The 55,367-nt window shown below is 62.9% G+C and carries 57 protein-coding genes and 2 pseudogenes (2 of these 59 cut by a window edge); 28 read left to right on the top strand and 31 right to left on the bottom strand.

What is annotated here, in order from left to right; all coding sequences use genetic code 11:
• The 6 genes in view from fliD to CLU92_RS14130 are tightly spaced (at most 25 nt apart) and all read left to right on the top strand, a layout consistent with a single transcriptional unit that may run on beyond the window.
• Positions 1-748, top strand: the 3' portion of a protein-coding gene (fliD, locus tag CLU92_RS14105; RefSeq protein WP_257561085.1) for a flagellar filament capping protein FliD. Its footprint begins 1,934 nt before the window's first position; 748 of the gene's 2,682 nt are visible here — the last part of the coding sequence; the start codon falls outside the window, past its left edge; its stop codon occupies positions 746-748.
• Positions 749-770: 22 nt separating this feature from the next.
• The gene (gene fliS, locus CLU92_RS14110; protein WP_101482384.1) at positions 771-1,217 is read left to right on the top strand and encodes a flagellar export chaperone FliS; all 447 of its coding nucleotides are present in this window, start codon (positions 771-773) and stop codon (positions 1,215-1,217) included.
• Positions 1,218-1,220: 3 nt separating this feature from the next.
• Positions 1,221-1,547, top strand: a complete 327-nt coding sequence (locus CLU92_RS14115) for a flagellar protein FliT (RefSeq protein ID WP_101482385.1) — start codon at positions 1,221-1,223, stop codon at positions 1,545-1,547.
• A 17-nt stretch (positions 1,548-1,564) separates the two neighbouring features.
• A complete protein-coding gene (locus CLU92_RS14120) occupies positions 1,565-2,743 on the top strand; it encodes a flagellar hook-length control protein FliK (RefSeq protein WP_101482386.1) in 1,179 nt (392 codons plus the stop codon).
• Positions 2,736-3,062, top strand: a complete 327-nt coding sequence (locus tag CLU92_RS14125; RefSeq protein ID WP_035821344.1) for an EscU/YscU/HrcU family type III secretion system export apparatus switch protein — start codon at positions 2,736-2,738, stop codon at positions 3,060-3,062. The genes CLU92_RS14120 and CLU92_RS14125 overlap by 8 nt, the downstream gene beginning before the upstream one ends.
• A 25-nt stretch (positions 3,063-3,087) precedes the next feature.
• Positions 3,088-3,834, top strand: coding sequence for a flagellar brake protein (locus tag CLU92_RS14130; protein ID WP_101482387.1), 747 nt, complete (start codon positions 3,088-3,090; stop codon positions 3,832-3,834).
• Between the two features lie 72 nt (positions 3,835-3,906).
• Here CLU92_RS14130 and fliE read toward each other — a convergent pair whose 3' ends face one another.
• On the bottom strand, positions 3,907-4,209 hold the full coding sequence (gene fliE, locus CLU92_RS14135) for a flagellar hook-basal body complex protein FliE (protein ID WP_257562501.1): 303 nt from the start codon (positions 4,207-4,209) through the stop codon (positions 3,907-3,909).
• Positions 4,210-4,548: 339 nt separating this feature from the next.
• On the opposite strand from fliE, the gene fliF reads away from it, so the two are divergent.
• From fliF to fliR, 13 genes are all read left to right on the top strand, one after another.
• Entirely contained in the window at positions 4,549-6,264 is a 1,716-nt protein-coding gene (fliF, locus tag CLU92_RS14140; protein ID WP_101482389.1) for a flagellar basal-body MS-ring/collar protein FliF, read from the top strand.
• Entirely contained in the window at positions 6,257-7,255 is a 999-nt protein-coding gene (fliG, locus tag CLU92_RS14145; RefSeq protein WP_101482390.1) for a flagellar motor switch protein FliG, read from the top strand. The genes fliF and fliG overlap by 8 nt, the downstream gene beginning before the upstream one ends.
• Positions 7,256-7,298: 43 nt before the next feature.
• The gene (locus CLU92_RS14150; RefSeq protein ID WP_101482391.1) at positions 7,299-8,012 is read left to right on the top strand and encodes a flagellar assembly protein FliH; all 714 of its coding nucleotides are present in this window, start codon (positions 7,299-7,301) and stop codon (positions 8,010-8,012) included.
• 89 nt (positions 8,013-8,101) lie between these two features.
• Positions 8,102-9,418 (top strand): flagellar protein export ATPase FliI, encoded by a 1,317-nt coding sequence (gene fliI / locus CLU92_RS14155; RefSeq protein ID WP_243858287.1) that lies wholly within the window; start codon positions 8,102-8,104, stop codon positions 9,416-9,418.
• 32 nt (positions 9,419-9,450) lie between these two features.
• A complete protein-coding gene (gene fliJ / locus CLU92_RS14160) occupies positions 9,451-9,891 on the top strand; it encodes a flagellar export protein FliJ (protein WP_101482393.1) in 441 nt (146 codons plus the stop codon).
• A 19-nt stretch (positions 9,892-9,910) separates the two neighbouring features.
• Positions 9,911-11,191, top strand: coding sequence for a flagellar hook-length control protein FliK (locus tag CLU92_RS14165; RefSeq protein WP_101482394.1), 1,281 nt, complete (start codon positions 9,911-9,913; stop codon positions 11,189-11,191).
• Between the two features lie 186 nt (positions 11,192-11,377).
• Positions 11,378-11,890: a flagellar basal body-associated protein FliL gene (fliL, locus tag CLU92_RS14170; RefSeq protein ID WP_101482395.1), complete on the top strand. Its 513-nt coding sequence runs from the start codon at positions 11,378-11,380 to the stop codon at positions 11,888-11,890.
• Between the two features lie 6 nt (positions 11,891-11,896).
• Positions 11,897-12,883, top strand: coding sequence for a flagellar motor switch protein FliM (gene fliM, locus CLU92_RS14175; protein ID WP_101482396.1), 987 nt, complete (start codon positions 11,897-11,899; stop codon positions 12,881-12,883).
• A 51-nt stretch (positions 12,884-12,934) separates the two neighbouring features.
• On the top strand, positions 12,935-13,369 hold the full coding sequence (gene fliN, locus CLU92_RS14180; RefSeq protein ID WP_034754038.1) for a flagellar motor switch protein FliN: 435 nt from the start codon (positions 12,935-12,937) through the stop codon (positions 13,367-13,369).
• Entirely contained in the window at positions 13,366-13,947 is a 582-nt protein-coding gene (fliO, locus tag CLU92_RS14185) for a flagellar biosynthetic protein FliO (protein ID WP_101482397.1), read from the top strand. The genes fliN and fliO overlap by 4 nt, the downstream gene beginning before the upstream one ends.
• Before the next feature lie 7 nt (positions 13,948-13,954).
• Entirely contained in the window at positions 13,955-14,713 is a 759-nt protein-coding gene (gene fliP, locus CLU92_RS14190) for a flagellar type III secretion system pore protein FliP (protein ID WP_096238644.1), read from the top strand.
• Positions 14,714-14,723: 10 nt separating this feature from the next.
• The gene (gene fliQ / locus CLU92_RS14195; protein WP_035821365.1) at positions 14,724-14,993 is read left to right on the top strand and encodes a flagellar biosynthesis protein FliQ; all 270 of its coding nucleotides are present in this window, start codon (positions 14,724-14,726) and stop codon (positions 14,991-14,993) included.
• Between the two features lie 16 nt (positions 14,994-15,009).
• On the top strand, positions 15,010-15,870 hold the full coding sequence (gene fliR / locus CLU92_RS14200) for a flagellar biosynthetic protein FliR (RefSeq protein WP_101482398.1): 861 nt from the start codon (positions 15,010-15,012) through the stop codon (positions 15,868-15,870).
• Between the two features lie 6 nt (positions 15,871-15,876).
• Here fliR and CLU92_RS28290 read toward each other — a convergent pair.
• Positions 15,877-15,993: pseudogene (locus CLU92_RS28290) on the bottom strand (amino acid transporter); the annotation flags it as partial.
• Between CLU92_RS28290 and CLU92_RS14210 the strand changes: the two are divergent.
• A pseudogene (locus CLU92_RS14210) lies at positions 15,975-16,552 on the top strand (ArgP/LysG family DNA-binding transcriptional regulator); the annotation flags it as partial. The pseudogenes CLU92_RS28290 and CLU92_RS14210 overlap by 19 nt on opposite strands.
• Positions 16,553-16,561: 9 nt before the next feature.
• Here CLU92_RS14210 and CLU92_RS14215 read toward each other — a convergent pair.
• The 13 genes from CLU92_RS14215 to flgB form a co-directional block, all read right to left on the bottom strand.
• Complete coding sequence (locus CLU92_RS14215) at positions 16,562-17,821, bottom strand: MFS transporter (RefSeq protein WP_101482399.1); 1,260 nt, start codon at positions 17,819-17,821, stop codon at positions 16,562-16,564.
• Positions 17,822-17,869: 48 nt separating this feature from the next.
• A complete protein-coding gene (locus CLU92_RS14220) occupies positions 17,870-18,322 on the bottom strand; it encodes a MarR family winged helix-turn-helix transcriptional regulator (protein WP_101482400.1) in 453 nt (150 codons plus the stop codon).
• A 170-nt stretch (positions 18,323-18,492) separates the two neighbouring features.
• Positions 18,493-19,734, bottom strand: a complete 1,242-nt coding sequence (gene flgL, locus CLU92_RS14225) for a flagellar hook-associated protein FlgL (RefSeq protein ID WP_180338518.1) — start codon at positions 19,732-19,734, stop codon at positions 18,493-18,495.
• A gap of 51 nt (positions 19,735-19,785) precedes the next feature.
• Positions 19,786-21,753 carry a flagellar hook-associated protein FlgK gene (gene flgK, locus CLU92_RS14230; protein WP_101482402.1) on the bottom strand — a complete coding sequence of 656 codons (1,968 nt, stop codon included), beginning with the start codon at positions 21,751-21,753 and terminating at the stop codon, positions 19,786-19,788.
• A gap of 88 nt (positions 21,754-21,841) precedes the next feature.
• Positions 21,842-22,768 carry a flagellar assembly peptidoglycan hydrolase FlgJ gene (gene flgJ, locus CLU92_RS14235; RefSeq protein ID WP_101482403.1) on the bottom strand — a complete coding sequence of 309 codons (927 nt, stop codon included), beginning with the start codon at positions 22,766-22,768 and terminating at the stop codon, positions 21,842-21,844.
• Between the two features lie 10 nt (positions 22,769-22,778).
• Positions 22,779-23,894, bottom strand: coding sequence for a flagellar basal body P-ring protein FlgI (locus CLU92_RS14240; protein WP_101482404.1), 1,116 nt, complete (start codon positions 23,892-23,894; stop codon positions 22,779-22,781).
• 2 nt (positions 23,895-23,896) lie between these two features.
• A complete protein-coding gene (locus tag CLU92_RS14245) occupies positions 23,897-24,547 on the bottom strand; it encodes a flagellar basal body L-ring protein FlgH (RefSeq protein ID WP_166674704.1) in 651 nt (216 codons plus the stop codon).
• A gap of 50 nt (positions 24,548-24,597) precedes the next feature.
• Positions 24,598-25,380 (bottom strand): flagellar basal-body rod protein FlgG, encoded by a 783-nt coding sequence (gene flgG / locus CLU92_RS14250; protein ID WP_010400781.1) that lies wholly within the window; start codon positions 25,378-25,380, stop codon positions 24,598-24,600.
• Between the two features lie 72 nt (positions 25,381-25,452).
• Positions 25,453-26,196, bottom strand: coding sequence for a flagellar basal body rod protein FlgF (locus tag CLU92_RS14255; protein WP_101482406.1), 744 nt, complete (start codon positions 26,194-26,196; stop codon positions 25,453-25,455).
• Between the two features lie 114 nt (positions 26,197-26,310).
• Complete coding sequence (locus CLU92_RS14260) at positions 26,311-27,858, bottom strand: flagellar hook protein FlgE (protein ID WP_101482407.1); 1,548 nt, start codon at positions 27,856-27,858, stop codon at positions 26,311-26,313.
• A gap of 54 nt (positions 27,859-27,912) precedes the next feature.
• Positions 27,913-28,611, bottom strand: a complete 699-nt coding sequence (locus CLU92_RS14265; protein ID WP_101482408.1) for a flagellar hook assembly protein FlgD — start codon at positions 28,609-28,611, stop codon at positions 27,913-27,915.
• 15 nt (positions 28,612-28,626) lie between these two features.
• Positions 28,627-29,028: a flagellar basal body rod protein FlgC gene (gene flgC / locus CLU92_RS14270; protein ID WP_071075845.1), complete on the bottom strand. Its 402-nt coding sequence runs from the start codon at positions 29,026-29,028 to the stop codon at positions 28,627-28,629.
• 2 nt (positions 29,029-29,030) lie between these two features.
• Positions 29,031-29,477: a flagellar basal body rod protein FlgB gene (flgB, locus tag CLU92_RS14275; protein WP_101482409.1), complete on the bottom strand. Its 447-nt coding sequence runs from the start codon at positions 29,475-29,477 to the stop codon at positions 29,031-29,033.
• 191 nt (positions 29,478-29,668) lie between these two features.
• On the opposite strand from flgB, the gene flgA reads away from it, so the two are divergent.
• The 3 genes from flgA to CLU92_RS14290 all read left to right on the top strand — a co-directional run bounded on the left by flgA (position 29,669) and on the right by CLU92_RS14290 (position 31,259).
• Entirely contained in the window at positions 29,669-30,364 is a 696-nt protein-coding gene (flgA, locus tag CLU92_RS14280) for a flagellar basal body P-ring formation chaperone FlgA (protein WP_101482410.1), read from the top strand.
• A gap of 110 nt (positions 30,365-30,474) precedes the next feature.
• Positions 30,475-30,783 carry a flagellar biosynthesis anti-sigma factor FlgM gene (gene flgM, locus CLU92_RS14285; RefSeq protein ID WP_101482411.1) on the top strand — a complete coding sequence of 103 codons (309 nt, stop codon included), beginning with the start codon at positions 30,475-30,477 and terminating at the stop codon, positions 30,781-30,783.
• An 8-nt stretch (positions 30,784-30,791) separates the two neighbouring features.
• The gene (locus CLU92_RS14290) at positions 30,792-31,259 is read left to right on the top strand and encodes a flagella synthesis protein FlgN (protein ID WP_101482412.1); all 468 of its coding nucleotides are present in this window, start codon (positions 30,792-30,794) and stop codon (positions 31,257-31,259) included.
• A gap of 15 nt (positions 31,260-31,274) precedes the next feature.
• Here the strand turns inward: CLU92_RS14290 and CLU92_RS14295 are convergent, their stop codons facing one another.
• From CLU92_RS14295 to CLU92_RS14350, 12 genes are all read right to left on the bottom strand, one after another.
• The gene (locus CLU92_RS14295) at positions 31,275-31,853 is read right to left on the bottom strand and encodes a CPBP family glutamic-type intramembrane protease (protein WP_101482413.1); all 579 of its coding nucleotides are present in this window, start codon (positions 31,851-31,853) and stop codon (positions 31,275-31,277) included.
• 98 nt (positions 31,854-31,951) lie between these two features.
• Positions 31,952-32,809 carry a hypothetical protein gene (locus CLU92_RS14300; RefSeq protein WP_101482414.1) on the bottom strand — a complete coding sequence of 286 codons (858 nt, stop codon included), beginning with the start codon at positions 32,807-32,809 and terminating at the stop codon, positions 31,952-31,954.
• A gap of 75 nt (positions 32,810-32,884) precedes the next feature.
• A complete protein-coding gene (locus CLU92_RS14305; protein WP_101482415.1) occupies positions 32,885-33,247 on the bottom strand; it encodes a translation initiation factor Sui1 in 363 nt (120 codons plus the stop codon).
• A 50-nt stretch (positions 33,248-33,297) separates the two neighbouring features.
• Entirely contained in the window at positions 33,298-34,086 is a 789-nt protein-coding gene (motD, locus tag CLU92_RS14310; protein ID WP_101484687.1) for a flagellar motor protein MotD, read from the bottom strand.
• Between the two features lie 5 nt (positions 34,087-34,091).
• On the bottom strand, positions 34,092-34,838 hold the full coding sequence (locus CLU92_RS14315) for a flagellar motor protein (protein WP_101482416.1): 747 nt from the start codon (positions 34,836-34,838) through the stop codon (positions 34,092-34,094).
• On the bottom strand, positions 34,820-35,551 hold the full coding sequence (locus tag CLU92_RS14320) for an RNA polymerase sigma factor FliA (RefSeq protein ID WP_071075839.1): 732 nt from the start codon (positions 35,549-35,551) through the stop codon (positions 34,820-34,822). Before CLU92_RS14320 ends, CLU92_RS14315 begins: the two co-directional genes overlap by 19 nt.
• A 44-nt stretch (positions 35,552-35,595) precedes the next feature.
• Entirely contained in the window at positions 35,596-36,459 is an 864-nt protein-coding gene (locus CLU92_RS14325; RefSeq protein WP_101484688.1) for an antiactivator of flagellar biosynthesis FleN protein, read from the bottom strand.
• Positions 36,452-37,780, bottom strand: coding sequence for a flagellar biosynthesis protein FlhF (flhF, locus tag CLU92_RS14330; RefSeq protein WP_099762516.1), 1,329 nt, complete (start codon positions 37,778-37,780; stop codon positions 36,452-36,454). The genes CLU92_RS14325 and flhF overlap by 8 nt, the downstream gene beginning before the upstream one ends.
• Before the next feature lie 317 nt (positions 37,781-38,097).
• Positions 38,098-40,194: a flagellar biosynthesis protein FlhA gene (flhA, locus tag CLU92_RS14335; RefSeq protein WP_101482417.1), complete on the bottom strand. Its 2,097-nt coding sequence runs from the start codon at positions 40,192-40,194 to the stop codon at positions 38,098-38,100.
• On the bottom strand, positions 40,191-41,384 hold the full coding sequence (flhB, locus tag CLU92_RS14340) for a flagellar biosynthesis protein FlhB (protein WP_101482418.1): 1,194 nt from the start codon (positions 41,382-41,384) through the stop codon (positions 40,191-40,193). The genes flhA and flhB overlap by 4 nt, the downstream gene beginning before the upstream one ends.
• A gap of 139 nt (positions 41,385-41,523) precedes the next feature.
• Positions 41,524-42,522 (bottom strand): fumarylacetoacetate hydrolase family protein, encoded by a 999-nt coding sequence (locus CLU92_RS14345; RefSeq protein WP_101482419.1) that lies wholly within the window; start codon positions 42,520-42,522, stop codon positions 41,524-41,526.
• A gap of 88 nt (positions 42,523-42,610) precedes the next feature.
• Positions 42,611-43,321 (bottom strand): pseudouridine synthase, encoded by a 711-nt coding sequence (locus CLU92_RS14350; RefSeq protein ID WP_101484689.1) that lies wholly within the window; start codon positions 43,319-43,321, stop codon positions 42,611-42,613.
• A 257-nt stretch (positions 43,322-43,578) separates the two neighbouring features.
• On the opposite strand from CLU92_RS14350, the gene CLU92_RS14355 reads away from it, so the two are divergent.
• Entirely contained in the window at positions 43,579-43,941 is a 363-nt protein-coding gene (locus CLU92_RS14355; protein ID WP_101482420.1) for a hypothetical protein, read from the top strand.
• A gap of 389 nt (positions 43,942-44,330) precedes the next feature.
• Here CLU92_RS14355 and CLU92_RS14360 read toward each other — a convergent pair whose 3' ends face one another.
• From CLU92_RS14360 to CLU92_RS14375, 4 genes are all read right to left on the bottom strand, one after another.
• Positions 44,331-45,332: a S49 family peptidase gene (locus tag CLU92_RS14360; protein WP_101482421.1), complete on the bottom strand. Its 1,002-nt coding sequence runs from the start codon at positions 45,330-45,332 to the stop codon at positions 44,331-44,333.
• A 41-nt stretch (positions 45,333-45,373) separates the two neighbouring features.
• Entirely contained in the window at positions 45,374-45,751 is a 378-nt protein-coding gene (locus CLU92_RS14365) for a Rieske 2Fe-2S domain-containing protein (RefSeq protein WP_180338519.1), read from the bottom strand.
• Positions 45,748-46,407: an HAD-IIIA family hydrolase gene (locus CLU92_RS14370; RefSeq protein WP_101482422.1), complete on the bottom strand. Its 660-nt coding sequence runs from the start codon at positions 46,405-46,407 to the stop codon at positions 45,748-45,750. Before CLU92_RS14370 ends, CLU92_RS14365 begins: the two co-directional genes overlap by 4 nt.
• 90 nt (positions 46,408-46,497) lie before the next feature.
• A complete protein-coding gene (locus CLU92_RS14375) occupies positions 46,498-47,493 on the bottom strand; it encodes an RluA family pseudouridine synthase (RefSeq protein ID WP_034754116.1) in 996 nt (331 codons plus the stop codon).
• A 689-nt stretch (positions 47,494-48,182) separates the two neighbouring features.
• Between CLU92_RS14375 and CLU92_RS14380 the strand changes: the two genes are divergently transcribed.
• The 4 genes from CLU92_RS14380 to glp all read left to right on the top strand — a co-directional run.
• Positions 48,183-51,347 (top strand): Rne/Rng family ribonuclease, encoded by a 3,165-nt coding sequence (locus CLU92_RS14380; RefSeq protein ID WP_101482423.1) that lies wholly within the window; start codon positions 48,183-48,185, stop codon positions 51,345-51,347.
• A gap of 89 nt (positions 51,348-51,436) precedes the next feature.
• Positions 51,437-52,777 carry a chromate efflux transporter gene (gene chrA, locus CLU92_RS14385; protein ID WP_101482424.1) on the top strand — a complete coding sequence of 447 codons (1,341 nt, stop codon included), beginning with the start codon at positions 51,437-51,439 and terminating at the stop codon, positions 52,775-52,777.
• 29 nt (positions 52,778-52,806) lie between these two features.
• Positions 52,807-53,928, top strand: a complete 1,122-nt coding sequence (gene moaA, locus CLU92_RS14390) for a GTP 3',8-cyclase MoaA (RefSeq protein ID WP_101482425.1) — start codon at positions 52,807-52,809, stop codon at positions 53,926-53,928.
• 62 nt (positions 53,929-53,990) lie between these two features.
• Positions 53,991-55,367 carry the 5' portion of a gephyrin-like molybdotransferase Glp gene (glp, locus tag CLU92_RS14395; RefSeq protein WP_257561086.1) on the top strand. It continues 471 nt past the right edge of the window, so the window shows 1,377 of its 1,848 coding nt (coding positions 1-1,377); it begins with the start codon at positions 53,991-53,993; the stop codon falls past the right edge of the window.

Here is a 55,367-nt window from a genome sequence, read left to right on the forward strand (position 1 = left end):
GCTCACCTCGGCCGCTGTCATGCCGGCCACCACCACGATAGGCAGCGACACCACGTGGAGCATCACGCTCAACGATACCGAACCCAGCGCTGCCAAGAATACGGCCCAGGTCGTCATTCCTGCCGGTACGTACACCCCGGCCCAGATGGCTTCTATCATCCAGTCATCGATCAACGGCGTGAAGTCCTTTTCCGAAAACGGCGCCACCGTGTCGGCTTCCATCGATGGTGCGGGCAAAATGGTACTGGCATCGAGCCGCTATGGCTCCGTCTCGAATATCGCCGTCAGCAGCGGCACCGGCACGGCGCCAACCGACCTGTTCGGCGCATCCACGCCCGTCAAGGGTGCGGACGTGGCTGGCACCCTGGGCGGACAACCGGTGATTGGCTCGGGTCAGACCCTGACGGGCGCCGCCGGTTCGCCGGCCGAGGGCTTGAAGATTGAAGTCACGGGCGGCATCGTCGGCTCGCGCGGCACCGTCAGCTTCTCGCAAGGCTATGCCTACCAGCTGAATAACCTGGCCACCTCCTTCCTCGGCACGAACGGCATGATCACCAACCGTTCCAAGGGTCTCAACGAAACGATCAAGAACATCGCGACGCAGCGCGACAAGTTCAGTGACAAACTGACCGACATCGAAGCGCGCTACCGCGCCCAGTACTCGCGCCTCGACGTGACGCTGAGCAAATTGACATCCATGCAAAGCTATTTGACCCAGCAGCTGGCCGCCATCGCCTCCAACCGTTAAGCCCAATCATCAGGAGAATTAAATGTTTGGAACCCAACAACGCGGCGTCAATGCCTATGCCAAGGTCGGCCTGGAAACGGGCATCGTTTCGGCCTCGCCGCACAAGCTGATTGTAATGCTGTACGACGGCGCCCTGGTGGCCGTGCTCAGCGCGCAAGTGCACATGAAATCGGGCAATGTGCCGGAAAAAGGCAAGTCGATCTCGAAGGCCATCCAGATTATCGACAATGGCTTGCGCGCCAGCCTGGACAAGGAAGCGGGCGGCCAGATCGCCGAAGGCCTCGACGCCCTGTATGAATACATGAGTGCGCGCCTGCTGACGGCCAACATCCGCAACGACCTTGGCATGCTGGAAGAAGTGCAACGTCTGCTGACCGACTTGCGCGAAACCTGGAACGCCATAGGCGCCACCCCCGCCGCCATGCCTGGCGCCGATCTGAAACGTATGCCCAGCCTTGCGAGCGCCTGACCCATGATGACGAATCAAGAAGTCCTGACCACTTACGAAGCCATGCAGTCCCTGACGGGCCAGATGGTCACTGCCGCCACCAACGCCGACTGGGACGAGCTGGAAGCACTGGAGCAGCAAGTGAGCGCGCATGCGGAAGCGCTCAAGGCGAATGAAGCAAAAGTCGTGCTGGAAAGCGCCGGCCGCCAGCGCAAGGTCGCCCTGATCAAGCAGATACTGGAAGACGACCGCAAGATCCGCGACCTCACCATGCCGTGGATGGCGCAATTGTCCAAGCTGATCAACAGCACGGGCACCGAAAGGCGCCTGGCCAACGCCTACGGCGTCTAAACGCACACGGGGGCGCCATGTTGCCGAAGATGGACGCGATCGGCATGACGCCCCTGACCCCGGTCAAGGGCACGCGCCCGGCCGACGCCGTCGCCGACCCGCGCCAGGCCGAGTTCCAGCGCTCGCTGCAGGGACTGATCGGCAAATCCATGCAGGGACAGGTGCTGGCCCGCATGGGCGATGGCAGCTTCCTGGTGCGCGTGGCCGGTACGCCGGCCCGCATGCAGCTGCCCGCCGGCGCCCAGCTTGGCACGGAAATCCCGCTGACCTTGATCGGCATCAATCCCCGCCCCTCTTTTCAAATCGGCACTCACCGCGACCAGCCCGCGCGCACCCTGCTGACGTATGCGGACGCAGAAGCCGAGCCCGAGGCTGCCGACCTGCGCGGTCCCCAGCCAGGCGCCGCCCAGGCGGGCACGCGCGCCAGCAGCACGGCCGCCACCCTGCTCAGCCGCGCGCCTTTGACGCCAGCCAATTTGCTGCCCGCCCTGGCAGGCGACACGCCAGCGCCCGAGCTGAGCACCACCGCGCGCGCCATCAGCACTGTGCTCAGCCAGGCGGAAAGCGTGCCCGGCGCGCCCCTGTCCCTGGTCGGCAAGACGCCGCTGATGACAACGTCTGGCGCCGCCCCGGCCCAGGTGGCCCAGAAACTGCGGGATGCGGTCGGCAGCAGCGGCTTGTTCTATGAATCGCACGTGGCCGAATGGGCCGAAGGCAAGCGGTCGCTGGCGTCGCTGCTGCTGGAGCCGCAAATGCAAAAAGCCGCGCCGGGCGAGACGCCCAGGACGGGCACCGACCTGGCCTCGGCGCAACTGATCAATTTGCAGCTGCATACGCACGAACAGGCGCGCGTGCAGTGGCAGGGCGAAGCCTGGCCCGGCCAGAAGATGCAGTGGGATATCAGCCAGGATGCGCCGGAAGGACAGCAGCACGCTGGCACGGAGGCCGACGAGGAGGCGATGGCCTGGCGCAGCAATGTGCGCTTCCAGTTCCCCCTGCTGGGCGACCTGGCCGCGCACGTGGTCTTGCAGGGCGGCCGGGTGGCCATCCAGATGCAAGCGGGCAGCGAGGCCAGCGCCGACACCTTGCGCCAGCATGCGGCGCGGCTGGAAGCGTCGCTCGAGGCGGCCGGATGGCCATTGTCTTCCCTCAGCATCGCCGGCAAGCCGGAGGCGGCTGGAGAAGATGATGCTTGACGACACCAAGCGCAAGGTGCCGCAGACGGCCGTCGCCCTGGCCTACCAGAGCGGCACGCCGGCGCCCAAGGTAGTGGCCAAGGGCAGCGGTCTGATCGCGGACCAGATCATCAGTACGGCGCGCGAACACGGCGTCTTCGTGCATGAATCGAAGGAGTTGGTGGCGCTGCTGATGGATGTCGACCTGGACCGCCAGATTCCGCCCGGCCTGTATCGGGCGATTGCGGAACTGCTGGCCTGGTTATATCATATTGAATCTGCGAATGGCGGACCCATCCCGCCGCCGCCCGACACCAGCGTCAATCTCACCGATACATAGACAGGCATCAATGCAAGCACATATTATGGATTCCGGCCTCGAAAACTGGCATGACTTTGAAGTGGAATCACGGCGGGAAATCATCGCCTTGCTACGCAGCATCGGCGAAAAGAACCAGCTGATCCGCATGCTGATCCACGGTGAATCCGATGTGTGCGTCACCTCCATCCTGGAAGTCGATGCCGAACGCGATACCGTCATTCTCGACCGTTCCGTGAACGCCGACCAGAACCGGCGCATGGTGGCGGCCACCGGCATCTCGTTTGAAACCTCGCTCGACAAGATCCGCATCCTGTTTGCCAGTGCCCTGGTCGAAGAGTGCAACTACAAGGGCACGCCCGCCTTGAAAATTGCCATTCCAGAAACATTGATCCGCCTGCAGCGGCGCGAGTATTACCGCATGACCACGCCCGTGAGCAATCCCGTGCGCGTCTCGATTCCCTTGCCGCCCTCGCTGGGCGGCACTGACACCCTGTTTCCGCTGGCCGACATCAGCTGCGGCGGCATCGCCATCCTGGACAATAAACTGATCTTGGGCGAGACCATCGGCAGGGACTATCCCGGCTGCCGCATCGACTTGCCCGACGTCGGCATCGTCACCGCCACCTTGCAAATTCGCAATTCGCTGGACATGACCCTGCTGAACAACAAGCTGAACCGCCGCCTGGGCTGCCAGTTCGTCGACCTGCCGCGCAGCATGCTGGCGCATGTGCAGCGCTATATCACGCGACTCGAACGAGAACGGAATGCCCGCATGGCGGGGTTGGGCTAATAACCAAAAACGAAAGCCGGGGTCAGACCCGGCGGGTCTGACCCCGGAATTTGCCGTTGGGGTAGCTAAAACTTAAACCTGCATATTCATGATCTCGTGATACGCCGACACTAATTTATTTCGCACCTGCACCGTCGCCTGGAATTCGATGCTGGACTTTTGCATCGACACCATCACGTCCGACAGGCTGACCTTTTCGTCGCCCATGGTAAAGCGCTGGCCCATCGCCGACGAAGCCTGTTGAGAACTGCTCACGGAGTCCAGCGCGCTCTTGAAGGCATCCGCAAAATTCACCTTTGCCGCCGGCGCCTCGGTCTGGATCGCCGGTATTTTCGCCTCCGGCCGCGTGGCCGCCGACTTCAGTTGCGCGATCATCGCCTCGATCCTGCCGCTATCGATACCGCCTGTTTTCACTTTGCCTCCCGATTCTGGTCTGCTGCATAACTGTTCCTTGCCTGTTGCACCCAGAGAACAAAACCCTGGCTTGCAAGGCAACGACGGGTACAATAACTTCCGTCACATGTTGCCAGGGTTCCACAATACCAGCGCGAACGCCAACCGCTCGGCCGAGCAGGCGGCAAAAGCACCTTCTGTTTGGACGATTGAAGCGCGTGACAGTGGCGGATAATTCTGCATATCGCCCCCTCCTCATGAGGAAGCGGCCCCCACGCATCACCCAATACCCGTCAATAACACGCGCCCCGGAAGGCAATCATGGCTGTAGCCGAAGAAATCGATGTGAACCGCATACCGCCGGAACCGGCGCCTGCCCGCTCGCCCGTGGAGTCCGTGCAAGCGTTCGCCAAGACGCCGATGGGCAAGAATTTCCTGCGCGGCCTGGGCGTGGCGGCACTGATTGCCATTGGCGTGGCCCTGTATATGTGGAACCAGCCACCCGAGTACAAAGTCCTGTTTTCCAACTATACGGACCGCGACGGCGGCGCCATCACCGCGTCGCTGGACCAGCTGGGCATCAAGCACAAGTTTTCCGAAGGGGGCGGTGCCATTCTCGTGCCGTCCGAGCAAGTCCATGACGCGCGCCTGAAACTGGCCGCGCAAGGCTTGCCCAAAGGCGGCAACGTGGGCTTCGAGCTGATGGAAAACCAGAAGCTGGGCGTCTCGCAATTTCTGGAACAGGTCAATTTCCAGCGCGCGCTGGAAGGCGAACTGGCGAAATCGATCGAATCGGTGTCTGCCGTCGATACGGCCAGAGTCCACCTGGCCCTGCCAAAACCTTCCGTCTTCGTCCGCGAACAGCAAAAACCGACGGCTTCCGTGCTGCTGAACCTGCATCCGGGACGCGGCCTCGACCAGCTGCAAGTGAGCGCCATCGTGCACCTGGTGGCGTCCAGCGTGCCGGAACTGTTGCCCGTGAATGTCACCGTGGTCGACCAGGCCGGCAACCTGCTGTCGAACCAGGAAAAGGACAAGGATCGTGCCAACGGCATCAAGAGCCTCGATCCGAACCAATTGAAGTACGTGCAGCAATTACAACAAAGCGTGATCAAGCAAGTCGAATCGATTTTGCTGCCCATCGTCGGCGAAGGCAATGTACGCGCCGAAGCGACGGCCGACGTGGATTTTTCGCAAAGCGAGCAAGCGGCAGAAACCTACAAGCCGAACTCGCCGCCTGAAGCGTCCACCATCCGCAGCCAGCAAACGAGCGAATCGACGGGCGCCGGCAATGCCAATCCGTCTGGGGTGCCGGGCGCCCTGTCGAACCAGCCGCCCGGCGTGGCTACGGCGCCATTGACGGCGGAGGCACCGGGCGCCGCAGCTGGCGCACCGACGGCACCGACGCAAAAAGAATCGACAACGAATTACGAAGTTGACAAGACTGTGCGCTACGAGCAGAAATCCATGGGCGGCTTGCGCCGCCTGTCGGTAGCCGTCGTCGTCAACTACCGCCGCAGCTTCGACAAGGATGGCAAGGTGACGGTCAAGCCGATTTCTCCTGCAGAAATGGTGCAGATCAATAATCTGGTCAAAGAAGCGATGGGCTACAACAAGGAGCGCGGCGACAGCTTCAGCGTGGCTAACTCGCCCTTCGACGGCATCGAGCGCGCGCCGGAAGGCAAGCTGGAGTGGTGGCGCGACCCGGCCAACTTGCCGCTGGCCAAGGAACTGGCGAAATTCCTCATCACGGCCCTGATTTTGCTATATATCTTCATCAAGATCGTGCGCCCGATGCTGCGCCCCGTGATGCGCAAGATCGACGATTTCGGTGCGCCACCGCCCGTCATCGAGCCGGAACTCGCCAAAGACGGCGAAGAAAACGAAGTCCTGCTCAGCGAAGCCGAGCTGGAAGAACTGGAAGAAGATACGGCCCGCGGTTATCGCGAAAACTTGGCAATGGCCCGGAAACTGGCACAGGAAGACCCGCGCGTGGTGGCCAACGTAATCAAAGCATGGATAGGCAATAATGACTGAGACAACGGGACTGCAAAAAGCATCCATCCTGATGCTGGCACTGGGCGAGAGCGAAGCGGCCGAGGTCATGAAATTCCTCGGCCCGCGCGAAGTGCTGAAACTGGGCGCCGCCATGGCCACCATGAAGGGCATCGCGCACGAGCAGGTAGTCGAGGTGCTGGACGACTTCCGCTCGCAGACGGAACTCAATTCCACCGTCGGCCTCGATTCGGACGAATACATCCGCCAGGTGCTGACCAAGGCGCTGGGCGACGACAAGGCGTCCGTGCTGCTGTCGCGCATCCTGGGCGGCAAGGATGCGTCCGGCATCGAATCGCTGAAGTGGATGGATTCGCAATCCGTGTCCGAGCTGATCCGCAACGAACACCCGCAGATCATCGCCACCATCCTGGTCCATCTGGAACGCGACCAGGCTTGCGAAATCCTCGGCCATTTCACGGACCGCCTGCGCAACGACGTGGTGCTGCGCATCGCCACCCTGGACGGCGTGCAGCCGGCCGCCTTGCGCGAACTCAACGATGTGCTGACGAAACTGCTGTCGGGTAACGAAAACATCAAGAAATCGTCGCTGGGCGGCGTGCGCGCGGCGGCCGAGATCCTCAACTTCATGAGCGGCGAGCAAGAAGGCTCCGTCATGGACAATATCAAGAACTACGACAACGACATGGCGCAAAAGATCATGGACGAAATGTTCGTGTTCGACAATGTGATCGACATCGACGATCGCGGCATTCAATTGCTGCTGCGCGAAGTGCAGTCGGAAATGCTGATCATCGCCCTGAAAGGCGCCTCGCAAGAGCTGCGCGACAAGATCTTCAAGAACATGTCGCAGCGCGCCGGCGAGATGATGCGCGAAGACCTGGAGTCGAAAGGCCCCGTGCGCCTGTCTGAAGTCGAATCGCAACAGAAACAGATCCTGCAAATCGTGCGCCGCCTGGCGGACGAAGGGCAGATAGTACTGGGTGGAAAAGGCGAGGATTCGTTTGTCTAATTTAATACCCAAAGAGCAACAAACCGCTTACCAGCGCTGGGAAATGACCTCGTTTGGCGACGAGCGCCCCAGCGTGGTGGCGGCGCGCAAGCTGCTCGAACCGGAGCCTGCACCGGAATTCGACCCGGAAGTTGATCCATACGGCGAACTGCAGGAAGAAGAGCTGGCCCCGCCGCTGGAATACCCGACGCAGGAAGAACTCGACGCCATCCGCGAGGAAGCGCGCGCCACGGCCTTCGACGAGGGCCGCGCCGCCGGTTATGCGGAAGGCCACGCGGCCGGGCATGCCGATGGCCATGCGCAATCGTATGCGGAAGGCAAGGCGGCATCCAGCGTGGAACTGGCGCATCTGCAAACTATCGCCGTCGACTTCGGCACGGCCGTGCACCAGGCCGATGAACTGATCGCCAACGAAGTCATGGAACTGGCCTTGCAACTGGCCAAGGCCATGCTGAAGACAGCCTTGCCCGTGCGCCCCGAGCTGATGCTGCCGGTGGTGCGAGAAGCTATCGAATACTTGCCTGTACTGCAACAACCAGCCTTGCTGATGCTCAATCCGGAAGATGCGCAAGTGGTACGCGACGGCATCGGCGATGAGCTCGACAAGGGTGGCTGGCGTGTCATCGAAGACCCGAGCGTGGAACGCGGCGGTTGCAAGATCGACACGGCCAGCAACCAGATCGACGCGCAAAGCTCCACCCGCTGGCAGCGCCTGACGCATGCGCTGGGCAAGGACCTGGACTGGCTGGCGCCGTGAGCGAGCCCGTCAAAGGCCCGAATGCCCATGCGGCGCGCTGGCGCGCCTACCTGAGCGACTGTTCGGCCGTGGTCGGCTTTGTCGAACCGATGCAAATTTCGGGGCGAGTCACGCGCGTGGCCGGCCTGGTGATGGAAGCCGTGGGCCTGCGCCTGGCCGTGGGCGCCGCCTGCACTGTGCCACTGCCCAATGGCGGCCGGGTCGAGGCGGAAGTGGTGGGCTTTGAAGGCGAGCGCCTGTTTTTGATGCCGCAAAGCGACGTCGAGGGCATCGTGCCCGGCACGCGCGTGTTTTCCGTCGAACCGGCCATTCCACGCCCAGGCAGCGTGGCACACCCGCGACGCCGCCCCAGCGACCGCGCGCGCCACTTGCCCGTGGGACCGCAACTGCTGGGCCGCGTGCTCGATGGCGCAGGACGGCCGCTTGATCAGCTGGGCCCGCTGCATACGACCGATAGCGCTCCCATCAATGTACGCCCCGCCAACCCTCTGGGCCGCGCACCCATCGTGGCCACGCTGGACGTGGGCGTGCGCTCGATCAATGCCATGCTGACCGTGGGCCGTGGCCAGCGCATGGGCCTGTTCGCTGGTTCCGGCGTAGGTAAAAGCGTGCTGCTGGGCATGATGGCCCGCTACACGGAAGCGGACGTGATCGTCGTCGGCCTGATCGGCGAACGGGGACGCGAGGTGAAGGAATTCATCGAGCAAATTCTCGGCCCCGAAGGCTTGGCCCGCTCCGTCGTCGTGGCCGCGCCGGCCGACACGCCGCCCCTGATGCGCCTGCAAGGGGCCGCGTATGCGACGGCCATTGCCGAGTATTTCCGCGACCAGGGGCAAAACGTGCTGTTGATCATGGATTCGCTGACCCGCTACGCCATGGCGCAGCGCGAAATCGCCCTGGCCATCGGCGAACCGCCAGCCACCAAGGGTTATCCGCCGTCCGTCTTCGCCAAGCTGCCCGTGCTGGTGGAACGGGCCGGCAATGGCGAGGAAGGCGGCGGCTCGATCACGGCCTTCTACACCGTGCTGACCGAGGGCGACGACCAGCAGGACCCGATCGCCGACTCCGCGCGCGCGATTCTCGATGGCCACATCGTGCTGAACCGCCGCCTGGCCGAGGCGGGCCACTACCCGGCCATCGACATCGAGCAATCGATTTCACGCGCTGCCCACTCGATCACCACGCATGAACACCAGCAACAGGCGCGCAAACTCAAGCAACTGTATTCGCGCTATGAACGCAGCCGCGACCTGATCAGCGTGGGCGCCTACAGCGCCGGCACCGATCCCGTGCTGGACCAGGCCATCGCGCTGCATGAAAAAATCGAGGCGTTTTTGCAACAGCAAATCACGGAGCGGGTCAGCATGGACGAGAGCTTGGGGCAACTTACCGCTCTATTCGACTGATTAGGGCTTGCACAGCGGGAATATAATCAAGTATGGCTTCTCCTTCCCAACTTGCAACCCTGATTGACCTTGCCCAGCGCGAAACGGACGATTGCGCCAAGCGCCTGGGCGCGGCCCTGAAAGCGCTGGACGATTGCCGCCAAAAGCTCGAGATGCTGTCCGGCTACCGCGATGACTATGCCAAGCGCTTCGAGGCGAGCATGAGCAACGGCATTACGCCCATGGCCTACCGCAATTTCCAGGCCTTCATGGTCAAGCTCGACAGCGCCATCCTGGGCCAGCAGCAAGTGGTCAACCACGCGCAGGCACGCAGCGACAATGAAAAACAGCACTGGCAGAACGCCGAACGCAAGCGCATGTCGTACACCACCCTGAACAACCGGGCACAGGAACAGGCGCTGAAGCTGGAAAACAAGCGCGACCAGAAAGCAATGGATGAGCACGCGGCGCGACAAGCCTATTACAAACGCTAAGCAACACTGAGGCAGCATCATGCAAACCCTGCAAAACCCGATTTCCCAGATTGTCTCGCCGAACGCCACGCCGGGCACTGCCAACCGCAGCCAGCCGCCCACCAGCGGCACGGCGGGCGACTTCCAGCGCACCCTGAACCGCCAGATCGAGCAACGCCAGGCCAGCCGCAATATGGAGCAAGCGGCAGCACCGGCGGCGGCCCGCCCCGCCAGCCCTGCCGCCACGCAAGCACCCGCCCAGGCACAGGCCAAGGAAACGAAGCCGGCGCAAGTGGGCACCGAACAGGCCGCCACCAGCGAACAGCCATCCGCGCCGGCCAGCGAAGCGGCTGCGCCCGCCACTAGCGACAGCGCCACGGCCGAGGCAAACGTGCCCGCCGCCCCCGCCGCAACAGTCACGCCGCCAGCCGATCCGGCCGCCGAGATGCTGGCCCTGGTGGGCAGCATCCAATTGGCGATCCAGCCGCCAGCCGCCAAGGCCGTGCCGGAACTGCCAGCGCGCGCCAGTGTCAAGGCCGACGCCAAGGGCGTGACAGCAGCGCCATTACTGGCAGCCGGCCAGGGCAGCGGCAAGACCGCCGCCACCGCCGCCACTGCGCAAGCCGACAGCGCCGACTTCGCCGACAGCCTGGGCCTGGCCCAGGGCAAGACGGCCACCACGCAAGGCAACAGCGTGCCGACCGGCAAGGGCGAGCCGGGCAAACTGGCCATCGACGCGCAACTGGCGGCCACCGCCAGGGCTGGCACCGCCGTGGCCGAACCGATTATCAAGGAAGCTCCTGCCGACCTGAGCCGCCTTGCGGCCCAGTTGCAGCCAGGCGCGCTGCAGCAGGCCGCCGCCGCTGTGGCCGTGCCGGCAGATAAACTGACGGGCCGGGTCGGCACGCCGGCCTGGGATCAGCAACTGGGGCAAAAGGTCGTGTGGATGGCGGCCGGTGGCGACCAGAGCGCCACCCTGACCCTGAATCCACCCGACCTGGGGCCTGTGCAAGTGGTCCTGACGGTCACCAATGACCAGGCCGATGCCGCCTTCATGTCGGCCCAGCCCGAAGTACGCCAGGCGCTGGAAGCGGCCATGCCGCGCCTGCGCGAGATGATGAGCGAAGCGGGCATCGCCTTCGGCAGCGCGACCGTCTCGGCCGGCACGCCGGAACAGAAAAACAATGGCGAGCGTGCCGCCTCGGGCGAACGCCGCGGCAATGGCCAGGGCGGCGGCGTCTCCGGTGGCGAGATCGCCATCGCGCCGGCGACAGGCGGACGCAGCCGGCCCAGCCTGAGTGCCGTGGATACCTTTGCCTGAGGCCAATTCGTCGTCCACGGGCCACTGGCGCGCCTCACAGCGTAACTTTTCGTATAAAAACAGCGAGTTGAGGGCGCTTCCGCCCTCTTTTCACTGCATCCTTCTGCGCAGAATTTGCCGATAATGACATAATGGCGTCGTGATCCACTTCCATGCACTCGAGTACCATTGAAAGCAAATCCAAAAATGAAAGCAGATCCGAAAGCAGATGCAGGCCTGGCCCCCGCCGGCGCCTCGAAAAAGAAGCTTCTGATCATCGTGCTGGCCTCGGTGCTGGTGGCTGGCGGCATCGGTGGCGGTGCCGCCTGGTACTTCCTGCATGGCAAGGCCGATAAAGAAGAATCGGCGCCCAGCAAGAAAAAACATGCCGCTTCCAAGGCAGGTCCGCCCGTCTTCGTGCCCATCGATGCCTTCACCGTCAACTTGCAGCCGGAAAATGGCGAGCAATACCTGCAAATCGCATTCACCTTGCAAGCGAGCAGCCCGGAAGAAATGGACTTGATCAAGGTCAACATGCCGAAGGTGCGTAGCCGCTTGCTGCTGCTGCTGTCCGGCAAAAAAGCATCCGAACTCAATACCGTGGAAGGCAAGCAGCAACTGGCGGCCGAAATCATCAATCAGGTGAACCAGCCGTTCGAGGACAAAGGGCCGGAGCAGGACGTGACGGACGTATTATTTACCGCATTCATCATTCAATAAGCAGCCATGGCCGATAATTTCCTCTCCCAGGAAGAAGTCGATGCCCTTTTGAAGGGCGTCAACGGAGACCAGGACGACGCGCAGGCGCCGGAAGATGTCACGGGAGTTCGTACCTACAACCTGGCAACCCAGGAGCGCATCGTGCGCGGCCGGATGCCAACGTTGGAAATTATCAACGAGCGTTTCGCCCGCCTGCTGCGCGTGGGCCTGTTCAACTTCTTGCGCCGCAGCGCCGAAGTGTCAGTAGGTTCTGTGCGCGTATCGAAATACAGCGAATTCATCCGCAATCTGGTGGTGCCGACCAATCTGAACCTGGTGCACATGAAGCCGCTGCGCGGCACGGCCCTGATGGTCTTCGATCCGGGCCTCGTATTCTTGCTGGTCGACAATCTGTTCGGCGGCGACGGACGTTTCCATACGCGCGTCGAAGGGCGCGATTTTACGCAGACGGAGCAGCGCATCATCTTGCGCATCCTCGACATCGTCTTTGAAGCCTATACCAAGTCGTGGGAGCCGGTCTTCCCCGTCGAGTTCGAATATATTCGTTCAGAAATGAACACGCAGTTCGCCAACATCGCCACGCCGAACGAAGTGGTGGTTGCCTCCACATTTACGGTAGAACTAGGCTCCGTTTCCGGACAAATTCACTTCTGCATGCCATATTCGATGATCGAGCCGATCCGCGATTCGCTGACCTCGAGCCTGCAGGGCGAGGCGCTGGAAGTGGACAAGCGCTGGATCCGCCTGATGACGCAGCAAATCCAGATCGCCGAAGTGGAACTGGTGGCCTCGCTGGGCACGGCGCGCGTCTCGTTCGACGAAATCCTGAACATGAAGGTGGGCGACATCATCCCGCTGAATATTCCCGAACTGATCGCCGCCACCGTCGACGGCGTGCCCGTGATGGATTGCACCTACGGCGTGTTGAACGGACAATATGCGCTGAAAGTCGAAAAGTTATTGGCAAACACCGATAACATGAACAATCACTAAATAATTACCCGGGCCGCGTTGCGGTCCGTATCTGTACAACAGGAGAAACACATGTCTGACAACCAAGACGACCAAAGCGCGGAAGACGATTGGGGCGCGGCCATTGCCGAGCAGGCCAAGGCGGAAGCGGAAGCGCTGCAGAACCAGGCCGCCAATACGGCCAGCGCGGCCAGTGCCGCCGTGTTCAAGGACTTTTCCAAGCAGGCGTCGAAGTCGGAAACGCATAACGATATCGATTTCATCCTCGATATCCCCGTGCAGCTGACGGTAGAGCTGGGCCGCACCAAGATTGCCATCAAGAACCTGCTGCAACTGGCGCAGGGTTCCGTGGTCGAGCTCGACGGCCTGGCCGGCGAACCGATGGACGTGCTGGTGAACGGCTGCCTGATTGCCCAGGGCGAAGTGGTGGTGGTGAATGACAAGTTTGGTATCCGCCTGACCGACATCATCACGCCTTCCGAACGCATCCGAAAATTGAATAAATGAAGCCTGGCCTGTTGATTTCCACCCTGCTGCCGCTCATGGCGGCATGCAGCATTGCGCTGGCGGCGCCAGCTTCGGCGCCCGTACCCGCTTCGGCCCCGGCTGAAACGGCAGCGGCCAGCGCACCTGCCGAAGTTGCAACTGAAAAACCCGCTGCTGCCGCTGCATCTGCGCCTGCCGCCGCCCTGCCCGCCATGCCGGCAGGCGCGCCCATGACGATGGCGCCGACGAGCTCGGCTGGAAGCTTGCTGCAAACCATCTTCGCACTGGTGTTCGTGCTGGCCTTGCTGATCGGCCTGGCCTGGTTCATGAAGCGCTATGGTCCCAAGGTCATGGGCGGCAACAACAAGATGCGCGTCGTCAGCTCGCTCAACCTGGGCGGACGCGAACGCATTGTCCTCGTCGAAGTGGCCGACCAGTGGATCGTTGTCGGTGCCTCACCCGGCCGCATCAACGCACTGGCCACCATGCCGCGCCAGGAAGGCGAGTTGCCGCAACTGGCAACGGCGCAAAACGGCCCTGCGGCCGCCAATTTTTCCGAGTGGCTGAAACAGACCATCGAAAAACGCAATGGGAAATAAGCAGCAGATGGCGTGGTCCAACGTAAAGACTCCCCTGACCTGGCTGCTGGCGGCGGCCGCCCTGGCCTTGCCGCTGTGGGCCATGGCCCAGCCGGGCATCCCCGCCTTCAACAGCACGCCAGCGCCGGGCGGAGGACAGAATTACTCGCTGCCGGTGCAGACGCTCATCCTGATGACGTCGCTCACCTTCTTGCCGGCGGCCCTCTTGATGATGACCTGCTTTACGCGCATCATTATCGTACTATCCCTGCTGCGCCAGGCCATCGGCACGCAATCGGCGCCGCCAAACCAGGTGCTGGTGGGGCTGGCCCTGTTTTTGACCTTGTTCGTCATGGGCCCCGTGTTCGACAAGATTTATACGGATGCCTATCTTCCTTATCAGGAAAATAAGATCAGCATGCAGCAAGCCATGGACAAGGGTGTCGATCCCCTGAAAACCTTCATGCTCAAGCAAACGCGCCAGGCTGACCTGGCCCTGTTCGCCAAGATGTCGCGCTCGCCGGCCTTGCAAGGCCCGGAAGACGTGCCGCTGCGTATCCTCGTGCCCGCCTTCGTCACGAGTGAACTGAAAACGGCGTTCCAGATCGGCTTTGCCATCTTCATCCCGTTTTTGATCATCGACATGGTGGTCGCCAGCGTACTGATGTCGATGGGTATGATGATGATGTCGCCGGCCACCATTTCGCTGCCATTCAAGCTGATGTTGTTCGTGCTGGTCGATGGCTGGCAGTTGCTGCTGGGCTCGCTGTCACAGAGTTTTTACTAGGGGAAATACAATGACACCCGAAAGCGTCATGACCCTGGGCCGCCACGCGATGGAAATCACCCTGATGGTGGCCGCGCCCATGCTGCTCGTCGCCCTCATCATCGGCTTGATCGTGAGTATCTTCCAGGCGGCCACGCAGATCAACGAGGCGACCCTGTCTTTCATCCCCAAGCTGGTCGGCATCTTTGTCGCGCTCGTCGTGGCCGGCCCGTGGATGCTGTCCGTCATGCTCGACTACATGCGCCAGGTATTTACGGGCATTCCGAACCTGGTGGGCTAGTGCAGCAACCGTTGCCATGCTGACCCTGTCCAGCATCGAACTGAACACGTGGATCGCAGCACTGCTGTGGCCGCTTAGCCGCATCCTCGGCCTGATCGCGGCCGCCCCCCTGTTCGGCAACGCTGCCGTGCCGGCCACCGTCAAGGTGACCCTGGGCGCGCTGCTGGCCATGATCATCGCCCCCACCGTACCTGCCTTGCCGGCCGTCAACCCGATGTCATTGCCCGGTTTGCTGATCCTCACGCAAGAGATGCTGGTGGGGCTGGCCATGGGCTTTTCCATCCGCATCGTGTTTTCCGCCATCGAAATGGCCGGTGAGCTCAGCAGCCTCACTATGGGTCTGGGCTTCGCCTCCTTCTTCGACCCGCAAACCAAGGGCAGGTCTTCCGCCATCAGCCAGTTCCTCGTCATGCTGGCCACGTTGATGTTTCTCACTGTCAACGGCCATCTGGTCTTGCTGGCGGCGCTGGCGGAAAGCTTTGTCAGCCTGCCCATCTCATCGAGTCCCATCAGCGGCGGCGGTTTCCAGCAGTTGGCGGCCTGGGGCGGGGAAATCTTCCGTTCGGGCCTGCAAATTTCGCTGCCCATCATCGCCGCCTTGTTGCTGACCAACGTGGCCCTGGGCATCTTGACGCGGGCCGCGCCGCAGCTGAACATTTTCGGTATCGGCTTCCCCGTCACCCTGGGCGTGGGCTTGCTGGTGATCAGCATGGTCCTGCCCTACCTGGCCACGCCCTTCCAGAACATGTTCCTGCGCGGCATAGAAACGGCGCGTTTGCTGCCGCGCGGCTTTGCCACGCGCGACCGCCCGCCACCTCCCGCGCCGCCGAACCCCTTGCGCCCGGCGACGCCGGTACCGCAGCCGCCCGTACGCTGATCAGGGCTAGCAGCCCAGCGCGTGGCGCAACAGCAGTGCGGACAGCACGAACATGCTCACGCCAATCAAGCCATCAAGCACTTGCCAGGCCCTGGGCCGCGCAAACCAAGGCGCCCGCCATCGCCGCCTTCGGGGCCGAGCACCCGGTGCTGCTGCAAGTGGCCGTCGACGACCAGGACCATACGGCCGAGTGGCTGCGCAGCGGCGCTGTGCTGGCGGCCGTTAGCGCCACGGCCAGGCCCGCATCGGGCTGCAACAGCCGCCCCTTGAGCGCCATGCGCTATCTGGCGGCCGCCAGTCCGGCCTTCATGCACCGGTATGTTGCCCAGGGGTGGGCGCCGCCAGCCTGGCACTGGCGCCCAGCCTCGTATTCAATGCCAAGGACGAACTGCAATCTCGCCGGGTGCGGCGCCTGTGCCACCGGCACGTGGAACTGCCGCGCCATGCCCTGCCTTCCTCGCATGCCTTCGTCACGGCAGGCCTGGCCGGCATGGGCTGGGGCTTGCATCCGCAGGCACTGATCCAGCCCTGTCTCGACAATGGCAGCCTGATCGAACTGCTGCCCGAGACACCCCTGGATGTGCCCCTGCACTGGCATACGCCACGCGCCACGTCCGGCCTGCTCGACGGCTTGAGCGGGGCCATCCTGGCCGCCGCCCGCATGGGCTTGCTGCCACCCTGACTTGTCGCTTCAGTGCTGGTCGCTGCTGAGCGCAAGGCGCCAGCGCCGCAGATCCAGATTCAGGCGCAACTGGTGATATTTGACCAGGTAGCGCACGCCGACCAGGGCTGCTGCCAGGCCCGACAGGGCGCCGATGCCCAGCGCCCAGCGCGGGCCGAAAGTGTCGGCCACCCAGCCCACCACGGGCGCGCCCAGCGGCGTGCCGCCCGCCGAGATCGCCAGCAGGATGGCCATCACGCGGCCCCGCATGGCGGGCGCCGTCGACAGTTGCACGCTGCTATTGACGCTGGTGGTAAACGTTTGCGCGGCGATGCCGATGACCACCAGCATCATGCCGAACAGCCAGTAATTGGGCATCACGGCGGCCAGCGCGCAGGCCAGGCCGAACAGCGCGGCCGCCCCCAGCAGCAAGGCCAGCGTGGGCTGGCCGCGCCCCGCCGCCAGCAGGGCGCCGGCCACGGAGCCGCAAGCCATCACGGAACTGAGCACGCCATACTGGCCGGCGCCCGCCTGGAATGCCGTGACCGACATGGTCGAGAGGAAAATCGGGAAATTCAGGCCAAAGGTGCCGATCAGGAACAGCATCAGCAGGATGGCCATCAGGTCGGGCCGCTGGCGCACGTAGCGAAAGCCCTCGCCCAGGCTGGCGCGGGTGGCCTTGATACGCGGCGCGCGGCGCAGCAACTCCACGCGCAGCAGCAACAGTGAACCGATCACGGCCGCAAACGAGGCGGCGTTGATGATAAAGACCCAACCGCTGCCGACGCTGCTGATCAGCAGCCCTGCTACCGCAGGGCCCAGCATGCGCGCCGCATTGAACGAGGTGGAATTGAGCGCCACGGCATTCGTCAGGTCTTCCTCGCCGACAATTTCGGCAACAAAAGTCTGGCGCACGGGCGAATCGAAGGCCGTCACGCATCCCAGCAGGAAGGCAAACACATACACATGCCACAGTTGTACCAGGCCGCTGATGCACAGTATCCCGAGTCCCAGCGCCAGCAAGCCCATCGCTGCCTGCGTGCACAGCAGCAATTTTCTCCGGTCGAGCAAGTCGGCCGCCATGCCCGTCAGGGGCAGCAACAGCAGTTGCGGGCCGAATTGCAAGGCCATGACGATGCCGACGGCACTGGCTTTGTGCTGCGTCAATTCGCTCAGCACCAGCCAATCCTGCGCCGTGCGCTGCATCCAGGTGCCGATATTCGACACGAGGGCGCCGCCGGCCCAGATACGGTAATTGGGAATGCGTAGCGAACGGAATGTGTTGTTCATCTGGGCGTGCGGGCTCCTTGCCGGGGTCGTGGTGAAAAATTCAGCGGGTCATTCCGCCAAGCGTTTGAGTAATGCCACCGCTTGGTTCAGTTCGGTGACTTCGGCCGGCGTGAGCCGGTTTTCAATGGTGCGCGCCAGCCAGTCTTCGCGCGCGGCGCGGCTGGTCGCGATCCAGGCCCGGCAACTATCCGTCAGGGTCAACAGCGTCTGCCGGCCATCCAGCGGGTCGGGCGAGCCCGTCACCATCTGCGCTAGCGTCAAGGCTTGCACGGTGGCAGCCATCGACTGGGGCCGCATGCCTTCGGCGCGCGCCAGGCTGCTGGCGGTGGCCGGGCCGTCGCGCTCAAGGCGGCTCAGCACGGATGCCTGCGACATGCTGACATCGCCCAAGTGCGCTTCTTCTCGCAGGCGGCGGCGCAGCTTGCCGATGAGAATGCGCAATTCGCCAGCCAGTTGCAGCACCTGCTCGTGGTCTTCGTGTTCTTCTTGCTGGGTGGTCATGGTAGCCGTGGGGTGGATCAACGACCTCCACTATAACAGATAGCCAGGTAGACTGCACAGTTTGCCTGTGTATATTGCAAGAATGGCCAGATTGCAGGCGCAAAAAAAATGCCGGGGCGGGAGATGCACTCCCTGCCCCGGCTTGCCGGTCATCCTGCGATGCTGGCCGCTTAACTGATGTAATTGAACAGTGACAAGCCTGAAATCGAGGTAAACGATTTTTGCGCGGCCTGCAGGGTCACCTGCTGCTGGCTGAAAGTGGAAATGGCCTTGACCATGTCCAGATCTTGCAGATCCGACAGGGTGGTGGCGTACTGGATATCGAGGTCGTCGCCTGCGCTGTCGAGATAATCGAGTTCCTTCATGCGGGAACCGACTTCCGCGCGCACGGACAGGACATTGTCATAGGCCGTGTCGAGAATATTATGCGCGGCGTTCAAGCCGTTCGTCAGGCGCGCCTGGCCCGCATCGCCGCTGCCCGGCTGGCGCAGCACGCCGATCAGGTTTTTCACGGTGGTAAACAGCGATTCCTTGGCGCTAGGCTCCAGCGTAAAGCTGTCCTGGTCGGCCGGTTTGCCCGTGATGTTTACCTGCTGGCCGTCGAAGGTAATGGCGTCGCCCGCCTTGTAGGGAATGGGCACGGCGGGATTCGGCACCGTCTGGCCCAAGGTGGCGTCCGTGACGGTGTACGTGGTGACGGCGTCGGTGCCCGTGCCCGTGACCTTGAAATCGATCGAATACTTGTGCCCCGTCAATAGCGACGGGTCCGTCACCGTGCCGCCCGACACGATGCCCGAGCCGCCGCGCGTAAAGTTCGCGGTGGCCGCCGCCGTGGTGAACTTGCCGTTGCCGGTCAGGTTATTTTCGAAGACGGTGGCGCCGGAATCGCTGGTAGCGAGGTAGCGCGCCGAACCCACCTGCAATTCGCGCTGCCCCTGGTCGCCCACATAAGTGGCGCCCGTCGGCGTCTGGCTGAATGGCTGGGTGGTGGATTTATAGCCGGAAAACAGGTAGCCGCCGGCGCCATCGGCCGTGTTGGCGATGCCCAGCAAGTCGGTCAGCCGGCCTTCCAGCTCCTTGGCCAGGGTATCGCGGTCGACATCCTTGAGGGCAGGATTACCGGCCTTCAGAACCAGGTCTTTCACGTCGGCGATCAGCGAAGTGGTGCTGGCCAATGCCAGCTCTTCCTGCGACAGGAAATTCTTCGCGTTCGAGCGGTTCGTCACGAACTGGGTATTGATCGATTGCGACTGCGTCACTTCCAACGCGCGCGCCGAGGCGATCGGATCGTCGGCCGGCGTCAGGTTGCGGCGGTTCGCCGACAGCTGCATCTGCGTACGGTTCAAGGCGCCCTGCAGATTGTTCAGCTGCGAGCTGCCCTGGTCATAAATCATTCGTGTACTGATGCGCATGATGCTGCCCTTCCAGAAAGCCGCCGCGCGCTAGGTCGCGGCAAAAATTGATTAACGTCCCAGGCCGATCACCACGTCGAACAGGGTGCTGGCGATCTGCATGACCTTGCCGCACGCCTGGTAGGACTGCTGGTAACGCAGCAGGTTGGCCGCCTCTTCATCGAGGTTGACGCCGGAAACGGCCTGCTGCTGGGTGCTGACCTGCTGCAGCAAGGCCAGGCTGGCCAGGCCGCTGACCTGTACTTCACGTGTCTTGTTGCCCACGAAGCTGACGGTTTGCGCATACGAACCCTGGAACGTGGCATTGCCGCCATCGAGGATGTTCTTCGTCTGCAAGCCCGCCAGCAGCGCGGCGTTGCGGTTGTCGCCCACGCCGCCCGAGTTCGGCGCAATGGTGAATTTATCGCCCTGTGCGGGCGTACCCGTCATGCTGACATTGATGCCGCCAAAGCTGAAGTTGTCGCCTTCCGTATACGGGATGTTCGCCGTGCCGGCCGGATAGGTCGTGGTAGCGCCATTCAAGCCCTTGACCGTCACCGCCTGGCCCGGCGGGAAACCCGTCAGCGAGGTGGTCGCCTTGTCATAGGTCAAGGTCAGCGGCCCCGTCAGGGCATTGCCCGGGGTCAGGTATGCCTTGTCGACGGAGCCGGCGCTGAGCTTGCCCGAGCCCGTATTGGCTACCGGCGCCGAGGTGGCGATGGGCGCGGCGGCGGCGATCTTGTTGCGGTCGGTGATCAGCACGTTCAGGCCGGCCGCGCCATTCGCCGTCGGCCTGATGACGTAGTTGTCACCCTGGGCGGCCGTGCCCGAGATCGAAAAATCGACGCCGTCGATGGTTTGCGGCCCCGTTTGCGGATAGGGATTGATGATGGTGTGCGCACCGTCGGATTCGCGCGTCACCACATAGTTGCTTCCGTCGTACTTCAGGCTGTAATCGCTGGCCGTCAGCTTGGTGGGGTCGCTGACCTTGGCCGACAGCACGGTGGTGCTGCTGGCGTTGTTGCCGCGGTCGGCGCCGATCACGGGGTCGGGTATCTTGAAGAAGTCGCCGCCCATGGCGCCATTCAAGTCCTGGCCCAGCTTGTGCTGGTCATTGAAGGTGCTGGCCAGCGCGATGGCCACCTTGCCCAGGGAGTTCTGGACATTGTCCAGGGTGCCGCTGCGGAAATCCAGCAAGCCGCCCAGCGAGCCGCCGGTCAGGGAGCTGTCCGGCAATACGGTGACGGTACTGCCAGTGACATAGCCCACCTCGATGCGGTTCGGGTCTGTCCGCGAAGGCGTGGCCGCCAGTTCGAAGCTGCGGTCCGCCACCACCAGCGGCTGGCCCGCGCCGATGGAAATGGTGACGGTATTGTTGGCAGCGGGCTGCACCGTCGCCTTGACATATTTGTTCAATTCCGTGATCAGCTGGTCGCGCTGGTCCAGCAGATCGTTGGGCTGGTTGCTGGCATCGACCGACAACTGGGAAATCGATTTGTTCAGCTCGGCGAGCTGCTTGGCGTAGGTATTAATCACCGTCACGTTCGACGTGATCTGCGAATTGACGCCATCGCCGATCTCCGTCAGGCGCGCGCTCAAGCCCTGGAAACGGGAAGCGAGCGAACCGGCGCTCGACAGCAGCGCCTGGCGCGAGGCGACCGAGGACGGATTGGCGCTGAAATCCTGTACGCCCTTGAAGAAATCCTGCATGGCGGGCGACAGGCCCGCCGTGGGATCGGCCAGCAAATTGTCGATCTGGCTGATCTGCGTGTAATAGCTATCGAGGGCGCTGGTGGCGCTTTGTGCGGCATTGACCTGGGTGGCCATGAAGCTGTCGTACTGGCGCTTGATCTGCGACACCTCCGTGCCCGTGCCGACGAAGCCATAGCCGGCATAATTCGACTGCGAAGTCTGCTGCAGCACCGTCTGGCGATTGTACCCGGGTACATTCGCATTGGTGATGTTATGCCCGGTCGTCGACAGGCCCACCTGCGCTGCAAGCAAACCGCTCTTACCGATGCTGAGTAGATTCGAAGTCATGGTGTCTTATTGGTTACCGTCAAATGTATTTACGGCAGCCGCGGCGAAAACTTGAAGCGCGCGGCCTGCACATGGGTGGGGACGCGCCTTAACCGACCAGCGAATTCTTGATAATTTTTGTCAATTTGGCAGCGTAATTCGGGTCCGTCGCGTAGCCGGCCTTTTGCAAGCCCTGGGCGAACGTGCTGGCATCGCCCGCGCTGGCCAGCACTTTCTCGTAGCGCTTGTTGCCGGTAATCAACTGCGCATAATCCTTGAAGCTGTCCGCATAGCTGTCATAGGCGCGGAACTTCTCCACCTTGCGCTGCGCCTTGCCATTCACATATTCGGTCGTGACGGCTTCCGTGACCTTGCCCTTCCAGTCGGCCGAGGCTTTGATGCCGAACAGGTTATGGCTGCTGCTGCCGTCGCGGCTGATGATTTCGCGCTTGCCCCAGCCCGTTTCCAAGGCTGCCTGGCCCAGCATGAACTTGGCCGGGATGCCGGTGGCGCGGCTGGCTTCCTCCGCATGCACGCCCAGTTTTTCCTGGAAGGCGCGCACATGCGGTGCTTGCGTGGCGTTGGCCTTGTCGCTGAGGGTCTTGCCGGTGCCGGTGGCATTGCTTGCCCCCTCGGTGAGGGCGCCCTGCTGCTGGCGGAAGGCGGCCAGCGCCTGCGCCATGCTCGACGAGCGGGGTGACGGCGCTTCGGCGCCGTCGGCAGCCAGCGCCTGGTTCGACGACGACAGTTGGCGGATCAGCACGTCCGCCAGGCCCGTGCCTCGCTTGGCCAGATTCTGGCTCGTCTGCTGGTCCAGCATCGAGGTGTACATCTTGCTTTGCTGGCTATCCATGATGCCGTCCTGCGGCGTGGCGTCGCGCATGCTTTTCATCATCATGTTGATGAACATGGCTTCAAATTGCGTGGCCGCCTCTTTCAGGGCGGCGGGGTCTTTCGCCTTGGCAGATTGGCGCAAGCCATCCATGCCCTTGACGTCGTAGGCGGCGGTATTGCTGAGGTCGGTTTGGCTGATCATGGCGTGCCCATCAAATGATTTCAAGTTCGGCGCGCAGCGAACCGGCCGCCTTCATCGCCTGCAGAATGGCCAGCAAGTCTTGCGGCGAGGCGCCGATGGCATTCAAGGCTTTCACCACGTCGGACAGCGAAGCGCCGCCCTTGACCAGCATGACCTTGCCCGGTTCTTTCTTGATATCGATCTGTGCCGTCTGCGTGACCACCGTGCGCCCGCCCGACAAGGGCGCCGGCTGGCTCACCTGCGGCTCGACATTGATGGTGACGGACAGGTTGCCGTGCGAAATGGCACATGTTTCCAGGGTCACGGACTGGTTCATCACGACGGAACCGGTGCGCGCATTCATGATGACCTTGGCCGCCAGGCGGGCCGGATTGACTTCGATGCTTTCCAGCTGGCCCAGGAAGGTCACACGCTGGTCGCTGCCGCCCGGGGACTGCACCTGGATCACGCGCCCGTCCAGCGCGGCTGCCGTGCCGGCGCCGTAGCGGCTGTTGATGGCGTCGACCACCCGGCTGGCGGTGGCGAAATCGGTAGCATTCAATTCCAGGCGTATCGTGTTGTTGGCGCCCAGCACCGAGGGCACGGTGCGCTCGACGGTGGCGCCGCCCGAGATGCGTCCCACGCTCAAGTGATTGATGACGATGGAGCTGCCGGCCGCCTGCGCACCCACGCCGCCCACCAGCACGTTGCCCTGCGCCATGCCGTACACCTGGCCGTCGGCGCCCTTCAATGGCGTCATTAATAAAGTGCCGCCGCGCAAGCTTTTTGCATTGCCCATCGACGACACCGTCACGTCGAGCAGCTGGCCGGGCTGGGCAAACGCGGGCAAGGCCGTCGTCACCATCACGGCGGCCACGTTTTTCAGCTGCAAGCTGGTGCCTTGCGGCAAGTTAATGCCCTGCTGCTGCAGCATCGCCGCCACGCTCTGGATGGTAAATGGTGTTTGCGTGGTCTGGTCGCCGCTGCCATCGAGGCCGACGACGAGGCCATAGCCCATCAGCTGATTCTGGCGCACGCCGGCGATGCTGGCCAAGTCCTTGATGCGTTCGGCCTGGGCGACGGGCGCCAGCATGGCGCAAGCCAAGCCGCAGGAGAGCAAAAGGCGGGGGAAAGTCAAGGTCGCCATGATCAGAACGGCAACAGGCTGAGGAAAAAGCGCGAGGCCATCGAGGCCATTTCGGCGCGGTCGATCTGGCTGTTCGTGCGGTACTCGACGCGCGCGTCGGCTACCTGGGTCGAGGGCACGACGTTGCCCGTGCCGATGGTGTCCGGATTGACCATGCCCGAGAAGCGGATGAATTCCGTGCCCTTGTTCATGGCTATTTGTTTTTCGCCGGCGACGATCAAGTTACCGTTTGGCAATACCTCGATCACCGTCACGCCTATTGTGCCGCTGAAGGTGTTGCTGGCGGACTGGTTGTCGCCATCGGCAAATTTCGTTGCGCCAGTCGCCGAGACGGTGCCGCCGAAACGGCCCTGGGCGATGCCGGGCGTGCTGAAACCCACGCTGCCGGACTTGTTGCCGGAACTGGCGCCCGCCTTGACGGCATTCGTGCGCTCGGTGATGGCAATCGTCATGGTGTCGCCCACGTGGCGCGCGCGGCGGTCTTCGAAGGCGGGACGGTAGGTCGACGGCTGGTAAATGGAACCGTTGCTGACGACCACGGGTTCGGGCATCGGCGCGCGCGTGGTGGTCGGATATTGCACGATCGAGGTGGGCGTGATGGCGCAGCCGGACAGCAGGACTGCGGACAACAGGGCGATGATGGGGTATTGCATGACGAACCTCCGCTGCCATCCGGCTGCGGATGGCATGACGACTATGAACATTAAAGTTGCGACAATTTCTGCAGCATTTGATCGGATGTTGTGATGGCCTTGCTGTTGATCTCGTAGGCGCGCTGCGTCTGGATCATGTTGACCATTTCCTCGGCCACGTTGACGTTCGAGCTCTCGATATAGCCCTGCATCAGCACGCCGGCGCCATTCGTGCCCGGGGTGTTCGTCTGCGCCACGCCGGAGGCGCCCGTTTCCATGTACAGGTTTTCGCCCTTCGATTCCAGGCCGGCCGGATTGACGAAGGTGGTCAGCTGCAGGGAGCCGATCTGCGATGGCGCCACGGTATTGGGCAAGGTGACGGAGACGGTGCCGTCGCGCGCGACGGTCAGGCTCAGCGCATTGGTCGGCACGGTGATGGCAGGCTGGATGACGAAGCCTTCGGAGGTCACCAACTGGCCGTTGGCATCCGTCTGGAAGGAGCCGTCGCGCGTGTAGGCGGTCGCGCCATCGGGCAGCAGCACCTGGAAGAAACCGGTGCCGTTGACCATCACGTCGCGCGAATTGCCCGACGCCTGGGGATTGCCCTGCGTATGGATGCGTTCGGTAGCTACCGTGCGCACGCCCGTGCCGATCTGCAAGCCCGACGGCAGCTGGGTTTGCTGCGACGATTGCGCGCCCGGCTGGCGCACATTTTGATACAGCAAGTCTTCAAACACGGCGCGCGACTTCTTGAAGCCGGTGGTGCTGACGTTGGCCAGGTTATTGGCGATCACGTCCATCTGCGTCTGCTGCGCTTCCAGGCCGGTCTTGGCTATCCAAAGGGAACGAATCATGTTTTTTCTCCAATAACAGCGCTTGCCAGCCCTGTAGACTATTTCTATGTGACCATTATGCGACCGGCTCTATCAATTCAAAGCGAGGATCTGGGTGGCTTTCGCCGCGTTATTCTCGGCATTCTTCAACAAGCTCATTTGTGTTTCGAACTGGCGCGCCAGGGCGATCATGCTGACCATCGAGTCGACGGGGCTGACATTGCTGCCCTCCAGCGCGCCTGTGGTCAGTTTGACGGCCTGGTCGGCTTGCGCCACCGTGCCATCCTTCAGGCGGAACAGGCCGTCGTCGCCGCGCACCAGTTGCTGCTCGGGCGGGTTGACCAGCTTGATGCGTCCCAGCACCGTGGACGGGCCCGGCGGCACATCCGTGGAAATCGTGCCCACCGTGCCATCGCTGGCGATGGCCACCGTGACGCCCGGCGGAATGGCCAGCGGTCCCGTATCGCCCTGCACCATCAAGCCCGATTGGGTCTGCAACATGCCGTTTTCATTGAGTTTCAAGGCGCCGTTGCGCGTATAGGCTTCTGACCCGTCGGCCGACTGCACCGCGATCCAGCCCGCATTTTCCACGGCCACGTCGAGCGCGCGGCCCGTGTGCTGCATGGGTCCTTGGGTGAAATCGGAACCGACCGTCGAATCGACGACAAAGGCGCGCGTCGGCATCATGCCGTCGGCCACCACGGGCACGGCGCGAAACGAGTCGAGCTGGGCACGGAAACCCGTGCTGGTGGCGTTCGCCAGGTTATTCGCCGTGGTCGCCTGCTTGTCCAGGATGTGCTTGGCGCCCGAGCCGGCGGTGTAGATGAGACGGTCCATTTTTTATTTCTCCTGTTGCCTTCAACCCAAGGCAGAAAGCTGGGGTCAGACCCGGCGGGGGAATGCGCCGCAATGCGGCACATTCCGGTCACGAAGTGACTGACTCCCTGATTATTAACGCAGGTTGACCAGGGTCTGCAAGACCGAATCCTGCGTCTTGATGGTCTGCGCATTCGCCTGGTAAGCGCGCTGCGCCGTGATCATATTGACCAGTTCGGCCGTCAGGTCCACGTTCGACACTTCCACGGCCGAGGCGCGCAAGTCGCCCAAGCCGCCCGAGCTCGGCTCGCCCGTCATGGGGCTGCCCGAGGTCGAGCTTTCCGCCCAGGCATTGTTGCCCAGCGGCTCGAGGCCATTCGGATTGGCAAATTTGGTCAATACCACCTGGCCCAGGTCCCGTGTCTTGCCATTGTTATACTGGCCCTGGATCACGCCATCGGTGCCCACCACGAAACGGCTCAGCTGGCCGGCCGCATAGCCATCGGCCACGGTCCGCTTTTCGCTGGTCGACGAACTGAGCTGGGTGGAATTGGTGAAGTCGACCTTGATCGCCAGGTTCGCGTTCGCGCCCGTGGCGGGGAAGACGGGCAAGTTGACCGTCACCGGCAAGGTTTGCGGCGGCGTCAGCGCCAGCATGGCTGCCTTGTCCAGGCTGCCGACGCTGTTGAACACCAGCGAAGCCGACTTCACGGCGGGCACTTCCGTCACCGAGGCGATATTCTTGTCGATCTGGTCTGGCGTCAGGCTGGAATTGACGCCATTGGGCACGGCGCTGCCATAGGTGGCGCTGATGGCGGCCAGTTGGGCGGGGCTGGCGCCGGCCGCGGCGGCGGCAGTGCGCACGGCGGCGCCGGCCGCATTGCCATAGGCCACGGCGGCTGCCGTGATATTGGCTGGCACCAGCGGCACGGCCGTGACAGCGGACTGGTAAGCGGCGCGCGCGGCGACCGAGGCGGCATCGGTCTGCGCCGCCGCCGCCACTTTCGCGCTGGTAATTTCCTTGCCGTCAGTGGCCGAGTAGACATCCCAGGTATTGGTGCCCGTCTTGACGTAGAAATTGGACATGGTGTGCGAATTGCCCAGCGAATCGAAGACCGGCACGGGGAATTGCTTGGTCCACGACTTTTGCTCGCCCACGCTGAACGGCACCACGGTCGGCATGGCCGAGTTGGAATCGAGGTTGACCTGGGTATCGACCTTGGTAGTCGCCTGCGGCGCCATGTCGGACGGGTCGATCTGCAGCGGCACGGTGGCGCCGGCCAGGATCTTGCCGTTCGCATCGGCCGGATAGCCCGTCAGCTGGGCTTTCTGGGCGTTGATGATAAAGCCGCTCTTGTCAACCTGGAACTGGCCATTGCGCGAATACTGGATGGCGCCGTTCACGCTGGTGCGGAAGAAACCGCCGCCATTGATGGCGATGTCGAGCGGATTGGACGAACTCTCCAGGTTACCCTGGTTGAACAGCTGCGCCACTTGCGACACGGCCACGCCGATGCCGGGCTGGTTGCCGCCCACGCCATACAGCGAATTGGCATAGATGTCGGCAAACTGCGCCTGCGACTGCTTGAAACCCACGGTGGCCGAGTTGGCGATATTGTTGCCGATGACGTCCAGCGATTTGGCGGCGCCATTCAAGCCGCTCAGGCCTTGTTGGAAAGACATTGTGTTCTCCTGGTAGAAATTAGGGGTAGAGGGTCTACGCTACAAATGAGCGGCTTACAAAATCTGTTTCACATCGGCCATGGTAATGCTGCCCACGCCCGGTACATTCAACTTCACGCCACCCGCCCCCGTCGACACGCTGGCGACCGAACCGAACATCAGCGCCGCTGCATCCGTGAGCTTGGCACCGCCGCGCGTGGCTTCCACCGAGAAGGTGTACGCGCCGTCGGCCAGCACGATGGGCTTGCCATCCTTGTCGAGGTCGGCGGTGGAACCGTTCCAGCCCAGCGGCAAAGTACCCGCGTCCTGCGGGCCCAGGTCGATGGAATGGACTTGCTTGCCCAAGCTGTCGTAGATGATGACCTTGACGCTGTCGGCCGGCGTCGCCAGGTCCACGCCCAGCAGGGCCGCACTCTTGCTCAGGGTGATGTTCTTGCCTGCTGTCAGCACGCCGTGGCCGATAATATTGGCCGCCTGCATGGATTCAGCCTGCTGGTAGCTGGTTTTCAGCGTTTCCAAAGTGGTATTGAGCTTGTTGACGCCCGTCACCGTGGACAGCTGGGCCAGCTGGCTGGTCAGCTGTGCATTGTCCAGCGGGTTCATCGGGTCCTGGTTTTGCAGCTGGGTCACCAGCAGGGTCAGGAATTTGTTCGTCTCCTCCTCGACGCTGCCCTTCGCGGCCGTCGTCTTCTTCGGATTCATCGTCGCCATCAGGTCGGTGACGGGGCTGGTGCTGGTATCGATGGTTGCCATAATAGTCAGTCAGCCTTATTGGCCGAGCGTAAGGGTTTTCAGGAGCAGCGACTTGGCCGCATTCATGGTTTCGACGTTGGTCTGGTAGGAGCGCGAGGCGGACAGCATGTTGACCATCTCGTCGACCGTATTCACGTTCGGCATGGTGACGTAGCCCTTTTCGTCGGCCAGCGGATTCTTCGGATCGTAGACCAGCTTCATCGGCGACGGATCTTCGATCACCTTCTGCACCTTGACGGCCGTGGCGCCGTTGGCCATGGGCACGGCTTCGAACACCACCTGCTTGGCGCGGTAGGCTTCGCCCGTGGCGCTGGTGGCGCTATCGGCATTGGCCAGGTTGCTGGCCACCGTGTTCAAGCGCTGCGCCTGAGCGCTCATGGCCGAACCGGACACATTGAAAATATTAAACAGCGACATGATTATTGTCCTCCCTGAATGGCCGTCAGCATGCCCTTGATCTGCGAGTTGAGGAAGGTCACGGCCGCCTCATAGCGGATGGCGTTGTCGGCAAAGGCGTTGCGTTCGAGATCCATATCCACCGTGTTGCCATCGACGGCGCCCTGGGCCGGCGCGCGGTACAGCAGCGGCGTGCCGTCGGCCAGGGACTCGACCTTGCCGCCTGCGCCCGCAACTGCAGCCACACCCTTGCCCGGCATATGCTGCGGCGCCGTGCCCTTCAGGGCCGGCTGCACGCCATCCTTGCGCGCCATCGCGCCCTTCAGCGCGCTGGCGAAATCGACATCGCGTGCCTTGTAGTTGGGCGTATCGGCATTGGCGATATTCGAGGCGAGCAATTCCTGGCGCGTCGAGCGCAGGCTCAGCGCCGTCTCGTTGAAGCGCATGTAATCGTCGAGTTTCCCTATCATGTCAGGCTCCGGAAAGATCTGCCACTGGCGCCTGAGATGGCGAAAGGATGGCGGTATAGTGATGACAGGAAACATAGTACGGCGGCCACCGGTAAGGCCATCGCCGGATCAGACTGTACTTTTACCCCTTAATCGGGGCTTCGAACGGGGCGACGCGCACTATCATGGCAGTATTCCAGAGGCCTATCACCATGAAAACACCGCTTGCACTCCTTCTCGCTCTAGCCACCCTGCCAATGCTGGCCCAGGCGCAAAACGCCGGCCGGCAAACGCCGGAAGCGCTGCGCAACAGCGTGGAACAGTTTCTGCAAGTGCAAAGCAATGGCTTGCCGGGAAAAGTAACAATCAGCGTCGGCGCCGTCGATCCGCGCCTGAACCTGGCGGCCTGCCCCGCGCCGCAAGCATTCATGGCGCCGGGCGCCCGCGCCTGGGGCAAGACCACGGTGGGCGTGCGCTGCACGGCACCAAGCAACTGGACCATCTATTTGCAAGCCAACGTGGCCGTCGTGGGCGACTACGTGGCCAGCGCCGTGCCGCTGGCGCAAGGGCAAGCCATTGATGCCAGCCAGCTGGTGACGATGCAGGGCGACCTGGCCGCATTGCCGGCAGGCATCGCCACCGACATGGCCCAGGTGGTGGGCGCCAGCACGAATATTTCCTTGCCGCCAGGCACGCCAATGCGCCTCGACACCCTGCGCCGCAAGCCGGTGGTGATGCAGGGCCAGCTGGTGCGCGTCGTTTCCAGTGGCAATGGTTTCCAGGTAGCATCAGAAGGACGCGCCATCGGCAGCGCCGGCGATGGGCAGACGGTACAGGTACGCACGCAGAGCGGCCAGCAGATCAGCGGCGTGGCGCGCGCGGGTGGCATGGTGGAGGTCGCCTTTTAACACGGATAGATAGCGATATTGTAGTCTGGTGCACTAAAGTTCCTGGATAAGATGCCGATAAGAAGTCATATCCCGGAGTTTTTTGACTTCGACCAGACGAGGATCACGCTGTGAAAATTACCGATAACACCATTAAAAGCAATCCCGGCCTGCCGGTGGCGCCCCCGAGCACCTCCGGCGCCCGGAATGCCGAGAAAGCCCAGGCAACACCGACGACGTCGGACAATGTACGCCTGTCGCCGCAAGGACAGGCATTAGCGGCCAGTGCAACTGCCGGCAGCGGCGCCGTGTTCGACACGAAAAAAGTCGAACGCATCAAGCTGGCGATCGCCGACGGGCAGTTCCAGGTCAACTCTGAAAAAGTGGCAGACGGTCTCCTCGACACAGTCAAGGACTTGTTGCACTCACGAAATAGATAGGTTCCCTCATGCAATCAGTGACTCCGTTTTCCAGCCTGCGCGACGAGCAACAGCTCATGACCACATTGCTGGCATTGATGAAAGAAGAACAGCGGCATCTGGTTGCGGCTGACATCGATGCAATCACGGAGCTCACCGCGCGCAAGACGGCACTCGTCGGACAATTGAGCCAGCTGGCGGCGCAACGCCACCAGGCGCTGGCGGCGGCCGGTTTCACGGCCGCCGAAGCGGGCATGGAAGACTGGCTGGTCGGTGCCAGCGAAGCCGAGGCGGCGCCCCTGTGGAAAGCCCTGCTCGAGACCACGCGCGAAGCCAAGGAACAGAACCGGTTGAATAGCCTGCTGGTCAACAAACACATGCTGCACACGCAAGGCGCCCTGAACGCCATGCGCCCCACGGCCCAGAGCGGCAACTTCTACGGCCCCAGCGGCCAAGCAATGACGAACACAGCCAGCCGGCGCGTCGTCATCGGCTAAGTCTTCACGCGACGCTCACGACGCCAAACCCGGAAACAGCAGCGACAAGCACAGCAATAAACCATTGCTGCAAGCATGCGCCGTGGCGGCCGCCACATACGCGGGCGCCAGGCCCATGCTGCGCGCCGTCAGGTAGCTGGCTGCGAACGTGCATCCGCCAATAAAGGTGATGGCAGCGTGCAAGATCCCGGCACCGTTCACGACATGGAGCAGGGAAAAAAGTGCCGCGCTGGCCAGCAGGCTGACCGCAGTGCGCACCTTGTAACGGCGTAATATCTCCAGCGGCAGCCACTGCCCGATGAGCGTCTCGAACAACGGCGCCCAAACGACGGCTATCCAGAGTATCGTCGCCGTGCTGGCGTCTTTCAGGGATGCCGCAGCGGTACCACCCAGTTGCTGCGAGGTGAACAGGGCCACGGCAGCCAGCGCCAACGGTACGAAGATGAGAAAGTTGATGGCGCCCACGGTCACCCCCAACATCAACGCGCCCCGCATGGGGTGCGCTGCCATGCGCACCCGCAAGGCGGCCAGGCTGGCAGCCAACTGCGGCAGCGGAAAATTCCTCGCTTTCAGCATCCGTGCATGTCTCCTCATGGCGCATCCGCCCCTCAGGCAGGCGTGCGGCCATCATAGCGCGGCGGCATGGCGTCAAACAATGCTAATTATTGCAAAACATGCATGCTCTCCACACCTCAGCCATGCGCGGCACGCCCCGTATGCTGGCGAAATTTCGCCGCGATGGCTTGTCCCTTCGCTGCGGCGGCGGCCTGCTGCGCCGGCGTCAGCTCGTTTTGCAGCCAGTGCCAGTATTCATCCTGATACGGATTGGTGGTGCCGGGCGCCAGGATGTCGTCGTACACCATGCGCAGGGCCAGCAGGTAGCCATACGCTTGCGGGGCATCCTTCTGCACCACCTCGCCATCGCGCAGGTAGGCCATCATCAGGGTAGCCACGCTGGAGAGTTCACCTTCATCCGCCTGCGCCGTCAGCTGGGCAATGGCTTGCCGCTTCCATGCCTGCACCAGCGGATCGTCGGGACGGTTGCGCAGCGCGCTGCGGTCGCCGAACGGCCCTTCCGACAGGAACAGGGTGGCAGCGCCCGGCACGCCCGCCTTGGCGGCGGTCGCCAGGTAGACCAGGCGGTCCTCGCGCTGGCGTTGCGTCAGCCCCCCGCACAGCTGCTGCTGGGCGGCTTTTTCTTCCGCCGTCATCTCGCGTCCCAGCTCGAATTCCAGCCCCGGCAAGCGGCTTTCGCGCTGGAAAACAATGCAGTCGTCGATCAGGTTGAAGGCCGCATACGCGTCTTCCGCCCTGCCGCTGGCAGCCAGGCGTTCGAGCCGCTGCGCCAGGGACACGACAACGGGCGCGGCATCGGCGACGGGGCTGGCATCGATATTCAAATACGATGCCAGGCTGCGCCCCGGTGGTGCGCTGGCAGCAGCGATGGCCACAGATTGCGGCGCGCCGCCGTCGGGCGCGGGCCAGTACACGTGCGCCAGCACTGCCGCGATGGCAGCGGCAGTGGCGATGCCGGTCAGTTTGCTAATCATGATGAGGTGGCGCGCGTGGATGGGAAACGCACGTTACCACAGGCGCGCTGCGGCGGGCCGCACGCCTCCACACTCTCAGCCGCCGGCCTTTTTCGCCTGGTGGCCCAGCTTGGCCAGCGCGGCCATCACCGTCTCGACATGGTCGCCCTGCACTTCGATCACTCCATCCTTGACGGTGCCGCCCGAGCCGCACTGCGTGCGCAACTGCTTGCCCAGCAGCGCCAGGGCGATGGCGTCCAGCGCCAAGCCTTTCACCACGGTGACGCTCTTGCCGCCACGGCCCTTGGTCTGGCGCGACACGCGCACCACGCCATCGCCCGCAGGCGCCGCCTTGGCCTGCGCCTTGCACGCGCATTGCGCCAGCGGCTGGCGGCAGGCAGGGCACATGCGGCCCGTTTCGGTGGAATACACTAGACCGCCCAGGGAGCTGCTTTTCATGATGGATAGCTAAAAAGGAAGAAGGCAGCGATTGTACCAAGCGGCGAGGGTCAGTTGGCCGGCGCCGGCGCAGGTGCGACGGGCGACGTCGGCACTTCCGTCACCGTCTCGGGGATGCCCGACAAAATCGTCACGGCGACCCTGCGGTTGCGCGCGCGCCCTTCCGGCGTGGCATTCGGCGCCACGGGGATATTGTCGGCATGTCCCACGGCCGTCAGGCGCGACGCCTGCATGCCGCTGGCGATGAACAGGCGCACCACGGCGCTGGCGCGCGCGGCCGACAATTCCCAGTTCGAGGCAAAGGTCGAATTGCTGATGGGCTGCACATCCGTATGCCCTTCCACCTGCACGTCGTGCGTGTCATCCTTGAGCAGCACGGCCACGGCGCGCAAGGCCTGGTCCGACTCGGCCGTCAGCCCTGCGGCGCCCGGGTCGAACAGCACACTGGCATTGATTTCCACGCTCACGCCGCGGCTCGTCTGCGTGACCCTGACCTTGCCTTCCTTGACCAGCGGCGCCAGGGTGGACGTGAGATCCTGCGCCAGGCGCGTCATGTGTTCGCGCTCGCGGCGGAGGGCTTCAGTGCGGCGTTTCAGGGCGGGATTCGGCAGCGCAATGGCTTGCGGTGCTTCCATGATGATGGGCGGCGCACCCTTTTCCAGGCTGAAAGCCTGGCCGATGGCATTCTGGAAGACGCGGTATTTACCTTCGTTGACTTGCGAAATCGCATACATGACGACGAAAAAGGCGAACAACAAAGTGATGAAGTCGGCGTACGAGATCAGCCAGCGGTCCTGGTTGTCCGGTTCCTCGTCATACTTCCTGCGCGCGCGCCGCATCATGGTCAGTGCTCGTGCAGCAGGCTGGCCACGCGCTCTTCGATGATGCGCGTGTGGTCGCCCGTGGCGATGTCGTACAGCACGGCGGCCGTGATTTCATATTGCAGCACCCGGCGCGAGACGATGGCCTTGAGTTTATTGGCCACCGGCAAGAACAGCAGATTGGCCAGGCCCACACCGTAGATGGTCGATACAAACGCCACGGCGATGCCGCTGCCCAATTTACTCGGGTCGGTGAGGTTTTCCATGACATGGATCAAGCCCAGCACGGCGCCCAGAATACCGATGGTGGGCGAATAGCCGGCCGCCGACTCCCACACCTTGACGGCCTGGCGCTCGGCCATTTCGTAGGCAGAGATCTCCACGTCGAGCAACTGGCGCAGCTTGTCGGGGGCGATGCCGTCGACGATCATGCGCAAACCCTTGGCGTTGAAACGGTCGGCCGTGTTTTCCATCAGGCGTTCGAGCGCCAGCGTGCCATCGCGGCGCGCCGTCAAGCTCCATTGCCCGATGTCGCGCGCCAGCGCGGCGCGCGTATCGGCCGGCGGCAAAAACACCCAGCGCAGCATTTCCAGGCCGCGCACGAAAGTACGCAGCCGCGTTTGCAGCAGCACGGCGCCGAAGGTGCCGACGATGACGATGGCAAAGGCGGCCGGCTGCAGCAGGGAGGCCATCTTGCCGCCTTCCAGTGCCTGGCCGACCAGAAGGCCCGCCAGCGCCAGCGCCAGCCCGATTACGCTGGACCAGTCCACGCCAGCTCCCTCAAGGTTGCCCGCAGGCGTGCGACGGCCTGGGTATGCAGCTGCGAGACACGCGATTCGGACACGCCCATCACCGCGCCGATCTCCTTCAGGTTCAGCTCTTCTTCGTAGTACAGGCCCATGAGCATTTTCTCGCGTGGCGGCAGCGCGTCGATGGCATCGATCACGGATTGCCGGAAATCGGTATCGAGCAGGGACCGCAAGGGGTCGCTGTCCTCGTCCACGCAATGGCGGTCGAGAAAGCTGTCATTGCCGTCCGGGTCATGAAAGTCTTCGTAGTACAGCAACTGGTGGCCGCCGCCGTCGCCCAGCATTTCCTGGTAATCGACGAGCGACATTTTCAGCAATTTCGCCACTTCCGATTCCGTCGGCGGGTGTCCCAGGCGCTGCTGCAGGATGCTCATCGCCTCTTCGATCTTGCGCATGTTCTGGCGCATGCTGCGCGGCAACCAGTCGCTGGTGCGCAATTCGTCGAGCATGGCGCCGCGGATGCGCAGCACGGCATATGTCTCGAACTGCGCGCCATGCGTCTCTTCATAGCGGCTGATGGCGTCGAGCAGGCCGATCATGCCGGCCTGGATCAGGTCATCGACCTCGACCGAAGGCGGCAATTTCGCCTTCATATGGTGCGCCAGACGCTTCACCAGCGGAATGTGCTCCGTCAGCAAATAGTCCTTGTTCGATTTCCCTTTGACCGTGTACATAGGCTGCTTATTGTTTTAACTGCTATCGTGTGCTGATGATGGATTCAGACGCTGAACTGGTGCGGGCTCCCCGTCTGGTACAAGGTGCCACCGAGCACCGGCGCCGCCGAACGGGCCAGCCGCTCGGCCAGTCCGCGAAACGCCACCGAAGCTCCCGCCAGCGGAAAGGCATCGACCACGCTGCGGCCCAGACGCGCCGCGCGGTGCAGATACTCATCGGCAGGCACCGACCCCATCGAGGTCAGTTTCACGGCCAGGTAACGGCTCGCCGCCTGCGCCATATTATCGTATACCACTTTTGCCTCGGATTCGGAAGCGCCGGTGACCAGAATGCCAAACGGACGGCGTCCCAGTTCCTGGCTCAGGCGCTTGATCAGGCAGTATGCCGCCTTGATCGAAGTGGCGCTGGTCGACACTTGCACCACGATATCGGACGAGGCCATCAGCGGCACGGGAAAGCAATCGCCCTCGTCGGCCATGACGCCGTCGACCAGCACGATGCCGCTCTGGCGCGCCATCACCTCGAAGGTCTTGCCCAGGCGGCGCAGTTCTTCCTCGCCCGCATAGTCCATGCTGTCCATCAGGTGGTTGCGCGCACCCAGGCTGGCTACGCCGAAGCCTTGCGGCACCTGGTGGATGACCTGGTTCAAGGCGCACTGCTGGCGCGCCACGTCGCGCAGGCTGGCGCCGTGCGCCAGTCCCAGGCGCGCAGCGACGCCATCGCTGCCGCCGCTGGCGTCGAGCAGCAGCACGTCATTGCCGCCGTAGACCAGCGAGGCGCCCAGGTTGACCAGCATGGCACCCTTGTCGTCCTGCGGCGTGGCAGAGAGAAAAGTCATCACCCGCGGCTGCGGGCCGGCCAGCATGCGACGCAAGCCTTCGGCCTGGTCGAAATCAAAATTAGCCAAGGCGCACCCCGCGCGCTTCATTGTTGCGGGCAGCTGCCTGCGCCATCAGCAGCGGCAGTTCGGCATCGGAAAACTGCGTCGCCGCCGCATCGCGCTTGAGCTTGAAGGCGCGGTCGATCAGATAGCCGCGGTCGGCCAGGTACAGGTCTTCCGGCACGCGCTGGCCGTTCGACACATAAAACAGGTTCAGTTTCTGGCGGATCACCACGTCGAGCACATTGCCGATCGAGGCCGCTTCATCGAGCTTGGTCATGATGCAGCCTGCCAGGCCGCTGCCCTGGTAGGCACGCACCACCTCGTTCAACGTTTCCTGCGTCGCGGTGGAGTTCAGGCACAGCAAACGTTTTACGTCGGCGCCGGCGCCCGACAGCATGGCCACTTGTTCCGTGACCATCTGGTCGCGCTGGCTCACGCCCACCGTATCGATCAGCACCGTGTGCTTGTTCTTCAATTCCTTCAGGGCGATGCGCAAGTCCGCTTCATCCTTCACCGAATGCACCATCACGCCGAGGATCTTGCCGTAGATGCGCAGCTGTTCGTGCGCGCCGATACGGTAGGCATCCGTGGTGATCAGGGCCAGCTTTTCCGGGCCGTGGCGCATAACGCAGCGGGCCGCCAGCTTGGCCGTGCTGGTGGTCTTGCCGACACCGGTCGGGCCTACCAGGGCAAACACGCCGCCCTGCTCCAGCATGGCGTCTTCATTGGCCACCGTATTCAGGTTACGGCTCAGGACGGTCTTGATCCAGCGCATGCTTTGCGCGCCATCGAGGCCGGCGGGCAGCTTGTCGATCAGGTAGCGCGCCAGGCTGGCCGAAAAACCTGCTGCCAGCATTTCGCGCAGCACCACGGCTTTTTGCGGCTCGCGCTGCTGCGTCGAGCCCCATGAGATTTCCGCCAGCTGGGTTTCCATCATGCCGCGCATGGCGCGGATTTCATTCATCATGCCGCTCATCTCGGCGGCGGCGTTCTCTTTGACGTGCGCCAGCGCGCTGGCCATCATCTGCTGCATGCGGGCCATGTCCACTGGCTCGCCGGCTGCCTGGCGCGGCGCGGCAGGACGCGGCGCAGCCGGGCGCTGGGCCGGGGCGGCCGGACGCTGCGGCGTGGCGAACTGGGTCTGCAACTGGGGACGGGGCTGGGACATTTCGGACGCGGCCGGCGGCGAGGCCAGCGAAGCGGCATCGTCATTGGCCAGCGCGAGGATTTCCACCACGCCATCGGCCTGGCGGTTCGACAAGATCACGGCATCGGGGCCCAGCGCTTCGCGCACCTTGCGCAGCGCATCGCGCGACGAGGCGCCCGTAAATTTCTTCACATTCATGACCGGCCTCCCAGGGCGGGGGTGGCGCAAAATTGGCTGAACTGTGTGACCATCATGGACTCCTGTTGCTTGAGTGCTGTCTTCCACATGGACACAGATCACCCGGACAGTTTCCATTATTAGCGATGCTTGGAGGAAATGATCGAAGGAACAGGACGGGAAAGTACCCGTTATTCAGTTTGCCAGCAGGAAATTGATGAAAAAATAAGCAAAAAGAGGCAAAGGGGCCGTCGCCTGGGGTCAGACCCCCAACACCGCCGACATCAAGGTCATCGGCAACGTGTATGAGGGTCTGACCCCGGTACTGCCTGTGCCAACTATTGCGCGCCCACCAGGCTGGTGACGCGGATGGTCTTGGTTTCCGGCACTTCCGCATGCGACAGCACTTTCAGCTGCGGCAGGGCGCGGCGCAGGAAGCGCGACAGCAGTGCGCGCAGCGGCGCCGGCACCAGCAGCACGGGCGTCAGGCCCAGCGCTTCCTGCTGCTGCGCGGCCAGGCCCGCCTGGTGGGCGATGGTATCGGCCAGGCCCGGCTCGATGCCGGCGCCATCGCCGCCATTGCCCATGGCTTGCATCAGCAGACGCTCCAGGCGGCTGTCGAGGGTCATCACGGACAGTTCGGCGGCGCCGGGGAACAGTTGCTGCACGATGGCGCGGCCCAGGGACACGCGCACCAGCGCCGTCAGATCGTTCGGGTCTTGCGTATTGACCGTATGCTCGGCCAGGGTTTCGATGATGGTGCGCATGTCGCGGATGTGCACGCCCTCGGCCAGCAGGTTCTGCAGCACTTTTTGCAGGGTCGACAGCGACAGCATCTTCGGCACCAGGTCTTCCACCAGGCGCGGCGCATCCTTGCCCAGGTGATCGAGCAGCGATTGCACTTCGGCACGGCCCAGCAGCTCGGACGCGTGCGAGGTGATCAGGTGATTCAAGTGCGTGGCCACCACGGTGCCCGCATCGACGACCGTGTAGCCCATCGATTGTGCCTGGTCGCGCAAGCTGGCGTCGATCCAGGTGGCGGGCAAGCCGAACGCGGGGTCGCTGGTGGCCAGGCCCGGCAAGCTGCCGCTGGCCATGCCGGGATTGATCGCCAGGAACTGACCATTGAACGCCTCGCCCACGCCCACTTCCACGCCCTTGAGGGTGATGCGGTAGGCGGACGGCTTCAATTCCAGGTTGTCGCGGATATGCACGGGCGGCGCCAGAAAGCCCACTTCCTGGGCAAATTTCTTGCGAATGCCTTTGATGCGCTTGAGCAATTCTCCACCCTGCGTCTTGTCGACCAGGGGAATCAAGCGGTAGCCCACTTCCAGGCCCAGGGTATCGACTGGCATGATGTCTTGCCAGCTTGCCTCTTCCTGCTCGGGCGCCACGGTCGCTTGCGGCACTTCGGCCGGCTTCTCGGCCGCCGCTTTTTCCTGCGTGCGTTTCTTGCTGATCAAATAGGCGGAGCCGGCCAGCGCGGAAGCCAGCAGGATGAAGACCATGTTCGGCATGCCGGGAATCAAGCCCATGCCGCCGATGATGCCGGCGGTAATATATAGCACTTGCGGTTTCGCAAACAATTGGCCCACCAACTGGGTGCCGATGTCCTGGTCGCTGGCCACGCGCGAGACGACGATACCGGCTGCCGTGGAAATGATCAGCGAAGGAATCTGTGCCACCAGGCCGTCACCGATGGCCAGCAGGGTGTAATTCTTGAGCGCATCGGCAAAGCCCATGTCGTGCTGCAGCAAGCCCACCAGCAGGCCGCCAACGATATTGATGACGGTGACCATGATGCCGGCGATGGCGTCGCCGCGCACGTATTTGCTGGCACCGTCCATGGCGCCATAGAATTCCGCTTCCTGCGCCACTTCCGTGCGGCGGCGGCGCGCTTCGTCTTCGCCGATCAGGCCAGCGTTCAGGTCGGCATCGATGGCCATCTGTTTACCGGGCATGGCGTCCAGCGCGAAGCGGGCACCCACCTCGGCGATACGGCCCGCACCCTTGGTCACCACGGTAAAGTTGATGATGGTCAAAATGATGAACACCACGATACCGACCGTATAGTTGCCACCGATCAGGAAGTGGCCGAACGCTTCAATCACTTTACCGGCCGCGTCGGCGCCCGTATGGCCTTCTGTCAGCACCACGCGCGTGGACGCCACGTTCAGCGACAGGCGCAGCATGGTCGACACCAGCAGGATGGTCGGGAACGCCATGAAGTCGAGCGGTTTGACCGTGTACAGCGCCGTCAGCAGGACGATGATGGACAGCGCGATATTGAAACTGAAGAAAATGTCGAGGATGAAGGCCGGCAGCGGCAGCACCATCATCGCCAGCAGCATGATAATGATGACCGGCGCGGCGATGCCCTTGCTGGCGTTGCTGCTCATACCGCTGAGCCAAGCTGGCAATCTCAGGCCGTTCATGGTGTACTTCCTTTATTCTTGTCTGCCGCGTCTGCTGCGGCTTTGGTCTGCGATGCGGGGTCCAGCGGATCGAGCTCGGGCGGCACGTCGAGTTTTTTCGGCTTGTCGGGGCGCTGGCCGTGGCCACTGCCGTAGCTGCGCAGCTGGAACACATACGCCAGCACTTCGGCCACGGCGCCATACAAGGCCTCGGGAATCTCGTCGCCGATGTCCGTGTGCTTGTACAGCGCACGCGCCAGGGCCGGCGCTTCCAGGATGGCAACCTTGTGCTCGCCCGCCAGTTCGCGGATCTTCGCCGCCACCTCGTCGATGCCCTTGGCCACCACCTGCGGCGCGCCGCGCGAATTCTCGCCATACTTCAAGGCCACCGCGTAGTGGGTAGGATTGGTCACCACCACGTCGGCTGTCGGCACGTCGGCCATCATGCGGCGGCGCGACATTTCATGCTGCATCTGGCGGATCTTCGCCTTGATCTGCGGATTGCCGTCCGACTCCTTCGACTCTTGCTTGACTTCCTGCAAGGACATTTTCATCTTGTTAGCGTAGTGCCACATCTGGTAGGGGCCGTCGATGGCGGCGATCAGGCCCAGCGCGCCCACGATCAGCAAGAAGGCCGTGATCAGCAGGCTGATCAGATGGGCCGAACCGGCGCGCAGCGATTCCACCGACAGGCCCAGCACGGCATCTTTCTGGTGCTGCATCACCATCCAGGCAACGACGCCGACGACGATGGTCTTGGCGACGGCCTTGAGCAACTCCACCAGCGCATTCTTCGAAAACATATTTCCCAGGCCGCGAATCGGATTGAGCTTGCCAAAATTGGGGGTGAATGCCTTGGAACTGAACAGCCAGCCGCCCACCAGCACGGGCGAGGCCAGGGCGACGAGCATGATGGCTGCGGCGTACGGCAGGCAGGTCAGCAAGACTGAGCCCACGTCGTAGCCGATGCGTAACATCATCGCGTCGGGATTGAGGATTTGCTCCCGGTCCAGGGTCAAGCCGGAGACCATGACCGCCGTCAGCCGGCGCACGATGGCGTCGCCGGCAAACCACAGGCAGCAGCCGGACGCCATCAGCACCGTAAACGTTGCCACTTCACGCGATCGCGGAACGTCGCCTTCCTCACGCGCCTGCTCGAGGCGCTTCGGTGACGCGGCTTCGGTCTTTTCTGCGTCGCTGTCTTCCGACATCAATCAACTCCGGTGAAGTCCTGCAGCCTGGTTAGGCGCAATACGGACTGGGCATGACGCATTATCGGTTCAATCACCACAACGCCATCAAGGGAAAAGCGGGGCGAATCCCCTGCTTTTCCTTTGCTCCCCAGAAACCTTAGCGGGACTTGCGTGCTTCGGCCTGCTTCACTGTCTGCTCGATGGCGCCAAACAGCGACTTGCCATCGTCACCCAGCATTTCCAGTCGAACAACATCACCGAACAGCAAATAGGGCGTACTGGCGACGCCATCGGCGATCATCTCCTGGTTACGTCGCTCAACGATACTGGAAAAACCCTTCTTGACTTCCTTGTTGGCCACGCCGCCCGCACTCACCACGCTGCCGGCACGCGCGTTGCGCGTCTGACACAGATGGGCCAGCAATTGCGGATAATTAAAGGCCATGTCGGCACCCGCGTGGGGCTGGCCCGTCAATTTGCCATTCAGGCTGCAACGCAAGGCGTAATGCACCTTGCCGCCGCGCCAGGCGTCGCCCAGTTCATCGGGCGTGATGGCGACAGGAGAGCAGGCCATGGCCGGCTTCGCCTGCAGGAAGCCGTAGCCGCAGGCCTGCTCGTCGGGCGCCAGGTTGCGCAGGGTAATGTCGTTGACCAGCATCAACAGCTTGATGTTCAGGTGCGCCTGGTCCGGCGTGGAACCCATGGCCACGTCGTCCGTGATGGCGGCGATGCCGGCCTCGTAATCGATGCCCCACTGCTCGTGCGCCAGAGTGATGTCGTCGTGGGCACCGAGGAAATCGTCGCTGGCGCCCTGGTACATCCGTGGCGCCTCGCGCAGATTGGCAGGCGCCTCGCTGCCTGCCGCCTTGCAGGCACGCTCGATCTGCTGCAGGTAGGACATGCCGCCCACACGCAGACTGCTGCGCGGCAAGGGCGCCATGCAGTTGGCGGGATCGAACTCGAAGGCCCGATGGCCACGGCCACTATTGATGGTCTGGTACAGCAGGTCCAGCTGGGGCGCGATGAAACTCCAGTCGTCGAGCGCCTTTTGCAGGGTCGAGGCGATGCCATCGGCCAGATGGGCCGTTTTCAGGTCGCGCGAGACGACAGCCAGCTGGCCGTCACGCGTGCCATCCTTCAGGGTAGCTAATTTCATGTGCGGGAAACTTCATCAAATGCAGGCAATGGGGACTAAAGACGCCAAAAAGCCGGGAAGTCCCCGGCTTTGGCGGTCAGCAGGAGGTTCAGGCCAGCAATGTCAGCTGTTCTGCGGTCAGATAGCACCATTCGCCTTCGGCGATGCCCAGCGACTCCAGGGTCAGGCTGCCGATCGCGGAACGGTGCAGCGCGCTGCAATGGTTGCCGGCGGCGGCCAGCATGCGCTTGACCTGGTGGTACTTGCCTTGCTCGAGCACGATTTCAAGCTGGAATTCTCCGCGCTTGACGCAGACGAGGGCTGCCAGCGGGGCCGGCTCGTCGTGCAACTGCACGCCAGCCAGCAGCAGGGCCACCAGCTCATCGGTCACCGGCTCTTGCGTGGTGGCCTGGTAAATCTTCGGAACGTGACGCTTCGGCGACGATTGCGCATGGATAAATGGGCCATCGTCGGACATCAGCAGCATACCGGTCGTATCGTGGTCTAGCCTGCCGACGGGCTGCACTTCGCGCCAGGTGAACTGTTCCGGCAACAGGGTCAGCACACCAGGATGATGGCTGGGTTTGCGCGAGCATTCGAAGTTGGCAGGCTTGTTCAGCGCCAGGTACAGGTGCGCGCGGTATACCCACTCTTCTTCAAAAACGTGCAGCACCAGGCCTTCGGTCTCGACGGTAGTGCGGTAATTGGTCTGGGTAACGCCATCGATGACGACATCGCCATCTTCGATGAGGGAACGACAATATTTACGGGTGCCAAAACCCTGCGATTGCAGGATGCGGTCTAGGGATAATTTACTCATGGGCGTGACTTTACCAGAAGCGGCTGGCAGCGTGAAGCGGCGGCGCGCGCCGCCCGCGCCAGGCGCAGGAGCGCGCGCCAGCGTGGCGCAGACACAGATAAGGCGAAGCACAAGGTGAGATTTCGATATAAATGGCCAATTCCTTTGAGATATATCAAGCGCTCGAAATATCGCATTGATAGACTGAAACTTCGTTAGGAATCCGCCTAACGCACTTTAGGAATCGTGGCAGTCGCCACCCCTTACAAGGACATCGTATGAAGCATACCGATACCATCGCCTTACAAGGCAGCATCGCCGACATGCGCGAGCGCATCGCCGCGGAACAGGCATCCATGCACAAGGTCAGACTCGGCGTGGCGCGCTGGCGCAACACCCCTGCGCAGCAGGAGGCGGACGTGCCCCCATCGCCAGCGAGCCAGACGCACTGGCATGCCGAGGCACAATGCCATTTCATGTGCTGGCTGGAACGGGGCGGTTTTGCGCACGCGGATGCAGACGTGAGCACGCCCGCCATGGCGGACACGCCGCCGGACATCAGCTCCCACGCCAGCAGCACCGCAGCGGCGCCGGCCCGGCAAGCCACCCTGCCTGTGCACTGTAACGGCTGCGCCGCCTGAGCGCACGGCCATCGAACCCGCCATGCCCCGCCCCCGCATGCCAGCCTTGCTCCTGCCTTGCCAGCCAACCCAGACCAAATATCGCGCGATGCCGGCACACCCGGTACGAACGACGCACAAAAGGAAACGGCGGCATTGCGCCGCCGTTCCCAAGCCCCAACGGGACTTCAGTGAGGAATGTAAATTCACTCAAAACCACATCTGCGATGCGGCGAGTAGTTCCAAGACCTACCAATCAAGTTAGTACTGACAACATAGTTGATATATCGCCCCTCCTTGAAAAGAACTACGCCTTCACTATAGCCCAAGCAGCCCGTTTTTCAAGCCAAAATACCACCTTATTGAAAATCATTCTCGACTGGCTTGCCAGCCAGTCAAGAGTCATGTCCTCAGCGCAACGCCGGTTGTGACTGCTGTACGGCCGCCTTCATGGCACCGGCGCCCATGGCGGCGCCAAATTTCTTCAACACCCGCTCCGGCAAGCCTTCATGCTGCGTGTAGTCGACGATGTCTTCCGCCTTGACGACGTCGCGCGCCACGCTGTCGACCGTGCCAAAATCATCGGCCAGGCCCATTTCCACGGCTTTCGCACCCGTCCAGTACAAGCCGGAAAAGGTATCAGCCGTTTCCTTCAGGCGCTTGCCCCGCCCCGTGCGCACCACGTCGATGAATTGCTGGTGGATTTCATTGAGCATGCCTTGCGCATACGCCTTGTGTTTTTCCGTCAGCGGGCTGAAAGGGTCCATGAAACCCTTGTTCTCGCCCGCCGTCAGCAACCGGCGCTCGACGCCCACCTTTTCCATCACGCCCGTAAAGCCGAAGCCGTCCATCAGCACGCCGATGGAACCGACCACGCTGGCCTTGTTGACATAGATGCGGTCGGCCGCGGCGGCGATGTAATAGCCGCCCGAAGCACACATTTCATCGACCACCACATACAAGGGCTTGTCCGGATAGCCCTTGCGCAGGCGCTGCATCTCGTCGACGATCATGCCGGCCTGTACGGGACTGCCGCCCGGACTATTAATATGCAGTACCACAGCCACGGAACCGGCGTCGGAAAACGCCTTGTCCAGCGCGGGAATGACGACGGCGGCCGAACCGCTGCCTTCAGACTCGATGGCACCGCTGATGTCGATCAGGGCCGTGTGGCGGCCCAGGGTTTCGCTGTCGTCGGCCGTGTTGTAGTCATAAAACACCCACAGGGCGAACAGCACGATCAGCAGGCCGAACACCTTGAAAAAGATGCTCCAGCGGCGGTGCGCGCGTTGCTCTTGCAAAGTGGCAAATACCAGCTTCTCCAGCACGTCGCGCTCCCAGTTCCCTGCAGGGGCGCCGTAGCCGGGGGCTGGCACGCTGCTGTCCACCTTGTCATTCGTGTTATCGCTCATGGTTCACTTTGTTTAAATTGCAATAATGCCTGTGCCCGGCTTCAGGCCGGCAGCGGCTGGACATACTCATCGGGCTGCCAGTACAGCTGGCCATCGCGCTCGGTCACGGGGATCGGACGCAAGCGGCCGCCCTTGCAGGGACCGCCCGCGCAGTAGCCGCTTTCCGGCACATAGATGGCGCCATGGGTCGAACACATCAGGTACAAGCCGCTGGATTCGAAAAACTCGCCCTCGGCCCAGTCCAGTTCGATCGGCACGTGGGCGCAGCGGTTCAGATAGCCGTACGCCTTGCCGCCATGGCGCACGACAAAGCCGGTGGTCGCTTCGCCACCGGCCGAAACGGGAAAGCGCACGCCCTTGCCGCCATCGGCCACCGCGTCGGCGGCACAAATCAATACTTCCGCAACGTCGGTCATCATGCGTGCTCGCTCAGCCATTGGTGCAGATCGGCCACCGTGGCGGCCGAATACAGCGGATTGCAGGCCTGCAACTGTTCCACAGGATGCGCCCCATACTCTACGGCAATACCAGCCGCGCCTGCATTGCTTGCCATCAACAAATCATGACTGGTGTCGCCGATCATCACGGTGCGGCGCATATCCTGCCCCAGTTCGCGCGTCAGCTCCTGCAGCATGGCAGGATGAGGCTTGGAGAACGTTTCATCGGCGCAGCGCGTCGCATCGAACAGCGACAGCAGCTTGACGGCATTCAGCGAACGGTTCAGGCCGACACGGCTCTTGCCCGTGGCGACAGCCAGAAAGTACGCTTGCTGCGACAATTCCTGCAGCATTTCGTGCACGCCGGGAAACAGGGTCAGCTCATGGTCGCGCGACAGATAGTGATAGCGGTAGCGTTCGGCCATGCGCGCATGGTATTTCGGCTCGACATCGGGCATCACCAGCCGCATCGCTTCCTGCAAGCCCAGGCCGATCACATGCGAGGCCAGCAACTCGGTGGGAATTGGCAAGCCCAGGTCTTTCGCCGACGCCTGGATACACTTGACGATGGTCGAGGTACTGTCTATCAGGGTACCGTCCCAATCGAAGACGATCAGATCAAATTGCTTTCTTGCCATGTTTCCCGACGGCAAAGCCGCCGGCTCCTTGAGAATGAATGATGGCGACTGACTACCTTGTGAGTAGTCTTGCGCCCACGCGATGGATATTTATCGTGCGGCAACGGCCAATGGTTTGCCCAAGCTTACCAAGAAACGCTCGCATTCAGCAGCCAGCGGCGCATTCAGGGTCATCGTCTTGCCCGTCTCCGGATGCGTAAACGTGATCTGGTGCGCGTGCAGGAACATGCGCTTCAGGGCGCCGCGCGTACTGTCGGCTTTCAACAGGGCACGGTTGAGGGCAAAGTCGCCATATTTATCGTCGCCCGCGATGGGGAAACCGGAGGAAGACAGATGCACGCGGATCTGGTGCGTGCGTCCCGTCTTCAATTCCGCTTCCAGCAAGGCGAAGTTGTGATATTTATGCAACAGTGAAAACACCGTGTGCGACGCCAGGCCATCGGCCTGCACAGCCACCCGGCGCTCGCCTTCGGCCGTCGTATATTTATGCAGCGGCAACTTGATATGCTGGCGCGCATTCTTCCAGTCGCCAGCCACCAGTACCAGGTAGCGCTTGTCGGTGACGCCGTCGCGCATCTGCTCGTGCAAGTTCGTCAAGGCCGTGCGCTTCTTTGCCAGCAACAACAAGCCGGACGTGTCGCGGTCCAGGCGGTGCACCAGTTCCAGGAACTTGGCGTCGGGGCGCGAGGCGCGCAATTGCTCGATCACGCCGAACGAGACGCCCGAGCCGCCATGCACGGCCACGCCGGCCGGCTTGTCGATGACGAGCAGCTGCGCATCTTCGAAGATGATCTTGAATTCGGCGGCCGGCGCGCCCGTGGGCGCCTTTTCGGCCACGCGCACGGGCGGAATGCGCACCACGTCGCCGGCGGCGAGACGGTACAGCTGATCGATACGGCCTTTATTAACCCGCACTTCTCCCGATCGCAAGATCCGGTAGATGTGGCTTTTAGGCACTCCCTTGCACACTCTTAATAAGTAGTTGTCGATGCGCTGGCCTGCTTCTTCCTCGGCGATCGTTACGAATTGGGCTTGCGGCTGAACCGGGGGTGTTGAAGGGGGAACAACATCATTTTGACTCTTCATTTACTATGTCTTCCCAGAAATCTCTCTAAGTCCTTCATTTTGAATATATAATTGTTTTTGCTGCGGCCCTGGCTGCTGCGAGTGTAAGAATAAAAGCACATTTTACACAGGGGCGTCTCCACCGGCCTCGCCAAATTGCAAATTCGGTGGAAAAAAAATGTATATGCACCATCCCTGCGCGAATCAAGGTTGCACCGTAGTTGTAATCGGATAACGCGTGGAGATGCTGAAGTGAGTGTATTGGATTATAAGGATAAGTACCCGTTAGCGCGACTTATCGAGTCGGGCTCGCGGGTTGATGAAGTTGATAACGCTTGCCGTTTTCGCCAAACCCCGTATGAGGCCACAATACTGAGGGTTGTCGATGAATAGGCTGAGGCCAAGCCTCGCCATCGCGATCCCTGTAATGAGCCGGCTTACGATTTGGCTCTGAATTTGCTGACCACTTGCATTCTCTGCCCCCCGACATTCGGGCTGTTTCAGATGAGTTGCAAGTGTCCTGTGCACTCGGCATGACGATTGACCTCACCGCGCCTGTTGCGGCCGTAACGTATACCTCGTACGCGTTGTTGCTCCGCACGCTAAGGCATTTCCCCCGCCAACACTCCCGTTCTCGCATATATCCCTGTACTTTCGCCGCTTCCCCGGAAGCGGCTTTGAGATGGCCTACGGGTCGCGGAGTTATAAAAATGAAACGCATGTTGTTTAATGCCACGCAGCAAGAAGAACTGCGCGTAGCGATTGTCGACGGACAGAAACTGATCGACATCGATATCGAGACAGCCGGGCGCGAACAGCGCAAATCCAACATCTACAAGGGCGTCATCACGCGCATCGAGCCATCGCTCGAAGCGTGCTTCGTCAGCTATGGCGAAGACCGCCACGGCTTCCTGCCTTTCAAGGAAGTTGCTCGCACGTACTTCCGCGAAGGCGTGGACGTCCGTAACGCCTCCGTCAAGGAAGCGCTGCGCGAAGGCCAGGAAATCATGGTCCAGGTGGAAAAGGAAGAGCGCGGCAACAAGGGCGCCGCCCTGACCTCGTTCGTCTCGCTGGCCGGCCGTTACCTGGTCTTGATGCCGAACAACCCGCGTGGCGGTGGCGTATCGCGCCGCGTGGAAGGTGAAGAGCGCCAGGAATTGCGCGAAACCATGGATAAACTGGACTTGCCTGCTGGCATGTCCGTCATTGCCCGCACCGCCGGCATCGGCCGCAACGTCGATGAACTGCAGTGGGACTTGAATTACCTGATGCAACTGTGGCGCGCCATCGAAGGCGCCGGCAAGTCGGCCAACGGCGCTTTCCTGATCTACCAGGAATCGTCGCTCGTCATCCGCGCCATCCGCGACTACTTCCAGCCAGACATCGGCGAGATCCTGATCGACACCGACGAGATCTACGACCAGGCGCACCAGTTCATGAGCCACGTGATGCCCGACATGGTGCACCGCGTAAAACGCTACAGCGACGACGTGCCGCTGTTCTCGCGCTTCCAGATCGAACACCAGATTGAAACGGCGTACAGCCGCACCGTGCCGCTGCCATCGGGCGGCGCCATCGTGATCGACCATACCGAAGCACTGGTGTCCGTCGACGTCAACTCGGCCCGCGCCACGCGTGGCTCGGACATCGAGACGACCGCCTTCAACACCAACTGCGAAGCGGCCGAAGAAGTGGCCCGCCAGCTGCGTTTGCGCGACCTGGGCGGCTTGATCGTCATCGACTTCATCGACATGGAAGTGGCAAAAAATCAGCGCGAAGTGGAACAGCGCCTGAAGGACGCGCTGCACCATGACCGTGCCCGTGTACAGATGGGCAAGATTTCCCGCTTCGGCCTGATGGAACTGTCGCGCCAGCGCCTGCGCCCTTCGCTGTCCGAAGGCTCGCACGTGACGTGCCCGCGCTGCTCCGGCACCGGCCACATCCGCGATACCGAATCGTCCGCCCTGCAGGTGCTGCGCATCATCCAGGAAGAAGCGATGAAGGAAAACTCGGCCACCATCCACGTGCAAGTACCTGTGGACGTGGGCGCCTTCCTGCTGAACGAAAAGCGCGGCGAAGTACTGAAGATCGAAAACCGCCACCGCATCGCCGTGATCCTGATCCCGAACAAGCATCTGGAAACGCCGCACTACAAGCTGGAACGCATCAAGCACGACGATCCGCGTCTGGAAGACAGCCAGGCCAGCTACAACCTGGCGGAAAGCGCTGAAACCGACATGGCTTACAGCAAGCGCCAGAAGGAAGAAGCCAAGCCGCGCCAGGAAGCCGTCGTCAAGACGATCACCCCTGACCAGCCGGCACCGCTGGTCGAGCGCAAGCCCGTCGAAGCGAAACCAGCTCCGGTGGCCGCGCCTGTCGCACCACAAGGCCTGATCGCCAAGATCATCAGCTTCTTCACCGGCGCCCCGGCACCGGTGGCGCCAGCGCCCGCCCCTGTCGCACCAGCCAAGCCGGCCGGCGCCGACCGCGGTGACCGCAACAGCCGTGGCCCGCGTGGCCGTGGCCGCAACGGCAAGCCTGGCCGCGAAGAACGCGAACCAGGTCAGGGCCGTCCCGCCCAGGACGACGCGACCAAGGAAGCCGAAGCACTGGAAAAGGCGGCCCGTCCGCCACGCCCACCACGTCCGCCACGCGAACCGCGCGAAGCCGGCGAAGCAACGGCAGCACCACGCGAGCGCGGTGAGCGCGGTGAACGTCCTGAACGCGCCGAGCGTCCGGAACGCGCGGAGCGTCCAGAGCGCGCCGAACGTCCGCCACGCCAGCCACGCGAAGGCCGTGAACCACGCGCCGACAAAGCCGTTGTTGCTGAAGTGAAAGCTGACGAACTGGCCCTGTTTGGCGCCAGCGCCAGCGCCGTGAATGTCGTCGTGCCGTCAAACGGCCCTGAATCCGACGCCGCACCAACGAGCTTGCTGAAAGCACCGGCGAATGCCGGTCCTGAAGGCGAAGAGACGGAAAACGACGTGGAAGGCGAAGAACCGCGCCGCCGCCGTCGTCGTGGCGGCCGCAACCGCAACCGCCGCGACCGCGAAACGGGCGAGCTGATCGAATCGGCAAACGGCGAGAACGAAGGTCAGGACGCACCCGTGATCAGCTTTACGGTCGCTCCGGCGCCGGAAGCTGCTGCCGCTGTTGCTGCTGACGCGGCCCCGGTCGCCGTCGTGGCTGCCGCCGCTGTCGTCGCCGTTGCTGCACCAGTGGAAGCTGCCGTCGTGGAAGTGGTCGACGTGGTGGAAGTGGCCAAGGTCGCGGACATCGCCAAGGTCGAAGAAGCCGCTCCTGCCGTTGAAGCCGCACACCGTGCTGAAGTGATCGTGCCGGAAGCGCCTGCCGAAGCCATCGTTGCAGTAGCGCAAGCGGAACCAGCCGCTGCCGAACCAGCACCGGCTGCCGAGTACAGCTTTGCCGAGAAAGCGGAAGCCGCACCAGCGCCAGCGCCAGTTGCAGCGGAAATCATCGTCGAAGCCGCGCCAGTGGTGGAAGCCGCACCGCTGGTCGAAGCCGCCGCCGTGATCGAGGAAACGCCAGTCGCTGAAGCAGCACCTGCCGTGACGGAAGCCGCCCCGGTGGTTGCTGCTCCAGCTCCAGCTCCAGCTCCTGCTCCAGCGCCAGCGCCAGCACCGGTCGTTGCTCCTGCCCCGGCAGCTGCCGCGCCAGTCGCCGCGCCGCTGGACTTGAGCGCAGTGCTCGGTTCGGCCGGCCTGACCCTGGCTGCCACCGATCCGGAAAAACTGCGCCTGGCGCAGGAAGCGGCCGCCAAGGCTGTCGCTCCGGTACGCAAGCCGCGCGAACGCAAGCCATTGCCGCCGCAATCGGATGAGCCGTTGATTCAGGTCAACACGCAACGTCCATAAGCAGGCCGGGTTCGCCCTGCCGCCAATGATGAAAGGGGGAGCTCAGGCTTCCCCTTTTTTACGTCCACTCTCTTTGCCAGCCAGCCGCCATGCACGAGAACACCCATCTTGCCCGTCCCGACCCCGTCAGCCTGCGCAGCGCCTTTTGGTACTGGCTCAAGCTGGGCTGCGTCAGCTTTGGCGGCCCGGCTGGGCAAATCGCCATGATGCATGCGGAACTGGTGGAAAAGCGGCGCTGGATTTCCGAGCAGCGTTTCCTGCACGCCCTCAATTACTGCATGCTGCTGCCCGGGCCGGAAGCGACCCAGCTGGCCATCTACATCGGCTGGCTGATGCACCGCACGCGCGGTGCGCTGGTGGCTGGCCTGCTATTCCTGCTGCCCTCGCTGCTGCTGCTGATCGTCCTGTCCTGGCTCTACATGGCGTATGGCCACGTGGGCGCCATCGCCGGCGTCCTGTACGGCATCAAGCCGGCCGTCGTCGCCATCGTGCTGGCGGCGGCCTGGCGCCTGGGCCGGCGCACCTTGCGCAGCCCCGGCCTGATCGCCATTGCGGCGGCTGCATTTGTCGCCATCGCCGTGCTACGGCTGCCATTTCCGCTGATCGTGCTCACCGCAGCCCTGCTGGGCATGGCTGGCGGTCGCTGGCTGCCGACCCACTTCCATGTTCGCGCTACCTCGCATGGCGGCGCGGCAGGCTTTGGCCCCGCCCTGATCGATGACGACACGCCCACGCCGCTGCACGCGCGTTTCGGATGGCCGCGTCTGCTGGCCACTTGCGCGCTGGGCCTGGCGCTGACTTTCATCACCTGGCTGGGCCTGGCGCTGGCGGGCGGGATGGATCAGCCACTGGCGCAGATGGGCGTATTTTTCAGCAAGGCGGCCCTGCTCACGTTCGGCGGCGCGTATGCCGTGCTGCCCTACCTGGTGCAAGGCGCCGTCGACCACTACCACTGGATCAGCAGCGCGCAGATGATGGATGGCCTGGCGCTGGGCGAAACCACGCCCGGCCCCCTGATCATGATCGTCGCCTTCATCGGCTTCGTGGGTGGCTGGAGCCATGCCGTGGCGGGTGAACACCTGTGGCTGGCAGGCGTGTGCGGCGCGCTCGTCGCCAGTTGGTTCACCTTCCTGCCCTCGTTCATCTTCATCCTGGGCGGCGCGCCGCTGGTGGAAGCTTCGCGCGGCAATTTGCGCCTGAGTGCGCCCCTGACGGCCATCTCGGCGGCCGTGGTGGGCGTGATCGCCAGCCTGGCCCTGTTCTTTGGCCGCCATGTCTTCTGGCAAGCAAACCCGCTGCCGCACTGGGACTGGCTGGCGATCGCCATCGCGCTGGCGGCCGGCGTGGCGCTGATCAAGTTTCAAATGGGAACCATCAAATTGCTGCTCGCCTGTGCCATCTTCGGCCTCGTGCTATCGTATCTGCCTTGAACGACTTTACGTAAGTGGCACCACCTTTTATGGCTGACAAGATTATCTACCTCGCCGAAGCCCGCAATGGGGCACCGGCGATCCCCGCGCGGCTGGAAAGTCCCAGCGGCAACGTGGCCGACAGCCTGGGCCGGCCCCTGCACGACCTGCGCATCTCGATTACCGACCGCTGTAATTTCCGTTGCGTGTACTGCATGCCGAAGGACGTGTTCGACAAGAACCACGTGTATCTGCCGCACACAGATTTGCTGTCGTTCGAGGAAATCACGCGCATCGCGCGCCTGTTCGTGGCGCATGGTGTAGAAAAGATCCGCCTGACGGGCGGCGAGCCGCTGCTGCGCAAAAATATCGAGAAGCTCATCGCCATGCTGGCCGAACTGCGCACGCCGTCGGGCCAGCCGCTGGACCTGACCCTGACGACCAACGGTTCCTTGCTGGCCAAAAAGGCGCAAGCGCTCAAGGATGCAGGCCTGAACCGGGTCACCGTGTCGCTCGATTCGCTCGACGACGCCACCTTCAAGCGCATGAACGATGTCGATTTCGCCGTGGCCGACGTGCTGCACGGCATAGCCGCCGCGCATGCGGCGGGCCTGGGCCCCATCAAGATCAACATGGTCGTCAAGGCTGGCATGAACGAGCAGGAAATCGTGCCCATGGCGCGCCACTTCAAGGGCACGCCCTACATCTTGCGCTTCATCGAATACATGGACGTGGGCGCATCGAACGGCTGGAACTTGCAGGAAGTCATCCCTTCGGCAGAGGTCGTGCGGCGCATAGCCTCGCACATGCCCCTGCTGCCAATCAACCCCAACTACACGGGCGAGACGGCGGCGCGCTGGCGCTACGCCGATGGCAGCGGCGAAATCGGCCTCATTTCCAGCGTCACGCAAGCATTCTGCGCCGACTGCAGCCGCGCCCGCCTCTCGACCGAGGGCAAGCTGTACACCTGTCTGTTCGCCAGCAGCGGCCACGATTTGCGCAGCCTGCTGCGCGGCGGCCACAGCGACACGGAAATTTCCTCGGCCGTAGCGCAACTATGGCGCGGCCGCGGCGACCGCTATTCGCAATTGCGCACCAGCCAGACGGATTTGACGGGCGGCGCGCTTGAGCAGGGTAAAAAGAAAGTGGAAATGTCGTATATCGGCGGCTGAATCGGGCGTGGTGCAGGCCCGCCGCTGCTACCATGGCGCATGCATCCATTTCACTACCTGACATGATCAACAAACACGACATTACCGGCCTGATCCTGGCTGGCGGCCTCGGCACGCGCATGGGCCAGCGCGACAAAGGCATGCAGCCCCTGCATGGCCAGCCTCTGGCCCGCCACGTTCTGCAGCGCCTGGCGCCGCAAGTGGGCCAGCTGGCCATCAGTGTCCACGCCGATGCCGGCGACTACGCGCGCTTCGGCTTGCCCGTGTGGCCGGATGCGCTGCAGGGACAGCTGGGCCCGCTGGCCGGCTTGCATAGCGGCATGCAGCACGCCACCAGCCCTTACCTGCTCTGCGTACCGTGCGACTCGCCCCTGCTGCCGCCCGACCTGGCAGCGCGCCTGGCGGACGCCTTGGTCCAAAACAATGCCGACCTGGCCATCGCCGTCACCGAAGAGATCGATCCGGCGACGGGATCGGCAGTGCGCCGCCCCCATCCCGTCTTCTGTCTCGTCAAGACTTCGGCCCTGCCCCAGCTGGACGCCTACCTGGCCACCGGCGAACGCCGCATGCGCACCTGGCACGGCCCCTTGAAACTGGCCGAGGTGCTCTTCGAGAACCATGGCGCGTTCGGCAATATCAATACCCCAGACGAGCTCGCCGCCCTGCAGGCGCAGGGACTGTCCGTGCCGATGGCGCAAGCCATCCTGGCCGACACCGTCGCCCCCGTCGCCGAGATCGAAACATTGCCGCTGCCGCAAGCGTTCGAGCGCATTTTGGCGGCCGACATCATCTCGCCCATCAGTGTGCCCGCGCACGACAATTCCGCCATGGATGGCTATGCGCTGCATGGAGCCGACCTCGGTGGGAGCGTTCCGCTGACCCTGGCCGTGGTCGACACCATCCTGGCGGGCCGTCCCGGCACGGTCAACGTCGGGCGCGGGCAATGCGCGCGCATCATGACGGGCGCCGTCATGCCGGACGGCTGCGACAGCGTGGTGCCGCAGGAACTGGTGCAGCAGGCCAGCGCAAGCAGCATTACGCTGGCACCGGACTGCATCCGCCCCGGCGACAACCGCCGGTTCAAGGGCGAAGACTTGATGCAAGGCCAGCCTGCGCTGCTGCAGGGCAAGATACTCGGACCGGCCGAACTGGGTCTGCTGGCCTCGCTGGGCATCGCCATGGTGCCCGTGCGCCGGCGCCTGCGCGTGGCTTTCTTTTCCACGGGCGACGAATTGCGCTCGATCGGCGAGCCACTCGACGCGGGCTGCATCTACGACAGCAACCGCTACACCCTGCTGGGCATGCTCACCCGCCTGGGCTGCGAGGTGCTCGACATGGGTATCGTCAAGGATGCGCCGCAAGCGCTGGAAGCGGCCCTGCGCGGCGCCTGCGCCTCGGCCGACGTCATCATCACCTCGGGCGGCGTGTCCAGCGGCGCA

The organism is Janthinobacterium sp. 61 (assembly GCF_002846335.1).
In the GTDB taxonomy this organism is placed as follows: Bacteria; Pseudomonadota; Gammaproteobacteria; order Burkholderiales; family Burkholderiaceae_D; genus Janthinobacterium.

What these genes read in the sequence shown, in the direction of transcription:
- fliS (WP_101482384.1), top strand. Translation starts at nt 771, where the DNA reads ATGTTTGGAACCCAACAACGCGGCGTCAATGCCTATGCCAAGGTCGGC.
- CLU92_RS14115 (WP_101482385.1), top strand. Translation starts at nt 1,221, where the DNA reads ATGATGACGAATCAAGAAGTCCTGACCACTTACGAAGCCATGCAGTCC.
- CLU92_RS14120 (WP_101482386.1), top strand. Translation starts at nt 1,565, where the DNA reads ATGTTGCCGAAGATGGACGCGATCGGCATGACGCCCCTGACCCCGGTC.
- CLU92_RS14125 (WP_035821344.1), top strand. Translation starts at nt 2,736, where the DNA reads ATGCTTGACGACACCAAGCGCAAGGTGCCGCAGACGGCCGTCGCCCTG.
- CLU92_RS14130 (WP_101482387.1), top strand. Translation starts at nt 3,088, where the DNA reads ATGGATTCCGGCCTCGAAAACTGGCATGACTTTGAAGTGGAATCACGG.
- fliE (WP_257562501.1), bottom strand. Translation starts at nt 4,209, where the DNA reads ATGATCGCGCAACTGAAGTCGGCGGCCACGCGGCCGGAGGCGAAAATA.
- fliF (WP_101482389.1), top strand. Translation starts at nt 4,549, where the DNA reads ATGGCTGTAGCCGAAGAAATCGATGTGAACCGCATACCGCCGGAACCG.
- fliG (WP_101482390.1), top strand. Translation starts at nt 6,257, where the DNA reads ATGACTGAGACAACGGGACTGCAAAAAGCATCCATCCTGATGCTGGCA.
- CLU92_RS14150 (WP_101482391.1), top strand. Translation starts at nt 7,299, where the DNA reads ATGACCTCGTTTGGCGACGAGCGCCCCAGCGTGGTGGCGGCGCGCAAG.
- fliI (WP_243858287.1), top strand. Translation starts at nt 8,102, where the DNA reads ATGCAAATTTCGGGGCGAGTCACGCGCGTGGCCGGCCTGGTGATGGAA.
- fliJ (WP_101482393.1), top strand. Translation starts at nt 9,451, where the DNA reads ATGGCTTCTCCTTCCCAACTTGCAACCCTGATTGACCTTGCCCAGCGC.
- CLU92_RS14165 (WP_101482394.1), top strand. Translation starts at nt 9,911, where the DNA reads ATGCAAACCCTGCAAAACCCGATTTCCCAGATTGTCTCGCCGAACGCC.
- fliL (WP_101482395.1), top strand. Translation starts at nt 11,378, where the DNA reads ATGAAAGCAGATCCGAAAGCAGATGCAGGCCTGGCCCCCGCCGGCGCC.
- fliM (WP_101482396.1), top strand. Translation starts at nt 11,897, where the DNA reads ATGGCCGATAATTTCCTCTCCCAGGAAGAAGTCGATGCCCTTTTGAAG.
- fliN (WP_034754038.1), top strand. Translation starts at nt 12,935, where the DNA reads ATGTCTGACAACCAAGACGACCAAAGCGCGGAAGACGATTGGGGCGCG.
- fliO (WP_101482397.1), top strand. Translation starts at nt 13,366, where the DNA reads ATGAAGCCTGGCCTGTTGATTTCCACCCTGCTGCCGCTCATGGCGGCA.
- fliP (WP_096238644.1), top strand. Translation starts at nt 13,955, where the DNA reads ATGGCGTGGTCCAACGTAAAGACTCCCCTGACCTGGCTGCTGGCGGCG.
- fliQ (WP_035821365.1), top strand. Translation starts at nt 14,724, where the DNA reads ATGACACCCGAAAGCGTCATGACCCTGGGCCGCCACGCGATGGAAATC.
- fliR (WP_101482398.1), top strand. Translation starts at nt 15,010, where the DNA reads ATGCTGACCCTGTCCAGCATCGAACTGAACACGTGGATCGCAGCACTG.
- CLU92_RS14215 (WP_101482399.1), bottom strand. Translation starts at nt 17,821, where the DNA reads ATGAACAACACATTCCGTTCGCTACGCATTCCCAATTACCGTATCTGG.
- CLU92_RS14220 (WP_101482400.1), bottom strand. Translation starts at nt 18,322, where the DNA reads ATGACCACCCAGCAAGAAGAACACGAAGACCACGAGCAGGTGCTGCAA.
- flgL (WP_180338518.1), bottom strand. Translation starts at nt 19,734, where the DNA reads ATGCGCATCAGTACACGAATGATTTATGACCAGGGCAGCTCGCAGCTG.
- flgK (WP_101482402.1), bottom strand. Translation starts at nt 21,753, where the DNA reads ATGACTTCGAATCTACTCAGCATCGGTAAGAGCGGTTTGCTTGCAGCG.
- flgJ (WP_101482403.1), bottom strand. Translation starts at nt 22,768, where the DNA reads ATGATCAGCCAAACCGACCTCAGCAATACCGCCGCCTACGACGTCAAG.
- CLU92_RS14240 (WP_101482404.1), bottom strand. Translation starts at nt 23,894, where the DNA reads ATGGCGACCTTGACTTTCCCCCGCCTTTTGCTCTCCTGCGGCTTGGCT.
- CLU92_RS14245 (WP_166674704.1), bottom strand. Translation starts at nt 24,547, where the DNA reads ATGCAATACCCCATCATCGCCCTGTTGTCCGCAGTCCTGCTGTCCGGC.
- flgG (WP_010400781.1), bottom strand. Translation starts at nt 25,380, where the DNA reads ATGATTCGTTCCCTTTGGATAGCCAAGACCGGCCTGGAAGCGCAGCAG.
- CLU92_RS14255 (WP_101482406.1), bottom strand. Translation starts at nt 26,196, where the DNA reads ATGGACCGTCTCATCTACACCGCCGGCTCGGGCGCCAAGCACATCCTG.
- CLU92_RS14260 (WP_101482407.1), bottom strand. Translation starts at nt 27,858, where the DNA reads ATGTCTTTCCAACAAGGCCTGAGCGGCTTGAATGGCGCCGCCAAATCG.
- CLU92_RS14265 (WP_101482408.1), bottom strand. Translation starts at nt 28,611, where the DNA reads ATGGCAACCATCGATACCAGCACCAGCCCCGTCACCGACCTGATGGCG.
- flgC (WP_071075845.1), bottom strand. Translation starts at nt 29,028, where the DNA reads ATGTCGCTGTTTAATATTTTCAATGTGTCCGGTTCGGCCATGAGCGCT.
- flgB (WP_101482409.1), bottom strand. Translation starts at nt 29,477, where the DNA reads ATGATAGGGAAACTCGACGATTACATGCGCTTCAACGAGACGGCGCTG.
- flgA (WP_101482410.1), top strand. Translation starts at nt 29,669, where the DNA reads ATGAAAACACCGCTTGCACTCCTTCTCGCTCTAGCCACCCTGCCAATG.
- CLU92_RS14290 (WP_101482412.1), top strand. Translation starts at nt 30,792, where the DNA reads ATGCAATCAGTGACTCCGTTTTCCAGCCTGCGCGACGAGCAACAGCTC.
- CLU92_RS14295 (WP_101482413.1), bottom strand. Translation starts at nt 31,853, where the DNA reads ATGAGGAGACATGCACGGATGCTGAAAGCGAGGAATTTTCCGCTGCCG.
- CLU92_RS14300 (WP_101482414.1), bottom strand. Translation starts at nt 32,809, where the DNA reads ATGATTAGCAAACTGACCGGCATCGCCACTGCCGCTGCCATCGCGGCA.
- CLU92_RS14305 (WP_101482415.1), bottom strand. Translation starts at nt 33,247, where the DNA reads ATGAAAAGCAGCTCCCTGGGCGGTCTAGTGTATTCCACCGAAACGGGC.
- motD (WP_101484687.1), bottom strand. Translation starts at nt 34,086, where the DNA reads ATGCGGCGCGCGCGCAGGAAGTATGACGAGGAACCGGACAACCAGGAC.
- CLU92_RS14320 (WP_071075839.1), bottom strand. Translation starts at nt 35,551, where the DNA reads ATGTACACGGTCAAAGGGAAATCGAACAAGGACTATTTGCTGACGGAG.
- flhF (WP_099762516.1), bottom strand. Translation starts at nt 37,780, where the DNA reads ATGAATGTGAAGAAATTTACGGGCGCCTCGTCGCGCGATGCGCTGCGC.
- flhA (WP_101482417.1), bottom strand. Translation starts at nt 40,194, where the DNA reads ATGAACGGCCTGAGATTGCCAGCTTGGCTCAGCGGTATGAGCAGCAAC.
- flhB (WP_101482418.1), bottom strand. Translation starts at nt 41,384, where the DNA reads ATGTCGGAAGACAGCGACGCAGAAAAGACCGAAGCCGCGTCACCGAAG.
- CLU92_RS14345 (WP_101482419.1), bottom strand. Translation starts at nt 42,522, where the DNA reads ATGAAATTAGCTACCCTGAAGGATGGCACGCGTGACGGCCAGCTGGCT.
- CLU92_RS14350 (WP_101484689.1), bottom strand. Translation starts at nt 43,321, where the DNA reads ATGAGTAAATTATCCCTAGACCGCATCCTGCAATCGCAGGGTTTTGGC.
- CLU92_RS14355 (WP_101482420.1), top strand. Translation starts at nt 43,579, where the DNA reads ATGAAGCATACCGATACCATCGCCTTACAAGGCAGCATCGCCGACATG.
- CLU92_RS14360 (WP_101482421.1), bottom strand. Translation starts at nt 45,332, where the DNA reads ATGAGCGATAACACGAATGACAAGGTGGACAGCAGCGTGCCAGCCCCC.
- CLU92_RS14365 (WP_180338519.1), bottom strand. Translation starts at nt 45,751, where the DNA reads ATGATGACCGACGTTGCGGAAGTATTGATTTGTGCCGCCGACGCGGTG.
- CLU92_RS14370 (WP_101482422.1), bottom strand. Translation starts at nt 46,407, where the DNA reads ATGGCAAGAAAGCAATTTGATCTGATCGTCTTCGATTGGGACGGTACC.
- CLU92_RS14375 (WP_034754116.1), bottom strand. Translation starts at nt 47,493, where the DNA reads ATGAAGAGTCAAAATGATGTTGTTCCCCCTTCAACACCCCCGGTTCAG.
- CLU92_RS14380 (WP_101482423.1), top strand. Translation starts at nt 48,183, where the DNA reads ATGAAACGCATGTTGTTTAATGCCACGCAGCAAGAAGAACTGCGCGTA.
- chrA (WP_101482424.1), top strand. Translation starts at nt 51,437, where the DNA reads ATGCACGAGAACACCCATCTTGCCCGTCCCGACCCCGTCAGCCTGCGC.
- moaA (WP_101482425.1), top strand. Translation starts at nt 52,807, where the DNA reads ATGGCTGACAAGATTATCTACCTCGCCGAAGCCCGCAATGGGGCACCG.